Origin of the sequence: Kitasatospora sp. NPDC059795 (genome assembly GCF_042732175.1) — a bacterium.
Taxonomy (GTDB): domain Bacteria; phylum Actinomycetota; class Actinomycetes; order Streptomycetales; family Streptomycetaceae; genus Kitasatospora.
This window is the reverse complement of record NZ_JBHWID010000007.1, coordinates 1-55492: the sequence shown is the minus strand read 5'-3', so window position 1 is coordinate 55492 and position 55492 is coordinate 1. Positions and strand designations below refer to the sequence as shown.

Sequence of the window (55492 nt, the reverse complement as noted above, 5' to 3'; positions counted from 1 at the left end):
CGCCGTCAGCATGCTGTACACCGACTCCGAGCAGCTCGTCCCGGCGCTGCACTCGTACTGGCTGGGCATTCACGTCTCCACCGCGACGATCTGCGGCGGCGCGTTCTTCGCGGCGTTCGTCGCCACCGGCACGTACCTGATCAAGGACCGCTACGAGCACCGGATCGCGGCCGGCCTGACCGTCCGCGCGTCCAACCTGATGGACCGCCTGCCCGCGTCCAGCACGCTGGACAAGCTGTCCTACCGGATCAACGCCCTGGTCTTCCCGCTGTGGACGTTCACCATCATCGCGGGCGCGATCTGGGCCGAGGCCGCCTGGGGCAAGTACTGGGAGTGGGACCCGAAGGAGACCTGGTCGTTCATCACCTGGGTCGCCTACGCCGCCTACCTGCACGCCCGGGCCACCGCCGGCTGGCGCGGTCGCAAGGCCGCCTACCTGGCCCTGCTCGCCTTCGCCTGCTGGCTGTTCAACTTCTACGGCGTCAACATCTTCATCACCGGCAAGCACTCCTACGCCGGCGTCTGACGTCCCGCCACACCGAAGTCAACCCCGAGTCGACCGACTCACCCCCGAGAACCACAAGCCGCGAGGAGGGCCGCACCATGGAGTGCGACGAGGTCATCATGACCGTCCGAATCACCGCAGCGGAACGTGCGCTGCTGCGACGGCTCGCCCAGGGCCACCACAGCGATGTCTCCGAGGTCGTCGCCGACGGCCTGCTGGACGTTCTGCCCACGCTGCACTGCCCGGCGGACGCCCACCGGCTGCTCGCCGCACTCGCCACCCCGGCGCCCTGCGCGCTCACGGTGTGGCTCCCCACCGAGCTCGCCGACCTGCTCACCATCGCCGCCGCGCGGATCGCCCACTCCACGGGCGTCCGCCTCGGCTCGTCCTGCGTCATGCTCGGGGCCGCCGTGCGGCTCTGGCTGGCCCAGGACCCGCTGCGACTGGCGGCCAACCTCACCACCATGCACGCCGGCCGCCCTGCGGCGCTCGTCGCGGCGTAGCAGCAGCCAAAACACCAGGGGCTCCGGAGGCGATCGCCTCCGGAGCCCCTGGTGTCGTTACGCGGCCTGCTGCCAGCTGACCGGGGAGAAGTACGCCGGGCGGCGCTCCAGCCGGGACCAGGTGGCGATCGGCTCGACCGCCTGGTTGGCGGTGGCGACCGTCGCCGCCTGCGCGGCGCGGGCGGCGAGCACGGCGGTCAGGGCGGCGAGCTCCTCGGCGGACAGCGAGCCGCGGACGATACGGACGAGAGGTTCGTTCATGGTTCCTGTTTCTCCCCCAGGCTGGCAGCTGAACGGTGGCGGCGGGCGCGTCGCACCGGTTACATCGGCGGGTTGCCGTGCTTGCGGCTCGGCAGATCGGCGTGCTTGGTGCGCAGCATGGCCAGCGAGGAGGCCAGCACGGCGCGGGTCTCGGCCGGGTCGATGACGTCGTCCACGAGGCCGCGCTCGGCCGCGTAGTACGGGTGCATCAGCTCGCTCTTGTACTCCTTGATCTTCTGCGCGCGCATCGCCTCGGGGTCGTCGGCCCCGTTGATGTCGCGGCGGAAGATCACGTTCGCGGCGCCCTCGGCGCCCATCACGGCGATCTCGTTGGTCGGCCAGGCGAAGGACAGGTCCGCGCCGATGGAGCGGGAGTCCATCACGATGTACGCGCCGCCGTACGCCTTGCGCAGGATCAGCTGGATGCGCGGGACGGTGGCGTTGCAGTACGCGTACAGCAGCTTCGCGCCGTGGCGGATGATGCCGTCGTGCTCCTGGTCCACGCCGGGCAGGAAGCCCGGCACGTCCAGCATGGTGACCAGCGGGATGTTGAACGCGTCGCACATCTGCACGAAGCGCGCGGACTTCTCGGAGGCGTTGATGTCCAGCACGCCGGCCAGCGACTGCGGCTGGTTGGCGATGATGCCGACCACGTGGCCGTCCACCCGGGCCAGCGCGCAGATCACGTTGGTGGCCCAGCGCTCGTGGACCTCCAGGTACTCGCCGTGGTCGACGATCTCCTCGATGACCTTGCGCATGTCGTACGGGCGGTTGCCGTCGGCGGGGACGAGGTCGAGCAGCGAGTCGTTGCGGCGCTCGACCGGGTCGTCGTTGGCGACCACCGGCGGCATCTCGCGGTTGTTCTGCGGGAGGAGGGACAGCAGGTAGCGGACCTCCTCGATGCAGGACTGCTCGTCGTCGTAGACGAAGTGCGAGACGCCCGAGACGGAGGAGTGGACGTCGGCGCCGCCGAGGCCGTTCTGGGTGATCTTCTCGCCGGTGACGGCCTGCACCACGTCGGGGCCGGTGATGAACATCTGCGAGGTCTCGCGGACCATGAACACGAAGTCGGTCAGCGCGGGCGAGTACGCCGCGCCACCGGCGCACGGGCCGAGCATCACGGAGATCTGCGGGATGACGCCCGAGGCGCGGGTGTTGCGCTGGAAGATGCCGCCGTAGCCGGCCAGCGCGGTGACGCCCTCCTGGATGCGGGCGCCGGCGCCGTCGTTCAGCGACACCAGCGGGGCGCCGGCCGCGATGGCCATGTCCATGATCTTGTGGATCTTCTGCGCGTGGGCCTCGCCCAGCGCGCCGCCGAAGATCCGGAAGTCGTGGGCGTAGGTGAAGACGGTGCGGCCGTGGACGGTGCCCCAGCCGACGACCACGCCGTCGGTGTGGGGCTTCTTCGCCTCCAGGCCGAAGCCCTGGGCGCGGTGCCGGCGCAGCGGCTCGACCTCGTGGAAGGAGCCCTCGTCCAGCAGCAGGTCGATCCGCTCGCGGGCGGTCAGCTTGCCCTTGGCGTGCTGGGCCTCGGTGGCCTTCTCGCTCGGACCCCGGCGGACCTGCTCGCGCAGCTCGTGAAGTTCGGCGACCCGGCTACGGGCATCGGCCGGAGCCTCGCCGCCGACCGGCGCGTCGTGCAGGACCGTCATCTCGAACCTCTCCAAGGTCACCTGAGCCAGCGAACACCTCTTCTGCTACGACAGTACGAGCCAGTGCGCCTGCGTTTCGGCGTCCATTCCGTACAAGGTCGGGACCCGATCGCTGTAGAGGGCGCACAGAAGGGGGCGCGCGGGGCTACTGCCGGGTCGCTTCCGACGGGTACCCGGGGATACCCCCCACCGGGATCGTCGCGGCAGGTGAATTGGCAGGTCAGCGGCAAGATTCGGGGCATGCGAAGGCCGCCGGAACGCGGCCCTCCGGAAGGGGCGCGCGAAGGCCGGCGGCCGACTGGAACAGAACCGGAGAACGTCCGGATGGTAGGGATGCGCCAAAAGGCGGGATCAGCCCTTCGGATCCTCCTCCGGGCGCTCGCCCCGGCGCAGATCCTCCTCGCGGCGGCGCAGGTCCGCCTCCCACTGCTTGAGCATGTCCTCGTGCTGCTGATTGCCGCGCTTCAGCGAGGCCAGGAACTCCGGGTCGTCGTCCGGCGCGAGCGGCCGCGGCCGCTCGTACTCCGGGTACCCGGCCGTCGGACCGGACGGCCACGGCACCTGGCGGCGGCGGGCCCGGCGCTTTCCGGCCACCAGCCAGGCGATCGACCCGACCAGCGGAAACAGCAGCACGATGATCACCCACACCACCTTCGGCAGGTGGCGGATCTCGTCCTCCGGGGTGGTCAGGCAGTCGATGAACGCCCACACCCACAGAGCCAGCAGTACGACCGTGGGGGCGACTCGCAGAAGCACAGCGCAGAACTCCGAACTACGTTCGAACAGGACCCTTGGCGGGCTCAGGTTAGCCCGTATCGGATACTGACAGGTATGGCATACGACGATCTCCGTTCCTTCCTCCGGGCCCTGGAACGGGAGGGCGACCTGAAGCGGATCAAGGTGGAGGTCGACCCCTATCTGGAGGTCGGCGAGATCGTCGACCGGGTGCAGAAGGCCAAGGGCCCCGCGCTGCTCTTCGAGAACGTCAAGGGCTCGGCGATGCCGCTGGCCATGAACGTCTTCGGGACCGAGCGCCGGCTCTCCAAGGCCCTCGGCCTGAAGTCCCCCGACGACATCGCCGAGAAGATCGGCGGCCTGCTCAAGCCCGAGCTGCCGCACGGCTTCACCGGCTTCCGCGAGGCCTTCGGCAAGCTCGCCTCGATGGCGCACGTCCCGCCGAAGAACGTGAAGTCCGGCGACGCCCCGGTGCACGAGGTCGTGCTCACCGGCGAGGACGTCGACCTGGAGCAGCTGCCCGCCCTCTTCACCTGGCCGCAGGACGGCGGCTCCTTCTTCAACCTCGGCCTGACCCACACCAAGGACCCGGACTCGGGCATCCGCAACCTCGGCCTGTACCGGTTGCAGCGGCACGACAGGCGCACCATCGGCATGCACTGGCAGATCCACAAGGACAGCCGCAACCACGCCGCGGTCGCCGCCAAGCGCGGCGAGAAGCTCCCCGTCGCGATCGCCTTCGGCTGCCCGCCCGCCGTCACCTACGCCGCCACCGCACCGCTGCCCGGCGACATCGACGAGTACCTGTTCGCCGGCTTCGTCGCCGGCGAGCGGGTCCGCATGGTCGACTGCAAGACCGTCCCGCTGCAGGTCCCCGCCGACGCCGAGGTCGTCCTCGAAGGCTGGCTGGAGCCCGGCGAGATGCTCCCCGAGGGCCCGTTCGGCGACCACACCGGCTTCTACACGCCGCAGGAGCCGTTCCCGGCCCTCACCATCGACTGCGTCACCATGCGCCGCCGCCCGCTGCTGCAGTCCATCGTGGTCGGCCGGCCGCCCACCGAGGACGGGCCGCTCGGCAAGTTCACCGAGCGCTTCTTCCTGCCGCTGCTCAAGGTGATCATCCCGGACATCGTCGACTACGACCTGCCCGAGGCCGGCGGCTTTCACAACTGCGTGATCGTCTCGATCGACAAGAAGTACCCCAAGCACGCCCAGAAGGTCATGCACGCCATCTGGGGCGCCCACATGATGTCGCTGACCAAGCTGATCATCGTGGTGGACGCCGACTGCGACGTCCACGACTACCAGGAAGTCGCCTGGCGGGCCCTCGGCAACGTCGACTACAGCCGCGACCTGTCCGTCGTCGAAGGCCCCGTCGACCACCTCGACCACGCCTCCTACCAGCAGTTCTGGGGCGGCAAGGCCGGCATCGACGCCACCCGCAAACTCCCCGAGGAGGGCTACACCCGCGACGGCGGCTGGCCCGAGATGGTCGCCTCCGACCCGGCGACCGCCGCCCGGGTCACCCGTCGCTGGAAGGAATACGGGCTGTGACCACCACCGCTGCCGCCTTCGAGGCTCCGCAGAGCAGGACCCGGGCCTTCCTGCGCCTGGTCATGATCGAGCACTCGATCTTCGCCCTGCCGTTCGCCTACATCGCCGCCCTCACCGCGATGTTCCTCGCCGACAGGTCCGTGCACTGGGGCCAGCTGCTGCTGGTCACCGTCTGCATGGTCGGCCTGCGCACCTTCGCGATGGCCGCCAACCGGATCATCGACCGCGAGATCGACGCCCGGAACCCGCGCACCGCCAATCGCGAACTCGTCACCGGCGCCGTCTCGGTCCGCACCGCGTACATCGGCTCCGCCATCGCCCTCGCGGTCTTCCTCGGCTCCGCGGCCCTGCTCAACACCCTCTGCCTGGTGCTGGCCCCCGTCGCCGTGATCCCGATGGTCGTCTACCCCTACGGCAAGCGGTTCACCGACTTCCCGCAGGCCATCCTCGGCCTCGCCCAGGCCATCGGCCCCGTCGGCGCCTGGCTCGCCGTCACCGGCACCTGGTCCTGGGAGGCCGCCGTCCTCGGCCTCGCCGTCGGCATCTGGATCGGCGGCTTCGACCTCATCTACGCCTGCCAGGACGTCGCCGCCGACCGCGGCATGGGCGTCCGCTCCGTACCGGCGAAGTTCGGCATCCCCGCCGCGATCACCGGCGCCCGCGTCTGCCACGCCCTCACCACCGCCCTGCTCGTCTGGTACGCCGTCCTCACCCACGCCGGCGCCTTCTTCTGGTGCGGCCTCGCCGTCGTCGCCGGCGCGTTCGTCTACGAGCACACCATCGTCAAGCCGCACGACCTCTCGCGCCTCAACCGGGCGTTCTTCTCCACCAACGGCTTCGTCGGCATCTCGCTCTTCGCCTTCGCCCTGATCGACCTGATCGCCCGGGGTCTCACGGTGTAAGGGGTGCGCGCTCGCCGCTGCAGCCCGGCAGCGGGATGCGCCATGCTGGAACGAGGGGCCCGACGAGATTCGGACAGGGAGCGCGATGATCGGCACACTGCAGTGCGTGGTGCTGGACTGCCACTACCCGGCGGGCCTGGCGCACTTCTACGCCGCTCTGCTCGGCGGTGAGGTCGACCGGCCCGACCCGCGCTGGTCGCTCGACGAGGAGTGGTCCACCGTCCACCTGCCGAACGGCCAGGTGCTCGGTTTCCAGCGCGTCGAGGACTACCGCCCGCCGATCTGGCCCGACCCGGGCCACCCGCAGCAGCTGCACCTGGACATCGAGGTCGAGGACGTCTCCGCAGTGGAGCAGCGAGTGGTGGAACTCGGTGCCGAGGTCAAGGACCGGGAGCAGGGCTGGACGGTGTTCGTCGACCCGGCCGGGCACCCGTTCTGCCTGATCCCGCGCCACGCCGCCTGACCGCTCAGGCCAGCGTCAGCACGTCCCCGACCCGCAGCCGACCGGGCCGGGCGACGGAGGCCAGCGCGCCGAGCTCGCCGTCCCGCTCGTGCGCGACGGTCTTCAGGATCTCCGGCGCGTGCGGCAGCCCGGGCTGCGCCGCCCCGACCATCACGCACCGCACGCTGGCCCGGACGAACGCCAGCCGTGCCCCGCCCTTCACCCGGCCCTCCCGGCCGTACCAGTTGTCCTCGGTGAACGGCGGCGTCCCGGGCGGGGTCCGCAGCAGCACGTTCGGCCGGAACCGGCGCTCGTCCACCACCGCGGACGGCACCGCCTCGGCCACCCAGTCCAGGGTCGCGGTGGTCAGCACGCTCACCGGCAGCTCGTCGAAGTGCGACACCGCGTCCTCGCGGGCCAGTCCGACGTCCTCCTGCTCCAGGTAGGCGCGCAGGAACGCGTCCGGGTCCGGCACCGGCATCCCCAGCGGGTCGAACAGCTCCGGGCCGTCGATCCGGCTGCCCAGCCGCGAGCTGAGCCGCAGCAGGCCGTCCATCCGGCGGAACCGGCGGGTGTTCTTCCCCGACCCGAACTTCCCGGCGCCGTCGCGCACCGCGTACAGCCGGTCGCCGACCAGGCCGCGGTCGTCCACCTCGACGGAGTCGAGCAACTCGCCGCCCGTGGACTTCACGGGGTAGCGCCACAAGCGCTCGACCACACCGACGATCTGAGGCATGGCGCGAGCCTAGCGCCGCCCCGACCCGATGGTCTAGACCAAGTCCCGGGCGGGGAAGGCCCGTTCAGCCGATCCGCGCCACTGCCCGCACCGGCGCCCCGTCCGCCGCCGTCAACCGCATCGGGAACAGCGACACCTCCACCGGCACCCCCGCCGCCTGCGCCTCCAGCAGCAACGACAGGTCCGTCAGGTTCTCCGCGATCACCCCACCGCCCTCCGGCCCCAGCAGCACCCGGTGTGCCGCCAGCAACGGCAACTCCGGCTCCGGATCGTGCTCGTCCTTCAACTCGGCGATCAGGCTCGCCACTTCGGGATCCGACGGGCCCGGATCCGGCGTCGGGTCCACCGACAGCGCATCCACTCCGACGGTGCGCACGCCGGCCGCGACGATGGCCGCCGCCGCCTCCTCCGACAGGTACGGATGCGCGAAGTACCGGTCCGTGCCCCAGTACTTGGGCCACCCCGTCGCCAACAGCAGCACCGTCCCCGGCCCCGACGCCGCGAGCGCCTCCGCCAGGTGCCCCGCCGTCACCTCGCCCCGGGCCGGCAGCCCCCGCAGATCCACCACCACCGCGGGCCCCGTGAACAACTCCAACGGCAACCCGTCCAACGTCGGCCACCGCACGTCCAGGTGGTACGGCGCATCCACATGCGTCCCCGTCTGCGACCCCAGATGCACCGCCAGCACATTCACCCCCTCCACCTCCGCCGTCAACGCCGCCCGCAACTCCACCCCGGGATCCCCGGGGTACACCGGCATCCCGGACACCACGGGATGCGTCAGATCCACCAACTCCGCTGCCATGGCACACATTCTGAACCCAGTGGGAGCATCGACAGCAGACCGACAGGAGTACGTGGGGGCGCCCGCACCCGCGACAATGGCCCCATGAGCACCACCACCCGTCGCCCCTGGGTCGTCGGCGTCTCCGGCGCCAGTGGCACCCCCTACGCCGCGTCCGTGATCCGCGCGCTGCTCGACGCCGGCGAGCCCGTCGACCTGATCGTGAGCCGGGCCGCCCGCCTGACCATCCTCGACGAGACCGGCATCTCCTTCCGGGACGCCCACTGGAAGGCCGATCTCGCGCAGTGGCTGGGCCGCGACGAGAAGGAGCTCGACGACGTCCGCCACTGGTCCGCAGGGGACTTCGCGGCGGGCCCGTCCTCCGGCTCGTACCCGGCGAAGGGCATGCTGGTCGTCCCGGCGACCACCGGCGCCGCCGCCGGCATCGCGCTGGGCCTCTCCAAGGACCTGCTCCAGCGCACCGCCGCGGTGACGCTCAAGGAGCGCCGCCCGCTGGTGCTCTGCCTGCGCGAGACCCCGCTGACCGGCTCCACCCTGCAGCACCTGGTGTCGCTGGACGCACAGGGCGCGGTGGTGCTGCCGGCGTCGCCGGGCTTCTACGCGGGCGGCTCCACGGCCCAGGAGCTGGTGGACTTCGTCGCGGGCCGGGTGCTGGACGCGGTGGGCGTGGCGCACCGGCTGTACCGCCGTTGGTCGGGCAGCCTCGGAGAGTCGGGCAGCACTCCTGGAAGCTCCCCGGAAACGGGGCCGCGCCGGGGCGAGTGAGCGGCCTCGCTACGGGAGAGTATGTTCTCTGGGATACCCCGGTCGATCGGCGCTCGGCGCCTTGGATTCCAGAAAATGATCTTGGTTCTGGAGAGGTTCGGAAGGACACGGCAGGCAATGGACTCTGTGGACAGGCAGCTCATTCAGGCACTCCGTGAGAACGGCCGTGCCTCGTACGCCGAGCTGGGCCGCCTGGTGGGCCTCTCCGGGCCGAGCGTGACGGACCGGATCAACCGCCTTGAGCAGGCGGGCGTGATCACCGGGTACCGGGCGACGGTCAACCCGGCGACCCTCGGCTACGGCGTGACGGCGCTGATCGGTCTTCAACTGACCGACGCCGCCGACCACGACGACGTCTCGCACCGGCTGAAGGACCTCCCGGAGGTGGAGGACTGCTGGTTCATCGCGGGCGACGACTCGTACATGCTGAAGGTCCGGGTCCCGGACGTGGAGGGCCTGGAGTCGGTGGTCAAGCGGCTGTCCGGCACCAAGGGCGTGGCCCGCACCCGGACCACGGTGGTGCTCTCCACCAAGTGGGAGAACCGGGTCAGCGAATTGCCGCTGCACCTCGCGGAGTAAGCGGACTAGGGTCGTCACCTCACGAACCGTCAACCCCGAGGATGGTCCCGCATGTCCCTGGTCGACCTGGAAGACCTGCGCGCCGCCCAGCGCCGGATCGCCGGCGTGGCGGTCCGCACCCCGCTGATGCCCTGCCCGTGGGCGGAGCAGCCGGACGGGCGCCGGCTGTGGCTGAAGCCGGAGAACCTCCAGCCGACCGGGGCGTTCAAGATACGCGGGGCGTTCAACCGGCTGGCCGCGCTCACCGAGGAGGAGCGCGCCCGGGGCGTGGTGGCGCAGTCCAGCGGCAACCACGCCCAGGCGGTGGCGTACGCGGCGCAGCGGCTCGGCATCAAGGCGGTCATCGTGATGCCCGACACCTCGCCCGCCGTGAAGATCGAGAACACCCGCTCGTTCGGCGCCGAGGTGCTGGTCGTCCCGGCCGAGCAGCGTGACACGCTCCCGCCGCAGCTGGTCGCCGAGCACGGCTACGTGTGGGTGCCGCCGTACGACGACCCGTACATCGTGGCGGGCCAGGGCACGGTCGGCCTGGAGATCGCCGAGGACGCCCCGGACGACCTGGACACCGTGCTGGTGCCGGTCTCCGGCGGCGGCCTGATCGGCGGGACGGCCGCCGCGCTCAAGCTGACCTGCCCGGGCGTGCGGGTGATCGGGGTGGAGCCGGAGTTCGCGGCGGACGCGCAGGAGAGCCTGCGCAAGGGCGTCCGCACCGCCTGGCCGATCGCGGACACCTACCGCACGATCGCCGACGGCCTGCGCACCCCGTCGGTCGGCGTCCTCCCGTTCGAGCACCTCACCGCGTACGTGGACGACATCGTCACCGTCTCCGAGCAGGAGATCCGGGACACCGTCGCGCTGCTGGCCCGCCGCGGCCGGCTGGTCGCCGAGCCGTCCGGCGCGGTCGCCGCGGCCGCGTACTTCCACCGCGCCGAGGAGCTCGGCGGCCGGGTCTTCGCGGCCGTGGTCAGCGGCGGGAACGTGGAGCCCGCCCTGCTGGCCGAGCTGCTGGCGGTCTAGGCGTAGTCTCGACTGGCAACGAAACGAAGGACCGAGGAGGCGGAGCGCCGCATGGACGCAGGGCTCAAGCGCGAGCTGGAGGCGAAGGTCTACGCCGGTGAGCGGCTGACCCGCGAGGACGGGGTCGCGCTCTACGAGAGCGACGACCTGGCCTGGCTGGGCGGCTTGGCGCACCACGTGCGGACGCAGAAGAACGGCGACGTCGTCCACTTCAACGTCAACCGCCACCTCAACATGACCAATGTGTGCAGCGCCTCCTGCGCGTACTGCTCGTTCCAGCGCAAGCCGGGCGAGAAGGACGCGTACACGATGCGCATCGAGGAGGCCGTCCGGCTCGCCAAGGCGATGGAGTCGGAGTCCCTCACCGAGCTGCACATCGTCAACGGCCTGCACCCCACCCTTCCGTGGCGCTACTACCCGCGCTCGCTGAAGGAGCTGAAGGCCGCGCTGCCGAACGTCTCGCTGAAGGCGTTCACCGCGACCGAGATCCACTGGTTCGAGCGGATCAGCGGTCTGACGGCGAGCGAGATCCTGGACGAGCTGATCGAGGCCGGCCTGGAGTCGCTGACCGGCGGCGGCGCGGAGATCTTCGACTGGGAGGTCCGCCAGCACATCGTCGACCACGAGACCCACTGGGAGGACTGGTCGCGCATTCACCGCCTGGCGCACGAGAAGGGTCTCAAGACCCCGGCCACCATGCTGTACGGCCACATCGAGGAGCCCCGCCACCGGGTCGACCACGTGCTGCGGCTGCGTGAACTGCAGGACGAGACCGGCGGGTTCCAGGTCTTCATCCCGCTGCGCTACCAGCACGACTTCCACGACTCCAAGGACGGCAAGGTCCGCAACCGCCTGATGGACCGCACCGAGATGGCCACCGGCGCCGAGGCGCTGAAGACCTTCGCGGTGTCCCGTCTGCTGTTCGACAACGTCCCGCACGTCAAGGTGTTCTGGGTGATGCACGGCGTCACCACCGCGCAGCTGGCGCTCAGCCACGGCGCGGACGACATGGACGGCTCGGTGGTCGAGTACAAGATCACCCACGACGCGGACAACTTCGGCACCCCGAACAAGCTGGGCCGCGACGACCTGCTCGGCCTGATCCGGGACGCCGGCTTCCGCCCGGTCGAGCGCAACACCCGCTACGAGGTCATCCGCGAGTACGACGGCCCGGACCTGCAGCGCCGGGAGACCCCGCAGGCCATGCGCCTCTGACTCCCGCTCAACCCCTCTGCGCCCGGCGGCCGGTTCTCGGCCGCCGGGCGCACGGCTGTTTCCCGGGGGGCGTGCGGGGTAGCTGTGCACCACCCGGAGCGCCTCTCACCACCGAAGTAGCATCTCCGGGCCCGTACGCTCACAGGCTCATCACACGGCCCGGGTTCCACCGCGTCCGCCGGGTCTGGGAGGATCGACGGCATGTCCGGTTCCCATCGCGCCGCCTCGCACCGCCGCCCGGCCCCCGCGCCGGCCCCCTGGAGCGAGGACGAGCAGCCCCAGGGCCGAGCCGCGTCCCGTCGCCGTCGCAAGCCGAAGCCCCGCCGCGCCGCCAAGCTCACCGTCGGCACCGCGACCCTGCTGGCCCTGACGGCCGGCTGGTTCACCATCGGCCCGGGCCGGGACTTCCAGGGCGAGACCGCCAGCGCCGCCCCGGACCGCGGGCCCGAGGCCGCCCCCGTCAAGGCCGCCGACTCGCACACCGACGCCCCGGCCGCCGACCGCTCCGCCCGGGACCGGATCACGGCCATACCGGGGCTCGGCGCCTCCTGGACGGCGAAGATCCCCGCCGAGACCCGCCAGGTGCTGGTCGCCAGCGGCAAGGACAAGGACTCCTCGGACAACACCGTCACGCTGTGGACCCGCGGCGACGACGGCGGCTGGCAGGCCGGCCAGTCCTGGCCCGCCCACAACGCCTACAAGGGCTGGACCACCGACCACCACTCCGGCGACCTGCGCAGCCCGATCGGCATGTTCTCGCTCACCGACGCCGGTGGCCGCGACGCCGACCCCGGCTCCAAGCTGCCGTACGACCACAACGCCAAGTTCGTGATGGGCGGCCGCGGCTTCAACAACGAACCGCTGGCCGGCTCCTTCGACTACGTGGTCGCGATCAACTACAACCGGGTGGTCGGCGCCTCCCCGCTCGACGGCCGCTTCCCGGAGGGCGCGGCCAAGGGCGGCGGCATCTGGCTGCACCTCGACCACGGCGGCCCCACCCACGGCTGCATCTCGCTGACCGAGGACCACATGGTCGAGCTGATCAAGACCCTCGACCCGGCCCTGCACCCGATGATCGTCATGGGAGACGCCCAATCCCTCGCGGCGTGACCCGGTTCCGGTTGTGAGGGCCCTACAGCTTCCGGCACCCGATCCTGTACCAGGGCGTTACCGCCCGACTCGCCGGTAACCCGGTTGAGTGGCAGTATGACCGCCTCCCGCATTGTGGCGCTGGGCCACTACCAGCCGCCGAAGATCCTCACCAACGACGATCTCTCGGCGATGGTCGACACCGACGACCAGTGGATCCGCAGCCGGGTCGGCATCCGGGCCCGGCACATCGCCGAGGACGAGACCCTGGTCGACCTCGCCACGAGCGCCGCCCAGAAGGCCCTGGCCCGCGCGGGAGTGACCCCCGACCAGATCGACCTGGTCGCCGTCGCCACCTGCACCGCCCTCGAACGCAGCCCCAACACCGCCGCCGCGGTCGCCGCCCGGCTCGGCATCCCCACCCCCGCCGCCTACGACCTGAACACCGTCTGCTCGGGCTTCTCGTACGCGCTGGCCACCGCCGACCACGCGATCCGGGCCGGCGCCGCCACCCGCGCGCTGGTGATCGGCGCCGAGCGGATGTCCGACATCGTGGACTGGACCGACCGCACCACCTGCGTGATCTTCGCGGACGGCGCGGGCGCCGCCGTCCTGGAGGCCGTCCCCGACGACCGGGCCGGCATCGGCCCCGTGGTGTGGGGCTCCGACCCGGAGAAGAACGAGGCGGTGGTGATCAGCGGCTGGCAGCCGATCATCAGCCAGCAGGGCCAGACCGTCTTCCGCTGGGCCACCACCCAGGTCGCCCCGCTGGCCCGCCAGGCCTGCGAGAAGGCCGGCCTCGACCCGTCCGAGCTGCGCGGCTTCGTCGCCCACCAGGCCAACCTGCGGATCATCGACGCGATCGCCGGGAAGCTCGGCCTGGCCGAGGACGCGGTGATCGCCCGCGACGTGATCGAATCCGGCAACACCTCCGCCGCCTCCATCCCGCTCGCGCTGTCCAAGCTGGTCGAGCGCGGCGAGCTGCACAGCGGCGACCCGGTGCTGCTGTTCGGCTTCGGCGGCGGCCTGGCCTGGGCCGGCCAGGTGGTGCGCTGCCCCTGACGGGGGCCTGCGGACACGGCGCAGGGGCGGCCGGGAGAACTTCTCCCGACCGCCCCTGCGCTTCGTTGTCTGGTGCGGTTGACGCCCCGCGGTACGTCGGCGAACCTCCCCCGAGGACACGGCCGCGTCCGACGCACCCCGGACAGGAACCGGGGCCGGGCGCCACTGGACTGGGTCTGTTACTTCGGCGGCTTCTTTCCGGTGACTCCGAGGTACACCTGGAGCGCCAGGCTGGGCTTGAGGTCCTTGACCTTCACGCCCCACGAGGTGAACGCCTTCGAGTGCTCCGCGGACGCGGCCAGCAACGTCACCAGGGCGCCGGCGACGGCCGAACCGTCGACCGTCTTGTCGGTCTTGCCCTGGGTGTTGCGAACCGCCTCGGCGAGCGGAGAGGCCACCGAGTTGAGGACCTTCATACGGATCTTGAAGAACCGCTTGTCCCCTTCCGCGGCACCGAGCGTGACCACTCGGAGAATGGCGTCATTCTTGCGCCAGAAGGCGAGGAATCCGTCCACCAGTTCTTCAGAAGTGGCAAGGCCGGTCTTTCCCGCCCAGGACTTTCCATCGACGAGCTCTTTGAGCCCGCCGCTGTCCTCGGCCATTTCCTCGGCGATCTCAAGGACTGCGCCCTCGACATCCGGGAAGTACTGGTAGAAGGTCGCGGGGGAGGTACCCGCCATACGGGCGACGTCGATGACCTTGACGTCCCGGTACGGCGACGTGCTGAGCATCTCGCGGAGGCAGTCGAGCAGCTTCTGCCGCGTCTCCTGTCCGCGCCGCCCGGCGACGCGACCGTCGACGGTGCGAACTTGTCCTGTCATGCCGTCAGCTTACCGTGGCACGATCTTGGCGCGATTCGGTAGTGCGACTATTAGTCCGCCCGTGCGGAGAATCAACGACTTTTCAGCGTGTGTTGTTGCCCCCCCGTGCACTGATGACCCCACAGCGTGACGACAAGTCAGCCGCAGAGGGTTCGGCGGGCCCCGTCGGCCCGCCGGCCGCCGGGCCGGGCCGGGTGACACGGGCGGGTGAGATTGGCTCCAGGACGGCGGGCATTGGAGAATCGGGGGCGCGCCACCGCCGGGGGGCGTTGGCTGAAGGGGAGGTGGCTGCGGAGTGGACCAGCTGACGGCGCACGATCCGAGGCGGATCGGGCCCTTCGAAGTGCTTGCCCGGCTCGGCGCGGGCGGCATGGGCCTCGTGTACCTGGCCCGGTCGGCCTCGGGCCGCCGGGTGGCCGTCAAGACCGTCCGCACCGAACTGGCCGAGGACAACCTGTTCCGGGTCCGCTTCGCCCGCGAGATCGCCGCGGCCAAGACCGTCGGCGGTTTCTACACGGCCGCCGTGGTGGACGCCGACGCCGACGCCGCGGTGCCCTGGCTGGCCACCGCCTACGTGCCCGCGCCCTCGCTGGAGGACCTGGTCACCGACTGCGGGCCGCTGCCCGCCGACGCGGTGCGCTGGCTGACCGCCGGCATCGCCGAGGCCCTGCAGTCCATCCACGCCGCCGGGCTGGTGCACCGCGACCTCAAGCCGTCCAACGTGCTGGTGGTCGAGGACGGCCCGCGGGTGATCGACTTCGGCATCGCGGCCGGCGTGTCGAGCACCCGGCTCACCATGACCAACGTCGCGGTCGGCACCCCCGCCTACATGTCGCCCGAGCAGGCCCGCGACAGCCGCAGCGTCACCGGCGCCAGCGACGTCTTCTCGCTCGGCTCGCTGGTGGTCTTCTGCGCCACCGGCCACCCGCCGTACCGGGGCACCAACCCGGTCGAGACGGTGTTCCAGCTGCTCCGTGACCAGCCCGACCTGTCCGGGCTGCCCGCCGAGCTGGTCGACCTGGTGCGGGCCTGCATGCGGCCCGCGCCCGAGCACCGGCCGACGCCCGCCCAGATCCAGGCCGAGCTGGCCCCGCACCTGTTCTCCCGGGCCGACGCCTCCGGCGAGGCCGGGGACTGGCTGCCGCCCGCCGCGCTCGACCTGATCGAGGCCAAGCGCAGCAGCCGCCGCCCGGTCAGCCAGCCGCCCGCGCCCGTGGTGCCGCCGCAGCCGGTCGCCCCGCCGATCTCGCAGGCCGCGCCGCTCGGCGTGCCGTCCGAGGCCGAGGTGGCCACCGAGCGGGTGCGGCCGCACCGGCGGGAGGCGCCCGGCGCGCCCGGCGGCGACGGCGAGATCCGGCTGGCCGGCGCGCACGTGCCGATAGGCCCCGGCCCCCGGGTGGAGCCCGTCGCCCCGTCCGCCGCCCCGGTCGGCACCGACTGGGTGCGCCGCACCTCCGCGCCGGCCGCCCCGCCGAGGCCGCCCGCCGCCCGCTGGCGGCCCTGGCGGTTCCGGATGTCCAACGACGTCTGGGGCACCCCGGTGGTCGCCGACGGGACGCTGTTCGTCTCCAGCTTCGAGGTGCACGCCCTCGACATCGGCTCCGGCGAGCGCCGCTGGAAGACCCGGGACGTCGCCTGGGCGCTGGCCGTGGACGGCGGCCGGGTGCACGCCGCCGACGGGCCGCACCTGTACACCGTCGACTCCGCCGACGGCACCGAGCGCTGGCGCACCTCGCTGGACGGCTGGGTGTACTCGCTGGACGCCGCCGACGGCGTGCTCTGCTGCGGCATCCGCGGCGGCGGGGTGCAGCTGCGCTCGGCCGCCAGCGGCGCCGAACTGTGGCGCGCCGACGACGCCCAGCAGGAGTACGAGAACCCGCAGTCCGGCCCCACGCTGATCGCCGGCTCCGCCTACTACCAGGGCTCCGGCCGGCTGCACTGCGTGGACCCGCGCGGCAGCGGGGTGCGCTGGGCGTTCCCGGTGGCCGGCAAGGTCCCGGCCCGGCCGGTCGCACGCGGCGGCGTGCTCTACCTGACCTCCGGCCAGCGGGTGCACGCGCTGGACGCCGCCACCGGCGCCGAGCGCTGGCGCTTCGACGCGCCCGTCGTGCTGTTCACCCCGCCCGCGGTCGACGACCGGGCGGTGTACGTCGCCGACTACCTCGGCACCCTGTACGCGCTGGACGCCGCCACCGGGCACGGCCTGTGGCGGGCCTCCACCGCCAACCGGCAGGGCGCCGAGCCCGCCGTGGTCGCCGACGGGACGGTGCTGCTGGGCTCCGGCGACACCCTGTTCGCCTTCGACAGCGCCACCGGCCTGGAGCGCTGGCGCTACGCCGCCCGCGCCGACCTGGTCGGCTCCCCGGCGGTCGCCGACGGCCTGGTGCACCTCGGCAGCCGCGACCACTCGCTGCACACCCTGGAACTCGCCACCGGCCGTCTGCGCTGGGAGCTCGGCACCAAGGGCGAACTGACCGGCTCCCCGGTCGCCGTCGACGGCCGGGTCTTCGTGGGCTCCAAGGACCGCTGCGTGTACGCGCTGGACTCCTTCTACGGCACGGCCGTCCCGCACTGACATTCGGGTGAGAACTTCTTTGTCCAGGTCGGTGACCGGGGGCACCGGACGGGGCATACCCTCCCTCGAAATGATCATCACATTGATGGTCGTTCGAGGGAGGGAACCCACATGTCCATCGCTTTCGCCCGGCGCCGCTCGGCCGTCGCCGCGGCCGCCCTCGGCGTGGTGCTCGCCGCCACCGGGGCCGTCGCGCCCACGGCCGGCGCCACCGACCTGCCGGCCCCGCCGACCGGCCTGCGCACCGTGCCCGGCACCGACTGCGCCGGCGGCACCGTGCTCGGCCTCGGCGACCTCACGCTGTTCGCCAACGCCTCCGACTCCGGGAAGGTGGAGTTCCAGCTGCTGCGCTCCGGCACCGGGGCGCCCGTCGACGACGTCACCCTGTCCGCCACTCCCGGCACCGCCGCGGTCCACCAGCTGTCCCGTGACGTCCTGACGGCCGCAGCCGGCGGGACGATCACCGACTTCGACTGGAAGGCCCGCGCCCAGGGCGGTCAGGAACCCGGCGACTGGTCCACCACCTGCCACTTCCGCTACGACCCGACCGTGCCCACCGCCGCTCCGACGGTGTCCGTTCCCAGCGGGCTGGTGATCGGTACGCCCGTGCAGATCACGGTGACCGCCGGGCCGGGGGAGCCGCCCGCCGCCTACGAGTACCAGGTCGGCGGAGAGGCCCCGAAGACCGCCACCGCCGACGCTTCCGGCAACGCCGTCCTGACCGTCACTCCCGTCAGCGCGTACAGCAATCTGACCGTCGTCCCGCTGTCCCCGGGCGGGAACCGCGGACCGCAGGCCACCGCCGGGCTGAACGCGGCGCAGCCGCCGCGGGTCGCCGGCGACATCGACGGCGACGGGCGGCCCGACCTGTTGCTGGTCGGCGGGCAGCTCGGCCTCGGCGACGGTCTGTGGCTCGCCAAGGGTCAGGGCGGCGGCGTGCTCGCCCCCGCCGTCCAGGTCGGCGCGGCCGGCACCGGGCGGAACGCGCCGGGCGGCGCCGCCGACTGGAACGGCACGCTGGCGGTGGGCGGCCGGTTCAACGGCACCCAGGCGGACAGCGTGCTCGCCTACGTGCCGAGCGTGGGTGTCGGTACCGCGCTGCCCTACGCGGCCGGCGGGTTCGACCCGTACAGGTCGGTCAACATCGGGCAGCACGTCTTCGACGACGGCACCAAGCGGGTCGAGCGGGTCGCCGACGCCGGTGAGCTGTACTCGGCCGGGAACGGTTACCCGACCGGTTTCCGCACCACGGACGGCCTGCTGGTGCTGGCCGGCGGCAAGCTGATCCTTGTGGGCAGCGCCAGCTTCCCCGGCGCCTTCCAGTCGCTGGGGTCGGCCGTCGAGCTGAGCGACGTCAACCCGGCCGGCACCGGTGACTGGCACGGCTGGTCCATCACCACCGCGGTGCTCGGCGCGGAGCGCCTGCCCGGCCTGTTCGCCCGCAACGACGCGGACGGCTCGCTCTACTACTACGCCGCCTCGACGCTGACCGGGCCGTTCCTCGGCGACCCGATCGGCACCCCGGTGCTGGTCGCCGCCGGCGGCTGGGACGCGGCGAGCAAGCCGGTCCTGCAGGGCACCGACCTGGACGGCGACGGCCTCGCCGACCTGTGGGCCGTGGACGCGCAGGGCAACGCCACCGGCTACCGCTTCGACGGCACCACGCTGACCGCGCTGGCCACCTCGCCGATCCACCCGGCGAACTGATCCGGAGCCCGTGGGCCCCGGACCGAGTCCGGGGCCTACGGGTGGCGGTGCTGCCAGCCGGCCCAGGCGGAGGAGACCATGGCGCGGACGTCGTGGCGGGCCGTCCAACCGAGTTCGCGGTGGATCAGGTCGGCGGAGGCCACCACCCGGGCCGGGTCGCCGGGGCGGCGGGCGGACACCTCGGGGGCGAGGTCGAGGCCGGTGACCTCGGCGATCTCGGCGAGCATCTCGCGGACGGAGACGCCGTGCCCGGTGCCGATGTTGAGGGTCAGCCGGACCGGTTCGTCGGGCGCGGCCGCGCTCAGCCGGCGGACCGCGGCGACGTGCGCGGAGGCGACGTCCGAGACGTGGATGTAGTCGCGGACGCAGGTGCCGTCCGGCGTCGGGTAGTCGTCGCCGAAGATCAGCGGGGGCAGTCCGGCGGTGAGGCGCTGGAAGGCCAGCGGCACCAGGTTGGCCGCGCCCGGGTCGGACAGTTCGGGGGAGGCCGCGCCCGCCACGTTGAAGTAGCGCAGCGACACCGCGGACAGCCCGTAGGCGTCGGCGCAGGCGTTCAGCAGCCACTCGCCGGCCAGCTTGGTCTCGCCGTACGGGTTCATCGGCAGGCACGGCGTGGCCTCGGTGACCAGGTCGACGTCCGGCATGCCGTAGACGGCGGCGGACGAGGACAGCACCGCCCGGCGCACCCCCGCGTCCACCGCGGCGGCCAGCACGACCCGCAGGCCCTCCACGTTCTCGTGGTAGTAGCGCAGCGGCTGGGCGACCGACTCGCCGACCTGCTTGCGGGCGGCCAGGTGCAGGACGCCGGTGACGCCGTGCTCGGCGAGGACGCCGTCCAGCAGCGGGCGGTCCAGCGTGGAGCCCGTCACCAGGGGGACGCCGGGGGGCAGGTGGGAGGCCGCGCCGGAGCTCAGGTCGTCCAGGACGACCACGGACTCGCCGGCTGCGACCAACTCCCGGACGACATGACCGCCGATGTAGCCGGCCCCGCCCGTGATCAACCAGGTCATGGGCCGATCCTAGACGGCCGCTTTCCGGGTGGCGGCGGGTGTGTCTGCACAGGCAATCGGACATTTCGCTGAAATGCTGACAAAGTTCTGTCCTGCGACCGGAGGGGGCCGCCGTGCGCCCGAAGAAGGAACCGACCCGCCCGCTGCCGGCGGGCCCCCGACCTACCGGGCCCAAGCTGTGGCTCGGCCCCGCGGCGGTGCTCGCCGCGGCCGCGCTGCTGGTCACCGGCTGCTCCAGCAACGACATGGACTCCGGTTCCAGCACGGCGGCCGGTGCCGCCACCAGCGCGCCGGCGCCCTCCACCAGCGACCAGCTGGAGCAGAACTACCAGCAGGTGATCTCCCAGGTGCTGCCCTCGGTGGTGCAGATCACCGCCGGTGACAGCCTCGGCTCCGGGATCGTCTTCGACGACAAGGGCGACATCGTCACCAACGCGCACGTGATCGGCACCGCGCAGACCTTCACCGTGACGCTGGCCAACAGCACCAAGCCGCTGGACGCCACCCTGGTGGGCAGCGACCCGCAGTCCGACCTCGCGGTGATCAAGCTGAGCAGTCTGCCCAACGGCCTCAAGCCGGCCACCTTCGCGGACAGCTCGAAGGTGGCGGTCGGCCAGATCGCGCTGGCCATGGGCAGCCCGCTGGGCCTGTCCAGCAGCGTCACCGAGGGTATCGTCTCGGCGGTCGGGCGGACCGTCACCGAGCCGCAGACCTCGGGCTCGCCCGGTGCCACCATCGGCAACATGGTGCAGACCTCTGCGGCGATCAACCCCGGTAACAGCGGTGGCGCACTGGTCAACCTCTCCAGCCAGGTGATCGGGATCAACACCCTGACCGCCGTCGACCCCGAGCTGGGCAACTCGGCCGCGCCCGGCATCGGCTTCGCCATCCCCGCTGTCACCGTGACCAGCATCGCCAACCAGCTGATCACCAGCGGCAAGGTCACCAACTCCGGGCGGGCCGCGCTCGGGGTGACCGTCCGCCCCTACTTCGACACCAACTTCCAGCCGGCCGGCGCGGTGATCGTCTCGGTGGCCTCCGGCGGACCGGCGGCCTCCGCAGGGCTGCAGGCGGGCGACGTGATCACCAAGATCAACGACACCGCGATCACCAGCCCCTCCGCGCTGACCACCGCGCTCGCCTCGCTCTCCCCGGGCGACAAGGTGACCGTCGGCTACCAGCGCGACGCCCAGAACCAGACCGCGGACGTCACCCTCGGGACGCTTTAGCCCCGCCCACTCGGGCCCGGAGTGCCGTACCGCGCAAGGGGCGGCACCCCGGGCCCGTCCATGCCCGCCGTCAGCCCCGGCCGGCCCGGGTGCGCCAGGGGAGCTCGACCGCCACCGAGGTCGGGCCGCCGGCCGGGCTGTCCACCACGAACACGCCGTCCACCGACTCGGCGCGCTCGGCCAGCCCGGCCAGCCCGCCGCCCGGGCGTATCTCGGCGCCGCCACGGCCGTCGTCCTGCACCGTGAGCATCAGCCGGTCGTCCTGCCGCCAGACGTCCACCGAGGCGGAGCGGGCACCGGAGTGCTTGGAGGCGTTGGTCAGCAGCTCGCTGACGGTGAAGTAGGCGATGCCCTCGACCGCCGAATCCGGGCGGCCCTCGCCCATCTCGACGTGCACCTTGACACCGCCGGGCAGCGTGCAGCGGGCCGCCACCGAGGACAGCGCGGCATCCAGACCGCGATCCGTGAGCACCGCCGGGTGAATGCCCCGGGCGAGATCACGCAGCTCCTGCAGGGCGAGCTTCACCTCGCCGTGCGCCGCGTCGACCATCTTCTGGGCGGCCACGGGATCCTCCGTCAGCTTCTCCTTGGCCAGACCGAGATCCATCGCCAGCGCCACCAGCCGGGCCTGCGCGCCGTCGTGCAGATCCCGCTCGATGCGGCGCAGATCGGCGGCGGCGTGGTCGACCACCGTGCCCCGGTCGTCCTCCAGCTCGCGGACCCGCTCCTGCAGCGCGCCCGGCGACAGCAGCCCCTCCACCAGCAGCCGGGACACCGCCGCCAGCGCCCGCATCGCCCACGGCAGCACCGGCCAGCCGACGATCAGCAGCACCAGCGTCAGCGTGAAACTGACGATGCCCCAGGGCAGCATCAGCAGGCAGTACAGCGCGGAACGCCAGCTCAGCCCGTCCGACAGCGAGGCGACGACCCAGCCCGCCGGGCCCGGACGCGTCGCCGCCAGCGGCTCCGGTTCGTCGATCCGGCTGCCCAGCGAGGCCCGGGCCCGGACCCGGCCCAGCCGGCCGAACAGGCGGCAGCACGTCAACCCGAAGGCCAGCAGCGGCAGGCCGACGACCGTCACCGCCATGCCGAGGCCGGTCGACAGCAGCGTCACCATCACCGTGAAGGCGGCAATGCCGATCGGGAGGTTCAGCAGCTCGTGCTGGACCTGTTGCCACAGCTGCGGCCCGTACAACGACGGGCGCTTCGCCTTGTCCTCCATGTCGGCGCCCTCTCCTGGTGTTCGCCGGTTCTTTGACGATCACCAGCATCCCGGTTGCGGACACCGGGCCGCCATGGTGCTGCACTCCGTCTTCGTCCGGGGGTTATCCCCACCCCCTGTGCTGAACCCCGCTCCCGGCGGGCCGGCGAAGGCCATTCCGACGGGTGTCCACCGGACGTCTTGCAGAACGGGCAGATGGGGGAGTAGACGAGCGGTGCACATAGACTCCCGCGATAGCGATGGTTATGGACGGGCAAAGAAGAAGGGCGTAACCCATGGAGTGGCAGCCGCTCGCTGCCGACCCCGCCGCCGGCAGCGGCTACTTCGACGCCTACGCGGCGATCGGTCTGCTGGCGGTCATCGGTGTCCTCTTCGTCACGGTGGCTTTCACCGCCAACCGCCTGCTGCGACCGGTGGTCGACACCCCGGAGAAACTGCTCGCCTACGAGTGCGGCGTCGATCCGGTCGGCGAGGGCTGGGCGCACACCCAGATCCGCTACTACGTCTACGCCTTCCTCTACGTGATCTTCGCGGTCGACGCGATCTACCTGTTCCCGTGGGCCACGGTGTTCGCCGCCGCCGGCTTCGGGGCGGCCACGCTGGTGGAGATGTTCGTCTTCATCGGCTTCCTCGCGGTCGGACTGCTCTACGCCTGGAAGAAGGGCGTTCTGGAATGGACGTGACGCACTCCCACGGGACGCCCGGTCAGGGCCCGGTCCCGCTCGGCATCCCCGACCCGGCCAACCCCGGCGCCGCCGTCGAGCAGCGCCGCCTCGGCCCGCTGGCCCGGCTCGCCCCGGACCCGGTCAAGGTGGTGCTCAACTGGGGCCGCCGCTACAGCCTCTGGTGCTTCAACTTCGGACTCGCCTGCTGCGCGATCGAGTTCATCGCCGCGTCCATGGCCAAGCACGACTTCATCCGGATGGGTGTCATCCCGTTCGCGCCCGGCCCCCGCCAGGCCGACCTGATGATCGTCTCGGGCACCGTCACCGACAAGATGGCCCCCGCCGTCAAGCGCCTGTACGAGCAGATGCCCGAACCGAAGTACGTCATCTCCTTCGGCGCCTGCGCCAACTCCGGCGGCCCCTACTGGGACTCCTACTCCGTCACCAAGGGCGTCGACCAGATCATTCCGGTCGACGTCTACGTGCCCGGCTGCCCGCCCCGGCCCGAGGCGCTGCTCCAGGGCATCCTCAAGCTCCAGGAGAAGATCGCCGCCGAGGACGTGCCGCAGCGCTACGCCGCACCCGCCGCCGCGCTGCGCCGGCCGCTGCAGGCTGCGCCCGCCCCCGCCCCCGCCCCCGCTGCCGAGGAGGGCGAACGGTGACCGAGACCCCTGACGTTCCGCCCGCCGGTCCGTCCGCCGTTCCGTCTGCTGCCGAGCGGGCCGCCGCCGCGATCGGGCCGTGGGCGACCGCCGTCGAGGCCTACGACCTGCTCACCGTCACCGTTCCCGCCGAGCACTGGATCGAGGCGCTCACCGCCGCCCGCGACGGCCTCGGCCTCGCGTTCCTCGACTGGCTCAGCGCCGTCGACGAACTCGCCGAGGGCTTCGCGGTCTGCGCCCACCTGGCCGCCGTCGGCGAGCCCGGCCGGGTGCGCCGACTGCTGCTGCGCACCCGGGTGCCGCGCGACAAGGCCGTGCTGCCGACCGCCGTCGGGGTGTACGCCGGTGCCGCCTGGCACGAGCGGGAGACCCGCGAGATGTTCGGCATCGAGTTCCCCGGCCACCCCTTCCCGGCCACGCTGCTGCTGCCGGACGGCTTCGAGGGCCACCCGCTGCGCAAGGACTTCGTGCTCGCCGCGCGAGTCGCCAAGGACTGGCCCGGTGCCAAGGAGCCCGGCGAGTCCGACCACGGCGGCGGCCCGGCCCGACGCAAGATGCTGCCCCCCGGCGTCCCCGACCCGAACGAGTGGGGCCCCCTCAAGGGCACCCTCCCCCCGGTCGCCGAACGCCCCGCCCGCGCGGCCCGCGCCGGAGCGGCGGCCGGCGTCGACCGCCCGCGCCGCGCCCGCAGCGTCGGCGAGGGCTCTGCGAGCCAGGCTGCCCCCGCCGCCGGCACCGCCGCCGATGCGCCGCCGGTCCGGGCCGACCGCCCGCGCCGCAGTCGCAGCGTCGGCGAGGGCTCCGTCAGCCAGGCCACCCCCGAAACACCGGAACCCCCGCGCCGCACCGCCCGGACCCAGTCGTCCGACGCCCCGTGGCACGCCCCCGTCCCGGCCCACGAGAAGTCCGCGGAGAGGCAGCCCGAGGCAGCGCAGCCGGGGTCGGTGAGGCCTGCGGCTGCGAAGGCAGAACCTGCGGGGCCCGAGGCAGAGAAGTCCGGGGCTGTGGAGTCGGAGGCCACGAACGGTGAGCCGGCGAAGGTCGCGCCTGTGGCGGCTGACGCCGTGGAGTCGAAGGCCGCGCAGCCCGAGCCCGCGAGGCCTGCGGCTGTGGAGTCCGAGGTGGCGAAGGCAGAGCCTGCGGTGCCCGGGGTGGAGAAGTCCGAGGGTACGCAGGCCGGTGCCGCGCAGCCTGAACCTGCGGAGTCCGAGGCGACAGGGCCCGCGCTCGCGGGTGCGGTGCCTATGGCGGCGGAGCCTGCCGGCGCGCAGGCCGAGCCCGTTCCGTCCGGGCCTGCGGTGTCCGAGGCGGGAGAGTCTGAGGGCATGCGGGCCGGGGTGGCGAAGCCTGCCGGTGGGCCGGTCGAGGCCGAGCGGCGCGAGCCTGAGCCCGTGAAGCCCGAGCCCGTGAAGCCCGAGCCCCTGAAGCCCGAGGCTGCGGAGGCCGAGCCCGTGAAGCCCGAGCCTGTGAAGCCCGAGCCCCTGAAGCCCGAGGCTGCGGAGGCCGGGGGCGGGGGGAAAACCGGGGTTGTGGAACCTGGGGTTGTGCAGGGGGAGCCCGGTGAGGGTGGGGCTGTGCGGCGGGGAGAGTCCGACAGCGATCAGCAGTCCGAGCAGAACGGAGACAGCGCGTGAACCTTCTCGACACGCTGTTGCGTTGTGTCGGCACGCTGGTGGTGTTCCTGGTGTTGCCGTTGGTGGTCGGTCAGGCCGAGCACAAGGTGATGGCGCACATGCAGGGGCGGCTCGGCCCGATGTACGCGGGTGGGTTCCACGGGTGGGCGCAGTTGGTCGCCGACGGGGTGAAGTTCGCGCAGAAGGAGGACATCGTCCCGGCGGGGGCGGATCGGCGGATCTTCCGGTTGGCGCCGGCGGTCGCGCTGCTGCCGTACCTGTTGGTGCTGCTGGTGATCCCGGTCGGTCCGAACGGGCTGGTCGGGCAGGCGGTGGACGCGGGCATCTTCTTCGTGCTGGCGGTGATGGGCATCGGCGTGCTGGGTTCGCTGATGGCCGGTTGGGCGTCGGCGAACAAGTTCTCGCTGCTGGGCGCGCTGCGCACGGCCGCGCAGCTGATGTCGTACGAGCTGCCGATGCTGCTCGCGGCGGCGTCGGTGGCGATGGCCGCGGGCACCGTCTCGCTGCCGGGGGTGGTGGACGCGTTCCACTGGTGGTGGGTGCCGTGGCAGCTGATCGGCGGGTTCGTCTTCTTCACGGCGGGTCTGGCGGAGCTCCAGCGGCCGCCGTTCGACATGCCGGTCGCCGACTCGGAGATCATCTTCGGCGCGTACACCGAGTACACCGGTCTGCGGTTCGCGCTGTTCCTGTTGGCCGAGTACGCGGGCATCGTGGTGCTCTGCGGGCTGACCACGGTGCTGTTCCTGGGCGGCTGGCACGGCCCGTTCTCCGACAGCCTGGGCTGGCTGTGGACGCTGGTGAAGACGTTCGCGCTGGCGTTCGTGGTGCTCTGGCTGCGGGTCACCTTCCCGCGGCTGCGCGAGGACCAGCTGATGCGTTTCGCGTGGACGGTGCTGATCCCGCTCGCCCTGGCCCAGCTCGCCCTCACCGGCATCGTCAAGGTGGCGATCTCCTGATGAAGTTTCCCGGATCCGGCCTGGCCAAGGGCCTGGCCGTCACCATGCGGACGATGACGCGGAAGACCGTCACCGCGCAGTACCCGGACGTGCAGCCCGACCTGCCGCCGCGTTCGCGCGGCGTCATCGCGCTGCTGGAGGAGAACTGCACGGTCTGCATGCTGTGCGCCCGCGAGTGCCCGGACTGGTGCATCTACATCGACTCCCACAAGGAGACGCTGCCCGCCGCCGACCCGAACGCCCGCGCCCGCACCCGCAACGTGCTGGACCGCTTCGCCATCGACTTCTCGCTCTGCATGTACTGCGGGATCTGCATCGAGGTGTGCCCGTTCGACGCGCTGTTCTGGTCGCCGGAGTTCGAGTACGCGGAGACCGACATCCGCGAGCTCACCCACGAGCGCGACCGGTTGCGCGAGTGGATGTGGACCGTCCCGCCGCCGCCCGCGCACGACGCCGCGGCGGAGGAGCCCAAGGAGATCGCCATGGCCCGCAAGGCCGCCGACAAGCTGGCCGCCGCCGCGGCCGCTGCCGCCGCCGAGGAGGGTGAGCAGAGTTGAGCACCCTGCTGGCCGCGGCGGGCTCGCTGGAGCCCGCCGCGCGCTCGTACCTCTCGCCGACCGGGCAGGAGATCGTCTTCCTGCTGGTCGGTGTGCTGGTGCTCGGCGCGGCCGTCGTCTCGGTGACCACCCGGCAGCTGATGCACGCCGCGCTGTGGCTGGTGGTCGCGCTGGGCGGGCTGGCGGTCGAGTTCCTGCTGCTGACGGCCGAGTTCGTGGCCTGGGTGCAGGTGCTGGTGTACCTGGGCTCGGTGGTCGTGCTGGTGCTGTTCGGCCTGATGCTGACCCGCGCCCCGATCGGCCGCTCCCCGGACGCCGACTCCGGCAACCGCCCGGCGGCGCTGGCCGTCGGCGTGGCCTCCGCCGCGACCCTGGTGACGCTGGTGGTGGACGCGTTCCGCTCGTCCTGGATCGACCTGTCCGGCCCGGTCGGCACCACCCGGCTGACCGGCGAGTTCCTGTTCTCGCACTGGGTGCTGCCGTTCGAGGCGCTGTCGGTGCTGCTGCTGGCCGCGCTGATCGGCGCGATCGTGCTGTCCCGCGCCAAGGGCGACGGGAAGAAGCCGCGGCCCGGGAACCTGCGCACCGCCCTGACGAAGACGAAGGAGCGCTGAGCGTGCACCTCGCCTACCCCGCGGTCCTCGCCGTGCTGCTGTTCAGCGTCGGCGTGTACGGCGTGCTCGCCCGGCGCAACGTGATCCTGGTGCTGATGTCGGTCGAGCTGATGCTCAACGCCGTCAACCTCAACCTGGTCGCCTTCGACGTCTGGCTGCGCGACACCCTGCACGCCGGCCAGGCGCTCACCCTGTTCACCATCACCGTCGCCGCCGCCGAGATCGGCCTCGGCCTGGCCATCGTGCTGCTGGTGTACCGCACCCGCCGCACCGCCGCCGTCGACCGGGTCACCGCGCTCGGCGACCGGCACGAGGCGGACGACCCGGCCGATGCGGCCGAGGAGAAGGAGCAGGCCGCCGCATGAACCTCGCGCTGCCGATCCTCGTCCCCGTCCTGCCCGCGCTCGGCGCCGCCGCCGGGCTGGCCACCGGACGCCGGTACCCCGCGCTGGCCCGCCCGCTCGCGGTGCTGCCGGTCGCGGTGTCCGCCGTCCTCGCCCTGGTGACGGCCCTCCAGCTGGGCACCGGCACCACCCTGGACGCCGCCACCCGGCTCGCCCCCACCGGCGGCCCGGAGATCTCGCTCGCCCTGCACCTGGACGGCTTCACCTCGCTGATCTCGGTGCTGGTCGGCCTGGTCGCCACCTGCGTGCAGATCTACTCCACCGCGTACCTGAAGGACGACCCGCGCTACCCGTCGTACGCGGCGCTGGTCTCGCTGTTCACCGCCGCGATGTTCCTGGTCGTCTACTCCGGCGACCTGATCGTGCTGCTGGTCGGCTGGGAAGTGATGGGCATCTGCTCGTACTTCCTGATCGGCCACCACTGGGAGACCGCCGACGCCCGGGCCGCCTCGCTGAAGGCGTTCCTGGTCACCAAGCTCGGCGACGTGCCGTTCCTGTTCGGCCTGTTCCTGCTCGGCGCGGACGCCGGGACGTTCCGGATCGGCGAGGTGCTGCGGGTCGCCGCCGCGGGCGACCTCCACCACCCCACGCTGATCGCCCTGCTGCTGCTCGCCGGCGTGGCCGGCAAGAGCGCCCAGTTCCCGCTGCACACCTGGCTGCCGGACGCGATGGCCGGCCCGACGCCGGTGTCCGCGCTGATCCACGCCGCGACCATGGTCGCGGCCGGCATCTACCTGGTCGCCCGGCTGCTGCCGGTGTTCCTGCAGTCCTCCGCCGCGCTGGTGGTGCTGGCCGTGATGGCCGCCGTCACCATGATCGGCTCCGCGCTGTGCGCGCTCGCCCAGGACGACCTGAAACGCGTCCTCGCCTACTCGACAGTCGGCCAGCTCGGCTACATGGCCGGCGCGCTGGCCGCCGGCGACCGGCAGGCCGCGGTGTTCCACCTGGTCTCGCACGGTGCGTTCAAGGCCCTGCTGTTCCTCGGCGCCGGCGTCGTCATCCACGCCGCGCACACCAACTCGATCAGCGCGATGGCCCGGATGGACGGCCTGCGCCACCGCATCCCCGACGCCTGGTGGACGATGACCATCGGCCTGCTCGCGCTGGCCGGCGTCTTCCCGTTCTCCGGCTTCTTCTCCAAGGAGTCCGTGCTCGGCGCCGCCGAGCACGCCGCCCACGGCGAGGCCCTGACCGGCGCCCTCGGCCCGGCCTCCGCCGTGCCGCAGGCCGTCGGCTGGACGGTGCTGGTGGCCGGCCTGCTCACCGCGCTGCTCACCGCCGCCTACGCCGCCCGGCTGTGGCTGTCCGTCTTCTACGGCCGGTCCCGCAACGGCGAGGACCTCGCCCCGCAGCCCGGCGCCCCGTACTCCCCAGAGCTCGACGAGGCCGACCCGGCGCACGCCGAACCGGCCGCGATGCGCCTGATCCTGTGGGTGCTGGCCGTCCCCGCGCTGGCCTTCGGCGTGGCCGGACTGCGCACCGACTGGCTGCCCGCGCTGCTCGACGGCGAGTCGCTGCGGGTGTCCGTCGCCACCGGCGTGATCGGCACCGGCGTCGCCGTCGCCGGCCTGCTGATCGGGTACGCCGCCTGGCGCACCGTCAACGCCCGGGCCGCAGCCGGGCAGCCCGCCGCCGACCCCGCCCGGCTGCTGCTCGGCCCGCTGTACCGGCCCGCCCAGCACGGCTTCGGCGTCGACCGGCTGTACAGCACGCTGTTCGTCCGGCCCACCGAGGCCGCCGCCGGGCTGGTCCGGTTCCTGGACCGCGCCGTCGTGGAGACCTACGTCCGCGGCGCCGGCGCCGCACCCGGCTGGCTCGGCCGCGCCGTCCGCTTCGCGCAGACCGGCAACGCCCAGGGCTACCTGAGCGCGCTGCTCGCCGGAGCCGTCCTGCTCGTCGTCCTGGTGGCGGTGGGCTCGTGACCCACCCCCAGCTCTTCCCCGTTCCGGCATTTCCTAGGAGCCACCGATGAACGCGGTCCTCATCGCCCTCCTGGCCCTGCCGCTGCTCGGCGCCGCCCTGATGCTCGCCCCGATCGGCGACCGGCGGGCGCTGCGCCTGGGCACCACCGTCACCGGCGGCACCCTGCTGCTGGCGATCGCCCTCGCCGCCGGGTTCGACCACGGCGCGCCGAGCCGGATGCAGGCCGTCACCGACGTGTCCTGGATCCCCGCGCTGGACGTGCGCCTGCACCTCGGCGTGGACGGCATCTCGCTGCCGCTGCTGGTGCTCACCGCGCTGCTCACCTTCCTGTGCGCCGTGTACTCGTCGAAGAAGCTCCCGGCGGGCCCCGGCGGCCGGGCCTTCACCGGCCTGCTGCTCCTGCTGGAGACCGGCATGCTGGCCACCTTCGCGGTGCTCGACCTGGTGCTGTTCTTCCTGGCCTTCGAGATCGTGCTGATCCCGATGTACTTCCTGATCTCCCGCTGGGGCAGCGGGCAGAAGGTCGCCGCGGCCAACCGGTTCATCCTGTACACCCTGCTCGGCTCCGCCGTGATGCTGCTCGGCTTCCTGCTGATCGGCGTCAAGGCCGGCACCTTCGACATGGTGAAGCTCGCCGACGCGCACGGCTCCGGGCTCTCGCACACCACCCAGCTGATCGCCGCGCTGGCCATCCTGGTCGGCCTGGCCGTCAAGGCCCCCGCCTGGCCGCTGCACTCCTGGCTGCCCGACGCGCACACCGCCGCGCCGACCGTCGGATCGGTGCTGCTGGCCGGCGTGATGCTCAAGATGGGCACCTACGGCCTGGTCCGGGTGCTGCTGCCGATCGTCCCCGACGGCACCGCCACCTACGCGCCCTACCTGGGCGCGTTCGCCGCCGTCGGCATCGTCTACGGCTCGCTGGCCTGCCTCGCCCTCGCCCGGACGGGCGCCAAGGGCGACCTGAAGCGGCTGATCGCGTACTCCTCGGTCGGCCACATGGGCTTCGTGCTGCTCGGCATCGCCTCGCTCACCCCGACCGGCCTGAACGGCGCGCTGTTCGCCAACATCGCGCACGGCCTGATCACCGGCCTGCTGTTCTTCGTGGTCGGCGCCGTCAAGGACCGCTACGGCACCGCCGACCTGGACACCCTCGCCGGGGCCACCGGCGCCGCCCTGTACGGCCGCGCCCCGCGGATCGGCGCGCTGCTCGCGTTCGCCGCCGTCGCCAGCCTCGGCCTGCCCGGCCTGGCCGGATTCTGGGGCGAGCTGCTCGCCATGTACGGCGCGTTCGACCCGGCCGACGGCCTGTCCCGGCCCGCGTTCGTCACCTACATGGTGCTGGCCGGCCTCGGCACCCTGCTGACCGCCGCCTACCTGCTGGTCGTCGTCCGGCGGGTCTGCATGGGCGACCCGAAGCAGCCCGCCCCGGTCGCCGACCTGCCCGACCTCCAGAGCTACGAGGCCGCCAGCTGGACGCCGCTCGCCGCGCTCACCCTGGTGGCCGGCCTGTGGCCGGCGCTGCTGCTCGGCCTCTCCGACCCGGCCGTCAAGCACCTCCTCGGGAGCGGCTGATGACCACCACTCACGACCTGGGGCAGCCCCTCATGACTCCGCTCGCCGTCGCCGACCCGGGCGGCCTGATCCAGTCCGTCGACTGGGTGGCCGTCGCCCCGCCGCTGATCGCCGCGCTCGCCGCCCTCGCCGTGCTGGTCGCCGACCTGTTCCTGCCCGAGGCCCGCAAGCGCCTGCTCGGGTGGCTGAGTGCCGCGGGCCTGCTCGCCGCGCTCGCCATGCTGCTGCCGCTGGTGCTCGGCGACACCCGTTCCACGTTCTGCTTCAAGAGCGGCGGCTGCTCCTACACCGCCGACCACTTCGCGCTCGCCTTCCAGCTGCTGGCGCTCGGCGGCGCGCTGCTCACCGCCCTGCTCTCGCTGCACACCGTCGACGAAGAGAAGTTGCCCGGCGGCGAGTACTGGTTCCTGCTGCTCTCCTCCGCCTGCGGCGCCGCGCTGCTGCCCGCCGCCCGCGACCTCGCCACCCTGGTGATCGCCCTGGAGGTCGCCACCCTGCCCGCGTTCGCCCTGGTCGCGCTGCGCCGGGACGGTCGGGGCGCGGAGAGCGCGCTGAAGTTCTTCCTCTCCTCCGTCACCGCGACCGCCGTGATGCTACTCGGCGTCAGCTTCGTCTACGCCGCCGCCGGAACGATCCAGCTCCAGGGCATCGCCGACGGCCTCGCGCAGGCCCCCGCGCAGCTGAAGCCGCTGGCCGAGGCCGGCGCGGTGCTCACCCTGGTCGGCTTCGCGTTCAAGACCGCTGCCGTCCCCTTCCACTTCTGGGTGCCCGACACCTACGTCGGCGCGCCGCTGCCGGTGGCGGGCTACCTGTCGGTGGTCGGCAAGGCCGCGGGCCTGTCCGGCCTGGCGCTGGTCACCACCGTCGCCTTCCGCCCGTACGGCCACACCTGGGGCCTGGTGCTGGCGGTGCTGGCCGCGCTGACCATGACGGTCGGCAACGCGGCGGCGCTGCGCCAGCGCGCCGACACCCCGTACGGCGCGGTGCGACTGCTCGCCTGGTCCTCGGTCGGCCAGGCCGGCTACCTGCTGGTGCCGCTGGCCGCCGCCGGGTACGCCGACTCCGCCGACCCGCTGGGTGCGACGGTGGCGTACGCGCTGATCTACGGCCTGGTGAACCTGGGCGCGTTCGGCGTGGTCGCGCTGGTCGGCGGCACGGGCCGGCTGGAGTCGTTCCGCGGGCTGGCCTCGCGCAACCGCTGGGCGGCGTTCGCGCTGGCGTTCTTCCTGCTCTGCCTGGCCGGCCTGCCGCCGGGCGTGGTCGGGCTGTTCGGCAAGGTCGTGGTGTTCCGGGCGGCCGTCGACGCCGGCCTGGGCTGGCTGGCCGTGGTGATGGCGGTGAACGTGGTGATCGCGCTCGCCTACTACCTGAAGTGGACCGCCCTGCTGTTCGCGCCGTCCACCTCCGCGGACGTCGCCGTGCCGCGCGTTCCGGCCTCGCTGACCGCCGCGCTCGGCCTTGCGGCGAGCGGCGCGGTGGTGCTGTCGGTGGCTCCGCAACTGGTGCTGCAGGTGGTGTCGGGCAGCCTGTTCTGACCTGTGGTCGAATGCCGGAGGGAACGATCGGGCCAGCTCGGCGCGTTGATCCCGGCAGAAGGAGGCTGCTCCACCGGCCTCCCCGGCACCACAGGAGGGCCCGCAGTGCACCGCCACCACAACGGATTGCGGACGGCCGTTCTGCTCGGCGGTCTGTCCGCGCTGATCCTGGTGATCGGCAGCTTCTTCGGCCGTACCGGTCTGCTGGTGGCGCTGCTGATCGCGCTCGGCACCAACGCCTACGCGTACTGGAACAGCGACAAGTTGGCGCTGCGCGCGATGCGGGCCCGCCCGGTCAGCGAGATCGAGGCACCGCAGCTGTACCGCATCGTCCGCGAGCTCTCCACCGCCGCCCGACAGCCGATGCCCCGGTTGTACATCTCGCCCACCCCCGCGCCGAATGCTTTCGCCACCGGCCGCAACCCGCGCAACGCCGCGGTCTGCTGCACCGACGGCATCCTGCAGCTGCTGGACGAGCGGGAGCTGCGCGGGGTGCTCGGCCACGAGCTCAGCCACGTCTACAACCGGGACATCCTGATTTCCTCGGTGGCCGGCGCGCTGGCCTCGGTGGTGATGTTCCTGGTGAACTTCGCCTGGCTGATCCCGTTCGGCCGCTCCGACGACGACGAGGGCCCGGGCCTGTTCGGCATGCTGCTGATCATGATCCTGGGGCCGATCGCGGCGAGCCTGATCCAACTGGCCGTCAGCCGCTCCCGCGAGTACCAGGCGGACGCCGACGGGGCCCGGATCACCGGTGACCCGCTGGCCCTGGCCAGCGCCCTGCGCAAGCTGGACGCCGGCACCCAGCGCCTCCCACTGCCGCCCGAGCCGCAGCTGCAGACCGCCAGCCACATGATGATCGCCAACCCGTTCCGGCCCGGCGAGGTCGGCGCGAAGCTGTTCTCCACCCACCCGCCGATGCGCGAGCGGATCGACCGCCTGGAGCGGATGGCGGGCCGCTGAGCCCTCCGGCCGGCCGATGAGCCCTTCGGCCGGCCGCTGAGCCCTTCGGGGGAGGGCCCGGCGAGCGTCCGCCCGGGCCTCCGGTCCCGCTGGTAGTGCTGGACGCACTGCCAGACCCGAGGCCGGAGGTGCGGTGCGGTGACGATACTGCCGAGCGATGCCGAACTGGGCCTGACCGGTCCAACCGCCCCCCCGGCACCGCGACGCCGCTTCGGCCGCGCCAACCGCCCCCGCCGGGGCCGCGTGCTGGTGACGTGGCTGACCACCACCGACCACAAGCAGATCGGCACCCTGTACCTGGTCACCTCGTTCGCGTTCTTCCTGGTCGGCGGGGTGATGGCGCTGCTGATGCGGGCCGAACTGGCCCGCCCGGGGACGCAGTTCCTCTCCAACGAGCAGTTCAACCAGCTGTTCACCATCCACGGCACGATCATGCTGCTGATGTTCGCCACCCCGCTGTTCGCGGGCTTCGCGAACTGGTTCATGCCGCTGCAGATCGGCGCGCCCGACGTGGCCTTCCCCCGGCTGAACGCCTTCGCGTACTGGCTCTACCTGTTCGGCTCGCTGATCGTGGTCGCCGGGTTCGTCACCCCGCAGGGGGCGGCGGACTTCGGGTGGTTCGCCTACGCGCCGCTGAACGACGCCGTGCACTCGCCGGGCATCGGCGCCGACATGTGGATCATGGGTCTGGCGTTCTCCGGCTTCGGCACCATCCTCGGCTCGGTCAACTTCGTCGCCACGATCATCTGCCTGCGGGCCCCGGGAATGACCATGTTCCGGATGCCGATCCTGGTCTGGAACGTGCTGCTGACCGCCGTGCTGGTCCTGATGGCCTTCCCGGTGCTGGCCGCCGCGCTGCTCTGCCTGGAGGCCGACCGCAAGTTCGGCGCGCACGTCTTCGACCCGATGAACGGCGGGGCGATCCTCTGGCAGCACCTGTTCTGGTTCTTCGGCCACCCCGAGGTGTACATCATCGCGCTGCCGTTCTTCGGCATCGTCTCGGAGATCATCCCGGTGTTCAGCCGCAAGCCGATGTTCGGCTACTCCGGCCTGATCGCCGCCACCATCGCCATCGCCGGCCTGTCGATCACCGTCTGGGCGCACCACATGTTCGTGACCGGGCAGGTGCTGCTGCCGTTCTTCTCCTTCATGACGCTGCTGATCGCCGTCCCGACCGGGGTGAAGTTCTTCAACTGGATCGGCACCATGTGGCGCGGCTCGCTGTCCTTCGAGACGCCGATGCTCTGGTCGGTCGGCTTCCTGGTGACCTTCCTGTTCGGCGGCCTGACGGGCGTGCTGCTGGCGTCCCCGCCGATCGACTTCCACGTCTCCGACAGCTACTTCGTGGTGGCGCACTTCCACTACGTGGTGTTCGGCACGGTGGTGTTCGCGATGTTCGCGGGCTTCTACTTCTGGTGGCCGAAGATGACTGGCCGGATGCTGGACGAACGGCTCGGGAGGATCCACTTCTGGACGCTGTTCGTCGGCTTCCACACCACCTTCCTGGTCCAGCACTGGCTCGGCGCCGAGGGCATGCCGCGTCGGTACGCCGACTACCTGGCCTCGGACGGGTTCACCACGCTGAACACCGTCTCCACCGTCGGCTCGTTCGTGCTGGGCCTGTCCACCCTGCCGTTCCTCTACAACGTGTGGAAGACCGCCGGCCACGCGCCGCGGGTGACCGTCGACGACCCGTGGGGCTACGGCCGCTCGCTGGAGTGGGCGACCTCCTGCCCGCCGCCCCGCCACAACTTCGTCACCCTGCCGCGGGTGCGCTCCGAATCCCCGGCGTTCGACCTGCACCACCCCGACATCGCCGAGTTCGACCGGCTGCAGAACAACCCGGACCGGGTCCCCTGACGCCCGACATGCGATGCCCGTTTCGCGGTGATACGAATCGTTTCGTCCCTGTGTCGCACGAGGCGCGGGGGCGTTCCGGCTGACTGTGCGCGGGATCGGAGCGTCATGGACTATCCGTTGCTCAACATCTTCTGGACGATGCTGGAGCTGTTCCTCTGGATCCTCTGGTTCTTCCTGCTGTTCAAGATCATCACGGACATCTTCCGGAGCCAGGACATGGGCGGCGGCGCCAAGGCGGGCTGGACGGTCCTGGTGATCCTGCTGCCCTTCATCGGCGTCCTGGTCTATCTGATCGTCCGAGGCGGCTCCATGCACGAACGCGACGTCGACCAGGCCAGACAGGCCGACGCCGCCTTCCAGGCCTACATCCGCAAGGCCGCCGGCACCGCGCCCGGCGAGGGCGGCGACAAGCCGCCGGCCGCCACCGGGCACGTGGACGACCTCGCCAGGCTGGCCGAACTCCGCAACAGCGGCGCGCTCACCGACGAGGAGTACCAGCGCGCCAAGGACAAGCTCCTCGCCTGAACGCGTTCGAGAGGCCCGCCCCGTCCGGGGCGGGCCTTCGGCCTGCCCGGCCTGCCTGGCCTGCCCGGCAGAGGGGCGGATCGACCGAATTCGAGCGCAGTTCGACCGTTTCGGGGCGGTGATCGTCGAACGCTCAACCGGGGGGATTGCGCAGCTCGATTGACGGCAGATCGGCCGCTCGCGGCCGGTAGATTCTGCTGCAAGGCCACCCCCGGGAGCGGGGCTGCCCCGCCCGGTGCTGGCACACCGGACGAGGCGGTGCGGGCCGATCAGAGGAGGTAGCACACCTGTGAATGACCGACCCTCCCGGGAACGCTCGACGCTTCCCGAAGTTGCCCACGCTAGCAGGGCCGACGGCCCGGGCGTGGGATTGCGCAGACTTCGCGCCGTCCGTGGTGCGGCCCGGTCGCGGGCCCTGTTGGTGGTCCCGGTGCTGGTCTGGGCGGTCTCCGCCGCAGGCCCGATCGAGTGGGAGCGCGCCGCGCTGGTGCTCGGCCTGCTGCGGCTCTGCCGGGACGCCTACGTCGAGTGGTCCTGGGTCGACCTGCGCTGACCCGGTGCCGGTGGCGCGCGTTCCGGCGCGCGCCACCCGCTCGATCCACTGCTCGACTCCCTGCTCGATCCGCCGCTTGAGCCACGGCTTGAGCCACGGCTTGATCCACCCCACCCCGCCGCGCCCGCGCCCGCACTGGGCCGACGTCGAAGGAGCCCCGGGTGTCCCGTTCGCGTACACCGGCGACAGCCGACTCCGGCTACGCCGCGTTCGTCCAACTCCACCGCCACAGCTACCAGGCGTACGCCCGGGCCCGGCTCGGCGACGGCGTGCTGGCCTGTCGGGTGGTCGAACAGGTGCTGCGCCGCGCCGAGTTGAGCTGGACGCAGGCGCTGCACGACGACCCGGCCGCGTTCACCTGGCGGGTGCTGTGCGACAGCGTCACGCTCGCCGGCCGGCAGACCGGCGACCTCCGGCTGGACCGGCTGCACCGGGCGCTGCCAGACCGGGTCGCCGACGCCGCGCTGCTGCACCAGCGGCTCGGCATGGCGCCGCGCGAGGCGGCCGGGCTGATGGGGCTCCACGAGCCGCAGCTGCACGTCCAGTTGATGGCGGCGAGGAGACTGCTGGCCGATGGCGGGACGGAGGGTGCCGAGGCCTGAACCGGGCGCATGGCGCGCGGCCCCGTAGCGCATGACGGGGCTGCATTCGCCATGCTTCGCCATACTCGCAAGGGTTGTTTCACCCTTGCGAGTACTTTCGCATGCCGCGCGCCGCCAAAGATGTGACGTTCCATCAGAATTGCTGCGGCGGTGCGGAGTTCGAGCATGGGGGTCAGTGGCGTGACCGAGAGCGCAGGAGCGTTTCCGCAGTTCGACCCGGACCGGCCCAGCACGGCGCGGATGCACGACTGGCTGCTCGGCGGCCGGAACAACTACGACTCCGACCGGCTGGCCGGCGAGGAGCTGCTGCGGATCGTGCCGAGCGCCCGCGAACTGGCCCGGAGCAACCGGGCGTTCCTGGTCCGGGCGGTCGGGCACATCGCCACCCGGTACGGCATCCGGCAGTTCCTCGACCACGGCTCGGGCCTGCCGACCCGGCGGAACGTGCACCAGGTCGCCCAGGCCGTGCACGGGGACTGCAAGGTCGTCTACATCGACAACGACCCGATGGTGCTGTCCTACGGGCGCGCCCTGCTGGACGAGAACCCGAACGTGACGATCCTGCCCGCCGACCTGGTGGAGACCGAGGACATCCGGGCGGGCGTGCAGGGCCGGATCGACTTCTCGCTGCCGGTCGCCGCGCTGTTCGTCTCCGTCCTGCACTGCCTTCCGGACAGCAAGGACCCGCGCGCGGTCATCGAGCGCACGGTGCGTCAACTGGCTGCGGGCAGCGTGGTGGTGGCCTGCCAGCTGGTCAGCGGGAACGCCCGGATCCGCCGGCAGGTGACCGGCCTGATGGCCGAGCGGACCGGGGGGCGGTGGGGGCGGGTGCGGACGGAGGAGGAGGTCCGGCGCTTCTTCGACGTCGACCGGCTGACCGTCCAGGAGCCGGGGCTGCTGGACGTCGCGCGGTGGATGGCCGAGGACGTGCCGCAGATCCGCCGGGCCGACGACGACTGGGTCGAGTTCGGCGGGCTGGCCACCGTGGAGTGAGCGGGCGGGCTACAGGTGTGAGCGGTGGGCCTTCAGGGCCTCGACGATGAGGCGACGGCTGTCCTCGCGGCCCGGTGCCAGGCGGGCGGCCGTGTCGGTCACGGAGTGGAGGTCCTTGAACTCGCTGGAGGAGGCTTCGCCGTCCAGCGGGCCCCGGTAGTAGTCGCCGCGTCCGGCCCACTCGTTGTAGATCACCGACGGCACCGCGAAGAGTTGGTCCTCGAAGTCCATCCGCGTCACCGAGGACACCTGCAGGGCGAGCGGCAGATCCATCGGGATGATGCGCACGCCGATCCGGGGCGTCTCGACGTAGGTGAGCAGCAGCTCCAGTTGCTCCACCATCAGCTCGCGCGAGCCGATCACCTGACGCAGCACGCTCTCACGGAGGAAGAACACCGAGCGCGGCGGCTCGGCGGCGAAGAACCGGCGGGTCCGCGCGGTACGGAGTTCGACCACCCGCGACGCCAGATTCCGCTGGCTGGGCAGCAGGGTCCACTCGGTGACCGCCGTGCGGTAGGCGTCGCTCTGCAGCAGGCCCGGGACGAAAGCGGTCTCCACCGAGTACAGGCTGGTGGCCCGGCTCTCCAGCTCGCTCAGCCGCACCATCGACTCGGGCACCGCGTCCCGGTAGGCGGTGCGGAACGAGGACGCCCAGCCGGGGACGGAGGCGTCCCGCGCCAGGCTCATCAGCTGGTCGAACTCCGGCCCGGCCGGCACCCCCAGCTCCTTGAGGATCAGCGCGATCGCCTCGGGCTTGTCGATCCGGACCGCGCCCGCCTCGATCCGGGAGTAGAGCGTGGGGGAGTAGCCGGTCTTCTTGGCCAGCGAGTTCTGCGGCCGACGGCCGCGGAGCGTCTTCAGCCGCGCGCCGAGCAGCAGGGCCGGCAGCGGCCAGGAATCGCCCTCGGTCACTTCGGGCTGCGGTCGCCGGAACGGAACGATGTTCCCGCTGTCCCCATCACGTCCGGTTGCGGACATGAAATCCCCCCTGAGCCAATTATTCCAACCTTTTTGGGAAGGAGAGAATAGCTGATCCAAGGGGGACGTGGCGACAAGCCCATGAAATGGAAAGTCGTCAGCTAGTGCGATTAGATGGCCATGTGATCGAATTCGCCGTTACGTGCTCCGTCGAGGTATGCGGCGATCTCCTGGATGCTGAAGATCAGCGCCGGCCCCGACGGGTCCAGGCTGTGCCGGACGGCGACCCGGCCGTCGTCCATCTTGCGCATCTCCACGCACTGGCCGACGTTCGAGCTGCGCCGGGCCTTCACCCAGGGCGTCTTCGCCTCGATCAGGTCCGCCGCCATGCCGTTGGTGTACTCGCTCATACCAGGCACCTCCTGTTGATGGGGCCGCGCCGACGGAGCCCCTCCGAGTGTCCGGAGGGGCTCCGGTGGGTGGCCCTGCGCAATCCCGCGCGAAATTGCGCGGCTCGGGCGAGACGAAATCATTCACTGTCGGAATCGGGGCGCGCCATTCCCTGATGGAGTGAATCGCGACGATATTTGAACACTTGTTATCAGAGCCTGATCGAATCAACTGCGTGATGCGGCGTCGCGAGGGGTCGACCGGTGCGGGCCCACCGTGGGACGCTGGAGGCATGAAGCTGATCAACTTCCTGCTCAACGTCATCTGGCTGCTGTTCTGCGGCCTGTGGATGGCGATCGGGTACGCCCTCGCCGGGATCATCTGCTTCGTGCTGATCGTGACGATCCCGTTCGGCATCGCGTCGTTCCGGCTGGCCGGGTTCATGCTGTGGCCGTTCGGCCGGACCACCGTGGTGCGGGCGGACGCCGGGGCACCGTCCTGCGTGGGGAACGTGATCTGGCTGGTGTTCGCCGGGTGGTGGCTGGCGATCGCTCACATCGTCACGTCCATCCCGCTGTTCCTGTCGATCATCGGCATCCCGTTCGGCTGGGCGAACCTGAAGATGGTGCCGATCTCGCTCACCCCGCTCGGCCGCGAGGTGGTCAGCTCCGACGAGGGCTTCGGCGCCCGCTGATCGGAAAAGCGGTTGGCAGCCGCCCGGGGCCGGGGTAGAACCGTCCGGTCCCGGAAGGCTGTGGCGGCGGAGGAGCGGGTGCATGGCGGAGCGCGAGATCCTGGTCGGCGGAGTCAACCGGGTGGAGCGGGTCGGTGACCGCGTGCTGCGGCCGACCGGGCCCTGGTCCCCGGCCGTCCACGGGCTGCTCGGGCACCTGCGGGCGAACGGGTTCACCGCCGCGCCGGCGTTCCACGGCCTGACGGCGGACGGGCGGGAGATCCTCGACTTCCTGCCCGGCGAGGTCTCCGACTACCCGGCCACCCCCGCCGCCGCCTCCCGCACCGCGCTGCTGAGCGCGGCCCGGGTGCTGCGGGCGCTGCACGACGCCACCGCCGGATACACGGCCGAGGGCTGGATGCTGCCCGTCCGCGAACCCGTCGAGGTGGTCTGCCACGGCGACTACGCCCCGCACAACTGCGTGCTGGACGGCGAACAGGTGGTCGGCGTCATCGACTTCGACACCGCCCACCCCGGCCCCCGGCTGTGGGACGTCGCGTACGCGGTCTACCGCTGGACGCCCACCACCGCCCCCGGGAACGCCGACGGCTTCGGCGCCCCGGACGAACAGGCGGCCCGCGCACGGGAGTTCTGCGACGCGTACGGGCTCGACGCGGCCGGGCGGGCCGGGCTGGTGGACGCGATCGCGGCCCGGCTGCACGCGCTGGTCGACCACATGCGGGCCGAAGCCGCCGCCGGCAACGCCGCGTTCGCCTCGCACCTGGCCGACGGGCACCACCTGATGTACCTGTCGGACGCCGCGTACGTGCTGCGCGAGCGCGACCGCTTCGAGCGGGCGCTACTCGACGGCTGACGCCGCCAGGTGCTCGCGCAGGGTGCGGAACTCGGCGGCGATCCCGTCCAGCGTGTAGTGCGCGTTCAGCCCGCTCGGGTTCGGCAGCAGCCAGACCTCGGTGTCGCCGATGCCCTCCGGCTGCCGGCCGACCGCCGCCTTCGGGCGGCCGAACGCGGCCCGGTACGCGCCGATGCCGAGCACCGCGAGGGCGCGCGGCCGCAGCCGCCGCACCCGGGCGGCCAGTGCCTCGCCGCCGGCCCGGTACTCCTCGGCGGTCAGTTCGGCGGCCTTCGCGGTGGTCCGGGCGACCACGTTGGTGATGCCCAGCCCCAGCGCGAGCAGCTCGTCCTGCTCCTCGGGCCCCAACTGCCGTGGCGTGAAGCCGGATCGGTGCAGGGCCGGCCAGAAGCGGTTGCCCGGGCGGGCGAAGTGGTGGCCGGTGGCACCCGACCACAGGCCGGGGTTGATGCCGCAGAACAGCACCGTGAGGCCCGGCCCGGACACGTCCGGGATGGTGGTGTCCTGGGCGGCGGCGAGCTGTTCGGGGGTCGGGCGGGGCCGGGGAGTGCGGGTCACCCGGACCACTCTGCCGCACCGCGCCGGCGGGCGCGCGCACTTGATACGTTCATGCCCGGTATATCGGATGGATAGCCAGTTCGATTGTTTTCCAGACCTGATGACATTTGGGACGGAGAATGGGGTGGTGCCATACGAACTGAACGCCCTGATCGCCACCGATGAGCTGATCACCGTCGTGGCGGCCGAACTTCCGATCGCGCGGATCACCCGCCTGCCCCACGGGCTGGCAATGGTCCCAATGACGGACGCACTCCACGACGCGCTGCAACAGCCGTCCAACGCGCCCGACTACGACTTCAAACGATTTCCCTCCGGATTCGCCCGGCGGATCGCCGGCTGGTCCAAGGCCGCACCGATCGCCTTCGCCGAGATCGACGCCGAACACCCCACCGGCCGGCGCGCCGCCCTCTGGTACGACGGCCACATCACCCTCGGCCCGCTCACCCCCGCCGACGGCGCGCCGCTCGCCCGGATCCTGCACGCCCTCGACATCCCCGCCACGGCCCTGCCCGACGTCACCGCCGCGCTGGACGCCCACCGCACCGCCCCGCCGGAGGCCTGACCGGGACCGGCCGCGGATGCCCCCGCCGGACGCGCGAGAATGATCACCGTCGGGCGGGCGAACGGGGGCGGACACGGTGCGGATCAACGTTCTGGGGGCGCTGCAACTGGTGCACGACCACGGCCCGGCCGACGGGCCCGGCGGCGCCCGGCTGCGGCTGCTGCTGATCCGGCTCGCCCTCGACCCGGGACGGGTGGTCACCCGCGAACGGCTGGTCGACGACCTCTGGGGCGACTCCCCGCCCGACGAGCCCGTCGGCGCCGTGCAGTCGCTGGTGTCCCGGCTGCGCCGCACACTCGGCGAGGACCGCACCGCGATCGGCTCGCACCCCGCCGGCTACCTGCTCGACCTGCCCCGCCGGCACGTCGACGCCTGGGAGTTCGAACAGCGCGCCGCCACCGGACGGGCCGCCCTCGCGGCCGGCGAACACGCCCGCGCCGCAGCCGAGTTGGACGCGGCCCTGAACCTCTGGCGCGGAGCACCGTTCGCCGACGCCGCAACCGCCGAGTTCGCCGCCGCCCCCGCCGCCCGACTCACCGAACTGCGCCTCGCCGCCGTCGAGGACCGCGCCGACGCGCTGCTCGCCCTCGGCCATCCGGACGCGCCGCCCCGCCTGGTCGCCGAGCTCACCGGACTCCGCGTCGACCACCCCCTGCGCGAACGGACCGCCGCCCGCCTGATCCGCGCCCTGCACGCCAACGGCCAGAGCGCCGCCGCGCTGGAGGTGTTCGACCGCACCCGGCAGGCGCTGGCCGAGCAGCTCGGCGCCGACCCCTCCGTCGAACTGCGCGACGCCCACCTGCACGTCCTGGGCGGCACGTCCGCCCCGGCCGCTGCGCCGCTCGCCGTGCCGGCCGCCGTGCCGCTCGCCGCGCCGGTCGCCGTGCCGGTCTCCGCCCCGGTCGAGCGCGCCGCGCTGCCCGCCCCGCTCTCCGGGCTGATCGGCCGCGACGCCGACCTGACGGCCGTCCGGGACCGCCTGCGCCGCTCCCGGCTGGTGACGCTCACCGGGCCCGGCGGCGTCGGCAAGACCCGCCTCGCCCTGGCCGCCGCCGACCCCGCCCCCGCCGGCACGGACGTCCGACTCGTCGAACTCGCGGGCGCCGACGGCCCCGACGGCCCGGCCCGGGCGGTGCTGAGCGCACTGTGCCGCTCGGCCGACACCGGGGCGCTCACCGGCGGCCTGCCCACCGGCGAACCGCCCGGCGACACCACCGGGCGCATCGTCCGTGCGCTGGAGGGCCGCGACGTCCTGCTCGTCCTCGACAACTGCGAACACCTGATCGCGGACGCCGCCCGGCTCGCCCACCGCCTGCTCGCCGCCGCCCCCCGACTCACCGTGCTCGCCACCAGCCGCGAACCGCTCGGCGTCCCCGGCGAGACGCTCTGGCCGGTCCGGCCGCTCGCCGTCCCCGAACCCGGCAGCACCCCGCAGCAGGCCCTCGCGCACTCCGCCGTCGCCCTCTTCGTCGAACGGGCCGCCGCCGCCCGCCCCGACTTCACGCTGAACGACGACACCGCCGAACCCGTCGTCCGGATCTGCCGCGCACTCGACGGCCTCCCGCTCGCCCTCGAACTCGCCGCCGCCCGGCTGCGCACCCTCACCCCCGACCGGATCGCCGCCCGCCTGCACGACCGCCTCCGCCTGCTCGACCGGGGCCCGCGCACCGCACCCGACCGGCACCGCACGCTGCGCGCCGTCATCGACTGGAGCTGGGACCTGCTCGACCGGGACGAACGCGTCCTGCTGCGCCGGCTCTCCGTCTTCGCCGGCGGCGCCACCCTCGGCGACACGCACACCGTCTGCGCCGCCCACTGGCCCACCGGACCGGCCCCCGACCCCGCCGCCGTCGAGGACCTGCTGTCCGGGCTCGCCGACAAGTCCCTGCTGGTGGTGGGCGGTTGGGGGACGGGCCCGGTCCGCTACCGGCTGCTGGAGACCGTCCGCGCGCACGCCGCCGAACGGCTCGCCGAGGCCGGTGAGCACGACCGCACCGCCGCCGCCCACCTGCGCTGCTTCCTCGACCTCGCCGAACACGCCGAACCCCTGCTGCGGACCGACCGGCAGACCGCCGAACTCGCCCGCCTCGACGCCGAACAGGACAACCTCGACGCCGCACTCCACCGCGCCGTCACCGCCGGGCCGCCCGACCATGCCCTGCGGCTGGCCGCCGCCCGCACCTGGCCCTGGCTGATGCGCGGCCGCGCCCACGAGGCCGGCGAACAGGCCGCCGCCGCCCTCGCCGCGCACGGCACCACCCCGCCGCCGCCCGGCCTCGAACAGGAACACGCCCGGTGCGTGATCCTCGACCTGCTCACTGCCCCGCTCCGCGACGCGGGCCCCGCCCTGCCGCCCGAGGCGCTCGGCCCGGCCCTCGCCACCGCCCGGGACGCCGACCACCCGGTCGCCCTCGCCGCCGCCCTGCTGCTGGTCGCCGGCGGACCGCCGGACGTGACCGCGCGACAGTACTGCGAGCACACCGACCCGTGGGTCCGGTCGGCCGCTCAACTCGTGCTCGGGCGGGTCGAGTTGAGCGCGGGGCGGGTCGCCCCCGCCGAAGCGTCCGTGCGCACCGCGGTGGACGGCTTCCGCGCCCTGGGCGACCGCTGGGGGCTGGCCCTCGCCCTGGTCACGCTCGCCGCGCTGCTGTCCGTCACCGGCGCGGCCGAGGAGGCGCTCGCCGCGCTCGACGAGGCTGCCCTCCTCGACACCGGGACGGGCGGGACCGGCGAGGCACCCGTGGCGCTGCTGCTGTCCGGGCGCCTCCACGCCCGGAACGGCGACTTCGCCGCCGCCCGGGCCGACCTCGAACGCGCCCGCACCGCCGCAGAACGTGCCCACGACCCGCACCTGCAGGCCGCCGCCCACTACGCACTCGCCGAACTCGCCCGCCGCACCGGCGACCCGACCGCCGCGCTGGCCGCCCATCGGCACACCCTGCACCGCCTCGAACAACTCCCCGCGGCCGGCCCCACCGCCGCCACCCGCCTCCACCTGCTCGCCCTGACGCACACCGGCCTCGCCCGCACCCACCGGCAGCTCGACGACCGGGCCGCCGCCGCCGAACTGCACCGCAGCGCCCTCCAGTTGGCCGCCACCAGCCAGGACCGCCCGGTCCGCGCCGACGTCCTGGAGGCCTGGGCCGAACACCGCCTCGCCCTCGACGACCCCGCCCGCGCCACCACCGCGCTGGCCGCCGCCTACGCCCTGCGCGGCGGCCACGACGTCGGCGACCCGGAGCTCCGCACCACCCTGCACACCTGCGCCGCCGCCCTCGGGGACGCCGCGTTCCGGGCCGCGTGGGATTCCGGGCTGGCACTGACCGACCCGGAGGGCTTCGCCCTGGAGGTGGACTGACGGGACGCCGGGGACTCCGGGGCCGACCTCCGTCCGGAGTGCGCAGCCGCCGCGCGGGCCTCGCTTTGGGTGGCGACTTGAACGATCGCGGGATGTCGTCCGCTGTTCCTCGGCCCTACCCGTTCCGCCGACCGTCAGCTCCGTTCGAACGGCCGCTGGTTCGGCATGCAGACCGTGCCCGGGCGGGGCAGGGCGCCGTTCAGCAGGTAGCGGGCCTCGTAACGGGCCGCGCAGTCGCTCGGGTTGGCCAGGACGGTGTGGCCGAAGCCGTCGACCGTCAGCAGCCCGGCCCGGCCCAGGGAGCGGGCCATCGCCTGCGAACCCTCGTACGGCATCGCGGGGTCGCCGGTGTTGGCGACCACCAGGATCGGCCGGGCGGTCCGCCGGTTCCACGGCCCGTCGTACCGGTCGCCGTCGCGGGCCGGCCAGTCGGCGCAGCGCTCGTCGGCCCAGGCGAACCAGGGGCCGACCGCGCCCGAGCGGGCCCGGGCGAGTGCCGACGCGGCCCGCGCGTCGGCCGGTGGCGGGGCGCTGTCCGAGCACACCACCGCCAGCGCCTGGTCCGGCGACGGGTGGGCGACCGGCGGCAGGGGTGCGTCGGGTGCGCCGCCCGCCGTCCACAGGGACTGCAACAGCGCGCCGAGTTGCGCCCAACCGGTGCCGGGGACGCCGGGGACGGGTGCCGGGGCGTAGAGCGAGACGATCGTCGCCTCCACCGTCGCGCCCTCCGTGAACGCGGTGCCGCCGAGCACCACCGGCCGGTCCCGCAGTCGGGACAGCAGTTCGTCGTACCGGGCCCGGGTGGCTGCGGGCATCCCGGCGGAGAACGCGCACCCGGCGGGGCCGGCCTGGCCGCAGGCGTCGAGGAAGGCGTCCAGCACCCGCCCGGCGGCGACGTCGCTGCGGTTGCGCAGCAGCGGCCCGAGGCCGGCGTCCGCGTCCCGCCCGGTCGACCAGGCCGCCGGGTCCGGGGCGCTGTCCAGCACCATGGCCCGTACCCGGCCCGGGAACAGGTTGGCGTAGGTCGCGCCGAGGTAGCTGCCGTACGAGGTGCCCAGGTAGGTGAGGTCCCGGTCGCCGACGGCCTGCCGGAGCAGGTCCAGGTCCCGGGCCACGTTCGCGGTGGACAGGTGCGCCATCAGCGGCCGGGTCGCGCACTGCCGGCCCAGCCGGCGGTACGCGTCCGTCCAGGACTGCTGCTGCGCCGCGCCCGCCGGGAAGCCGGCCGGGGTGCCCGCCAGCAGGGCCTGCTCGTCCGCCGGGTCGTCGAAGCACTGGACGGCAGCGCTGCCACCGGTGCCGCGCGGATCGAAGCTCACGATGTCGAAGCGGTCCCGGACCTCCTGCGGGAACCGGTCGAGCATCAGCGGCAGCGCCGCCGTCCCCGGCACGGCCGGACCGCCCGGGTTGTAGAACAGCGACCCGATCCGGTGCGCCGGATCACCCGCCGGATGCCGGACGACCGCCAGATCGAGCCCGGCCCCGCGCGGCTCGCTGTAGTCCACCGGCACCCGGACGCTCGCGCACTGGAAGCCCTCCGCGCACGCCGTCCACGCCAACCGGGCCACGGTCTGCGCCACCGCCCCGGCCGGAGCCGTCGCCCCCAGCAGCGCGGCCACGGCGACTCCCGCCCCCAACCGCCACGCGACACGTCCACGACGAGCCATCCGAAACGCCCTCCCTCCAACGGCCGGCCGGCCGCCCGCGCCCCTCGGTCGCAGCGTCCCGCCCGGCACCCCGGACGTTTCCGCACCCCGCTGCCGGACCGCTGGCATTCCGCTGGCGTTCCGCCGGCACGGTGCCCGGCCCGGTCGGACTGCGGATCTCCGCGCCGGATCAGACCGCGGAGATCCGCCCGGCGAGCTCCCGGTACCCGACCGGGTCGCCGCACAGCCGCCGCACGGTGGCGAGGCCGGCGCTGTCCCGCCCGTCCGCGACGTCCGCGCGGGAGGTCACGTAGAAGCTCCACTGTGCGACGTCCAGCGGGTCGTAGTCGGCGTGGCTGAGGGCCGTGTGCAGGGCGAACACGTAGACGTCGGCGTTGTACGAGGGCTCCGCGGCGGTGCCGCCCTCGGGGGTCCAGACGCGTCCGCGCAGCCGGGAGAACTGAATCCGCGACAGCGCCCGCTGGCCCCAGACCTGCAGGTAGGCGCTGGTCTTGACCTCGATCCGGAGCCCGTCCGGGGCCAGCACGTCGAAGCTCTCCCACTCCTGGTTCCGGGTGGTCGCGCCGACCGCCCGGTGCACCAGGAACTCCGCGAGCAGCCCGCGGGTGGTGTTGGTCCGCAGGTCGGGCATCGCGTACCGCCAGAAGTCCAGCACCGAACCGGCGTCGCCGCCCCGGAACACCTCGCTCCCGTCGAACGGCGCCAGAGCGGCCGGCGCGAGCCACCCGTCGGGAAGGGGCAGGCCGTGTGTCATCTCCCCACCCTGGCACGGCAGATGGGCCCGCGAACGCCGGGAGGGCGCACCGGCTCTCCGGTGCGCCCTCCCGTGCCGGCCCGGCCGGTGGTGCTACTGCCGTTGCGTCAGCGGTAGTTGACGAACTGCAGGGCGAACTCCAGGTCCTTGCCCTTCAGCAGGTTCTGGACCGCCTGCAGGTCGTCGCGGGACTTCGAGGTGACCCGCAGCTCGTCGCCCTGGACCTGGGCCTTGACGCCCTTGGGGCCCTCGTCGCGGATGATCTTCGCCACCTTCTTGGCATCCTCGGTGGTGATGCCCTCCTTGATGTCGGCGAAGATCTTGTACTCCTTGCCGGACAGGTGCGGCTCCGCCGCGTCCAGCGCCTTCAGCGACAGCCCGCGCTTCACGAACTTGGTCTGCAGCACGTCCAGGATCGCCCGGACGCGCTCCTCGCCGTTGGCCTTCATCTCGATCTTCTCGCCGGTCCGCTTGATCTCGGCGCCCACGTTCTTGAAGTCGAAGCGGGTGGCGATCTCGCGGGAGGTCTGGTTGATCGCGTTGTCGACCTCCTGCCACTCGACCTTCGAGACGATGTCGAAACTGGAGTCGGCCATGGGTGTTGGTCTCCTTGAACTACTGGCTGCACGGTCTGCGCCACCCGCCTCCGGCGGGCGACGCCCCAGCCTATCCAGCCCCCCGCACGCCCGCCCGCAACAGCTCGCGCCCCGACCTTGATCATCACGTGATGAAACGAGTGGCAGACCACCCCCCAACATCGGGTATCGTTTACGACGTCGAACGGGGCACCACCCCACGAGACACCATCCCTGGCTGGTTGCCCGAGCGGCCAAAGGGAGCAGACTGTAAATCTGTCGCGCAAGCTACGCAGGTTCGAACCCTGCACCAGCCACTGGATAGTGAAACAGCCCCTGATCTGCGGAAACGTAGATCGGGGGCTGTTTCGTTGTATTCGAACACCGGCCGCGCCCGGATGGTCGTTTTGGGTGGTTTGTCTCACCTTGTGTCGCCCGAATCCCAGTCCTGACCAGTAGTTACGGACCAGGCGCGGACCAGATTCTCGGCCCTACGGGGAGGGCCGCCGCTGGAGCCTTTCGGTGATGAGTCGGTTGGCGTGATCCTCGTCACCGTGGATGCACTTCGCGTACACCCGCAGCAGGACGGCGATGCTGTGCCCCGCCCGCCGCGCGCACTCGGCCACCGGCACGCCGGAGGCCAGCCAGAGTGAGATGCCGGCGTGCCGGGCGTCGTACGGGCGCTTGGCGAGCGGTGTGGCCTGCTCCTCCTCGCTGAACACCTGGGCCCGGGCGGCGGCCCAGACGACGCCGTACCCGCTCTCCTGCACCATGCCGTTCCGGAAGGTCCGGAACAGGCGCCCGTCGGGCGCGATGCCGTACTCCTCGATGTGCTGCCGCAGCAGCGCCACCAGCTCGGGCGGGATCGGCACCGGCCGCGTGGCCTTCTCCGGCCGGTGCTTCAGGCCGCGGGGGTCGTGGGAGGCACCGGTGTCGGTCCAGGACGATCCGACGCGTGGGCTGTTGCCGTTGAGGTTCAGCTTCCCCCAGCCCTCGGCCGGCAAGACGCACCGATCCTTGCGCAGGTGGACCACCTCGCCGGGGCGCATGCCCGCGTAGTACATGCACGCGAAGAACGCCACCAGCCGCGGCCCGCGCCGCCCCTGCCGGCCGACCGCTTCCAGCATCGCGGCGGCCTGCTCGGGGCTCATGACGTACTCCGGGTCGACCTCCTCGTCGGTCCGGGGCGGCTGCCACTGCACCGACTGCAGCGGGTTGGCGGTCAGCAGGCCGTCCTCGACGGCGCGGCCCAGGACGTGGTTCAGGATTCGGCGCTTCCGGAGCGTGGTCGAGGCGGCGGCCTTGGTGCCGTCGAGCTTCACCGAGAGGGCGGCGAGCAGACGGCGGACCATCTTCGGGTCCGCCAACTCGGACACGTCCACCGAGTTGCGCGCCACCCAGGTCAGGGCCTTGGCGACGTCCGTCGGCGGTTCGTCGGTCCAGCGGTTCACGTTGAAGGCCCAGGCGTACAGCGCGCGGCGCACGAGCAGCTTGTCCGGCATGCCGGTCTTGCTCTTGACCAGCTCGAACGTGACGCTCGCCAGGGCGTCCGCCCAGGTCGTCCGGGTCTTGGCCGGGGCGCCGTCCCATCGGGCCTCGACGTAAATCCGGCCGTGCTGGTACCAAGTGACGGAGTTCTGCTCCTCCTGGCGCTGGTGGAGCTCCGCGAGCGGGAGGCCGGTCTCCGTGTCGAACGGCTGGTGAGAAGCCGCCGCGACGAGCAGTTCGGCCTTCCGGCCGTCCGCCTGGGTCTTTGTGAGGTAGGACTCCGAGAACTCCCGGCCGTTCACCGTCCACCGGACCATCCAGGGCTTGCGGCGGTCGGGCCGGTGGCGGTGGTCCCAGAACGCGACCTTGAAGGAAGTCGGCATCAGGCGGCGACCTCGCACGCGGCGAGCCACGCGTTCAGGTCGGCCCGGTCGACCCGGACCTGACCGTTCGGCAGCTTCATCACCCGAGGGCCCCGGCCTTGGGCCTGCATCCGGTAGAAGGCCGCTCGGGACATGCCGATCTCATCGAGCACGGCGGGGAGCCGCAACAGCTCACGCCTGGAAGTGGCCGCGGAAGCCGAGCATGTGGGCCCAGACGCGGAGGCGGAGTTCGGCGAGTTCGGGTCGGGCGCCGAGGATCCAGGCGGTGCGGATGAGGTGGCGGGCGTGCTCAGGAACGTCGAGGGTGGCGATCTCGGCGAGGAGCTTGAGCGGCCGGTCGAGGGTGCCGGTGGCAGTCTCGGCGCCCTTTGTGGCGTACTTGGCGATGTAGACGGCCACGGCCCGGTCGGTGAGCTGGGCGGCGTTGGTGAAGTCGGCGCTGCGGAGGGCACGGATGTCGAGCTGGCGGCCGAAGGCGAAGCGGTGGTCGCGGCCGTCGAGGTGCGGGCCGGGGATGTCGGTGCGGCGGGTGGCGTCGCGGATCGCGTCGCCGAGAAGTTCGGCGGTGGCCCAGGCCGGCGGGAGCTGGGACCCGCCTTCGGGGCCGTCGAGGCGGATGGCGGCGTGGAAGTGGATCGCGCTGCGCTTCTGGTACTCGGCGACCTTCCCGAACGAGATCCGGGCGTGCTCGCGGAACTCACGCTGCGTCAGACCGGCCCGCCTGGCGACAGCACGGCGCAGCAGGATCGTGAAGCGGGCCCCGAACTTGCCGGCGTGGCCGTTCCAGAGCACCGCAGCTTCGTAGTCGTAGCGCTCGGGGTCGAGCGGGGAACCCAACGCAGGGGCGTTGGTGGGGTGGGCGACGCCGCAGCGGCAGCGGCCGGAGGAGGGCCGGTTGTGGACCGGGCCGAAGCTGGGGGCGGTGAAGGTGGCGAACACCCTCGAGTGGGTGTCGACGGTCTCCGGGGTGCCCTTGCCGCCGGTGATCAGGTGGTAGGTGTCGCACGGGTTCGTGCAGGGCGGTGTGCAGGTCGGCGAGGCGGTGCTCGGCGTCCAGGACGATCGCGGTGAACTCGTCGCCGCCGAGCCGTGCGGCCAGGTCGGCCGATCCGCACCAGGAGGTGAGGCGTTCGGCGATGGCGACCAGGACGGCGTCACCGGCGGCGTGGCCGTGGGTGTCGTTGACGTGCTTGAAGTCGTCCAGGTCGATCAGCAGGACGGTGGTGCGGCCGGGGTTGGCGCGGATCATCCGCTCGGCGCGGGCGGTGAAGCCGTCGCGGGTGAGCAGGCCGGTCAGCGGGGCGCGGCGGGCGGTGGCCAGGCGGCGGGCGAGCCAGGTGCCGTGGGCGCTCCAGCCCAGGAGCGGGACACCGGCGGCGGCCACGTACGGGGCGGGGTCCATGGCGGACTGTTCTTCCGGGGTGCGGGGCCGGGGGTGGTGGGATGCTTGGCGGCTTTGGCCGCCCCGGGGCCGGACGGGAAGAGGTCAGATGCCGAGTGCGAGTGCGAGGGCGCGGGCGGCGGTCTGGTCGAGCCGGTGGTGCACGTCGCCCTGACGGGTCGTCGGGGCGTCGTTGAAGACGCCCGGGGAGCTGACGGGCCGTCCGGTGGCGTGCAGGAGCTGCATCACCTGATTGCGGGCGCGGCCGACGGTCGTGGGGGGGGGCAGCCGTGGGCGAGGACGGTGGCCTGGGCACCGAGGAGGCAGACGCGGCCGGCGTCGTCCCACAGGGCGCCTTGCAGCCACCCGGCGTGCTGGATGTAGCGGGAGGTCAGCCGCAGGTGGTCGGCGATGGTGACCGGGACCGGGCGGGCCGGGCGGTGGGCGATCCGGTCCAGCTGGGTGAGCCGGGGCACCGGGAAGCCCGCGTTCCAGGCCTGCACCGTGCTGCCGTACTTGCAGATCAACGGCACCACCGCGCGGGTGGTCTGCGGCAGGGGGCGAGGTACGCCTCGATCTCGGCGACCAGGAGCGCGCCGTCCGGGTCGAGGCCGAGCGTCTCCGGGAGGAGCAGAGTGGCGGGCATCGCGGTACCTCCGGTTCTACTCGGGCGAGACGGCGCTGACGCCGGTACGAGTGGTCTGGTCGATGAGCGGGGCGACGAAGGTGCCGGCGACGTAGAAGCCGAAGAGGGGGATCAGGACGACGACCCCAGGCGCAGGCCGAGCATCTTCACCGCGGCCCAGGTGGCGGCGCCGAGGACGAAGACCAGGGGTAGGGTGACGTTCATGGCGGGTCTCCTGTCAGCGGATGGAGCAGCGGTGGGTGCGGGTGGCGATCTCGGCGGCGGCGCGGGAGTCGTAGTCGGCGGAGAAGCCGCAGCGCGGGGCGGTGCAGACGGCGGTGTGCTTCTCGCGACCCCGGCCGTCGTAGTGGGTGGCGACCCGCACGGGGCCGATGCGGATCACGTTGCGCGGGCGGATGGGCCGGGCCATGGGGGTACCTCCGTCAGGTGAGTTGGGCAGCGATGGCATCAGCGAGCTGGTCTGGGACGCCGAGGCGGACCCGCAGGGTGTCGGTGTCCATCGCCGTGCCGGTGCGGGCCCGGTGGTCGTCAACGACCTTGCGGGCGTGGTCCATCAGCGCGGCCAGGACGGCGATCGGTGCCGGAGCGGCGGCCGGCAGGGCGGGCACCGGCGCAGGGGCGGAACGGCTTCCGGGTCCTGGTGGCGCTCCACGATCTGGTCCGACTCGGCTTCATAGAGCGGGAGTTGAGCTTCACCGGCATCGACCTCCCAGGCTGGATCGGGCTCGGCGAGAGCCTCTTGAGGTGCCGGCCGGAAGTGGGCGAGCAGGGTGCCGCCGAAGAAAGCCAGGGCTGGCCAACCGGCGACGAGGATGCGGAGCCAGGCCGGGACGTTGCCCGGATCGAGCAGTCCGGCGGTGGCGACGTTGACGCCGAGCGAGGCCACCAGTGCGATCAGGAACCAGGTCCAGGTCGCGCGGGGCAGTGGTCCCGGATGCGCAGGGTCCGCATGCGGTGCCAGGCGGCGGCCAGCAGCAGGTCGACCGAGATCGGGTAGGCCCATGCCTTCCAGCCCAACTGCCCTGCGGCTTCGGCCAGATCGTGCAGGTGGGCGAAGGAGGGGCCCCGGCGATGGCGGCTTGGACGAGGACGGCGTCCGGTCGGGGCGGGCGCATCGGTGGACCTCCTTCCGTGAGCGGCGCCCTGGTCGAGGGCGCGACGGGGTAGGGATGTGGCGCGATGCGGTCGCGCCGGCGGATGCGGGGTCGGTCAGTTGGCCAGCAGCCGCGGCTTCGTCAGCGAGGGGCCGAGGCCCGGGGCGGGCACCACCAGCCGGGCGGGGCGGAACGCGGCGAGGGTGGGCAGGTCCGGGGTGAGCTGAGCGTTCTCCCGGCAGATGCGGGCCGCATCCGCGAGGGGCAGGTACGGGGATCGAATCCGGGACCAGCCGCCGGACGAGTCGCCCGCGACCGCGACACCGGGAGCCTCCGGGGCGATCTGGGTCGCGGCGAACGAGGCTTCCGGCGAGATGTCGCCGAGGCCCATCTCGGCGGTCGGCTTGTCATTCACACGGTGGACCACCCGGCCGGTGAGCTGGGCGCGGAGCAGGGTGGCACCCTTGCCCAGGCGAGTTGGGCGATCAGGTTGCGCAGGTACACCGACTTGCCGGAGAGCGTCGCACCGAGGGTGAGGCAGTGGGGCACCGCTCGGTAGTCCCGGACGAAAGCCGTCCCGTCTCCCCGTAGCGCCACCGGCACCGGCAGCTCACTGGCCGGCAGTCGGCGCGGCATCCGCACCTTGCGGAGCACGTCGTAGCCGGTCATCCGCAACTCGACCAAGCCCGGCGTGAGCACGACCACGTTGACGGCGTGGACTTCCCAGGCGTGCCGCAGGCGTTCGGCCGAGGCTACCGCGTCGGCGGGCTCCTGCCCCGGGGCCAGCCGGAGGCGGACCCGCAGGCCGGTTATGGTCGGCCGGACCCTGCGGATCTTCGGCGGCACCGGCCGGATCTCCCGGCGCGTGGTGGCCCGCAGGAGGAGGACCCGGAGCCGGGAGGGCTCCACCGTCAGGCCGCAGACATCCATGGTGCTGCCGTAGGTCTCGGCGAACCGAGCCGCAGCAGCCGGAAGTCCGACCGTCGTCCAGTACGCCGCCGGGACCTTGATCCGGGCGTACGCCGCACCACCGACCAGAGCGGCGGCCGGAGCTCCGACCTCGGCCAGCATCAGCAGATCCGACACCGCCGTCAGCCGTTCACGGGGGCCGGAACGAGGGACATGATGGCCGCCGCACGGAAGGAAATCCCGTGCCGCTTCTGGCCGTTGAACTCGTTCTCGCAGGACCGGCCCGGAGTCCGGTCAGCGCGACCAGCATCCCGATACCCAGCCCCTCCGAGACGCCCGTCTCCGGCACCGTGACGGTGTAGAGGTTCGCCTGGCCCTCATCCGCGATAGTCAGGTCGACGGTCAGCATCCAGACCCCGGTCGTGCGGTCGATGGCGACCTCACCGGTCTGCTTGCTCACCAGCTTGGGCGCGGGCGGGACGACCACGAAGACGAAGGCGGTCGAAGTGTCGATCTTGAAGGTGCCATGGCCGATCTTCCCCTCTAGATGAATGATGCGAAGGGTTAGTGGTCGTAGGCGGTCAGCGAGCGCATGACTGGCTGACCGGTCCGGTCGTTGTGCCAGATCGCCGAGGTCAGCGCGAGGATGCGTTGCAGGACGCGGACCATCACCCCGGCCGGTGTGCGGCCCTGGTGGCGTTCGAGGTCGAGCTGGGCCTTGAACGTGTGGTTGACGGACTCGATGACCTGTCGTAGTGGCTTGAACAGCCTGGCTCCGGCCCGCTCGGGTTCGCCCTTGCGGGCCGGGCGGAGCAGGTGGACGCCCCACTCGGCGAGTTCGTGTTCGAAGGCGCG

The 55492-nt window shown here is 72.4% G+C and carries 55 protein-coding genes, 1 tRNA gene and 5 pseudogenes (1 of these 61 cut by a window edge); 35 read left to right on the top strand and 26 right to left on the bottom strand.

The window, feature by feature from the left end:
* Both ccsB and ACFV4P_RS16225 read left to right on the top strand, forming a co-directional pair.
* Nucleotides 1-526, top strand: the 3' portion of a protein-coding gene (gene ccsB, locus ACFV4P_RS16230) for a c-type cytochrome biogenesis protein CcsB (RefSeq protein WP_380471519.1). The gene continues 599 nt to the left of window position 1, outside the view; the window shows 526 of its 1125 coding nt (coding positions 600-1125); the start codon falls outside the window, past its left edge; the stop codon is at nt 524-526.
* A 77-nt stretch (nt 527-603) separates the two neighbouring features.
* Nucleotides 604-1008, top strand: a complete 405-nt coding sequence (locus ACFV4P_RS16225; RefSeq protein WP_073807808.1) for a hypothetical protein — start codon at nt 604-606, stop codon at nt 1006-1008.
* A 57-nt stretch (nt 1009-1065) separates the two neighbouring features.
* On the opposite strand, the gene ACFV4P_RS16220 is transcribed toward ACFV4P_RS16225, so the two are convergent.
* The 3 genes from ACFV4P_RS16220 to ACFV4P_RS16210 form a co-directional block, all read right to left on the bottom strand.
* Nucleotides 1066-1269: an acyl-CoA carboxylase epsilon subunit gene (locus ACFV4P_RS16220; protein ID WP_380471517.1), complete on the bottom strand. Its 204-nt coding sequence runs from the start codon at nt 1267-1269 to the stop codon at nt 1066-1068.
* A gap of 59 nt (nt 1270-1328) precedes the next feature.
* The gene (locus ACFV4P_RS16215) at nt 1329-2921 is read right to left on the bottom strand and encodes an acyl-CoA carboxylase subunit beta (RefSeq protein WP_380472034.1); all 1593 of its coding nucleotides are present in this window, start codon (nt 2919-2921) and stop codon (nt 1329-1331) included.
* A 351-nt stretch (nt 2922-3272) separates the two neighbouring features.
* Nucleotides 3273-3677, bottom strand: a complete 405-nt coding sequence (locus ACFV4P_RS16210; protein WP_380471515.1) for a PLD nuclease N-terminal domain-containing protein — start codon at nt 3675-3677, stop codon at nt 3273-3275.
* Nucleotides 3678-3752: 75 nt separating this feature from the next.
* On the opposite strand from ACFV4P_RS16210, the gene ACFV4P_RS16205 reads away from it, so the two are divergent.
* From ACFV4P_RS16205 to ACFV4P_RS16195, 3 genes are all read left to right on the top strand, one after another.
* Nucleotides 3753-5210 carry a menaquinone biosynthesis decarboxylase gene (locus ACFV4P_RS16205; protein ID WP_380471513.1) on the top strand — a complete coding sequence of 486 codons (1458 nt, stop codon included), beginning with the start codon at nt 3753-3755 and terminating at the stop codon, nt 5208-5210.
* A complete protein-coding gene (mqnP, locus tag ACFV4P_RS16200) occupies nt 5207-6112 on the top strand; it encodes a menaquinone biosynthesis prenyltransferase MqnP (protein ID WP_380471511.1) in 906 nt (301 codons plus the stop codon). The genes ACFV4P_RS16205 and mqnP overlap by 4 nt, the downstream gene beginning before the upstream one ends.
* A gap of 85 nt (nt 6113-6197) precedes the next feature.
* Nucleotides 6198-6575 (top strand): VOC family protein, encoded by a 378-nt coding sequence (locus tag ACFV4P_RS16195; RefSeq protein ID WP_380471509.1) that lies wholly within the window; start codon nt 6198-6200, stop codon nt 6573-6575.
* A gap of 4 nt (nt 6576-6579) precedes the next feature.
* On the opposite strand, the gene ACFV4P_RS16190 is transcribed toward ACFV4P_RS16195, so the two are convergent.
* Together ACFV4P_RS16190 and ACFV4P_RS16185 are read right to left on the bottom strand one after the other, a co-directional pair.
* On the bottom strand, nt 6580-7290 hold the full coding sequence (locus ACFV4P_RS16190; RefSeq protein WP_380471507.1) for an MOSC domain-containing protein: 711 nt from the start codon (nt 7288-7290) through the stop codon (nt 6580-6582).
* 64 nt (nt 7291-7354) lie between these two features.
* Nucleotides 7355-8095, bottom strand: coding sequence for a cyclase family protein (locus tag ACFV4P_RS16185; protein WP_380471505.1), 741 nt, complete (start codon nt 8093-8095; stop codon nt 7355-7357).
* 84 nt (nt 8096-8179) lie between these two features.
* On the opposite strand from ACFV4P_RS16185, the gene ACFV4P_RS16180 reads away from it, so the two are divergent.
* From ACFV4P_RS16180 to ACFV4P_RS16155, 6 genes are all read left to right on the top strand, one after another.
* Entirely contained in the window at nt 8180-8860 is a 681-nt protein-coding gene (locus ACFV4P_RS16180) for a UbiX family flavin prenyltransferase (RefSeq protein WP_380471503.1), read from the top strand.
* 117 nt (nt 8861-8977) lie between these two features.
* Nucleotides 8978-9439, top strand: coding sequence for an Lrp/AsnC family transcriptional regulator (locus ACFV4P_RS16175; RefSeq protein ID WP_030462120.1), 462 nt, complete (start codon nt 8978-8980; stop codon nt 9437-9439).
* Between the two features lie 51 nt (nt 9440-9490).
* Nucleotides 9491-10456, top strand: a complete 966-nt coding sequence (locus ACFV4P_RS16170; RefSeq protein WP_380471501.1) for a threonine/serine dehydratase — start codon at nt 9491-9493, stop codon at nt 10454-10456.
* Between the two features lie 51 nt (nt 10457-10507).
* Nucleotides 10508-11671 (top strand): aminofutalosine synthase MqnE, encoded by a 1164-nt coding sequence (gene mqnE, locus ACFV4P_RS16165; RefSeq protein ID WP_380471499.1) that lies wholly within the window; start codon nt 10508-10510, stop codon nt 11669-11671.
* 201 nt (nt 11672-11872) lie between these two features.
* Nucleotides 11873-12781 (top strand): L,D-transpeptidase family protein, encoded by a 909-nt coding sequence (locus ACFV4P_RS16160; RefSeq protein ID WP_380471497.1) that lies wholly within the window; start codon nt 11873-11875, stop codon nt 12779-12781.
* 96 nt (nt 12782-12877) lie between these two features.
* Complete coding sequence (locus ACFV4P_RS16155) at nt 12878-13822, top strand: beta-ketoacyl-ACP synthase III (protein ID WP_073807828.1); 945 nt, start codon at nt 12878-12880, stop codon at nt 13820-13822.
* 179 nt (nt 13823-14001) lie between these two features.
* Here the strand turns inward: ACFV4P_RS16155 and ACFV4P_RS16150 are convergent, their stop codons facing one another.
* On the bottom strand, nt 14002-14643 hold the full coding sequence (locus tag ACFV4P_RS16150; RefSeq protein ID WP_073807830.1) for a TetR family transcriptional regulator: 642 nt from the start codon (nt 14641-14643) through the stop codon (nt 14002-14004).
* 295 nt (nt 14644-14938) lie between these two features.
* Between ACFV4P_RS16150 and ACFV4P_RS16145 the strand changes: the two genes are divergently transcribed.
* The gene (locus ACFV4P_RS16145) at nt 14939-17218 is read left to right on the top strand and encodes a serine/threonine-protein kinase (protein WP_380471495.1); all 2280 of its coding nucleotides are present in this window, start codon (nt 14939-14941) and stop codon (nt 17216-17218) included.
* A gap of 111 nt (nt 17219-17329) precedes the next feature.
* Nucleotides 17330-18925: a hypothetical protein gene (locus tag ACFV4P_RS16140; protein WP_380471493.1), complete on the top strand. Its 1596-nt coding sequence runs from the start codon at nt 17330-17332 to the stop codon at nt 18923-18925.
* 35 nt (nt 18926-18960) lie between these two features.
* On the opposite strand, the gene galE is transcribed toward ACFV4P_RS16140, so the two are convergent.
* Nucleotides 18961-19935: a UDP-glucose 4-epimerase GalE gene (galE, locus tag ACFV4P_RS16135; protein ID WP_380471491.1), complete on the bottom strand. Its 975-nt coding sequence runs from the start codon at nt 19933-19935 to the stop codon at nt 18961-18963.
* A gap of 245 nt (nt 19936-20180) precedes the next feature.
* Between galE and ACFV4P_RS16130 the strand changes: the two genes are divergently transcribed.
* A complete protein-coding gene (locus ACFV4P_RS16130; RefSeq protein WP_380472032.1) occupies nt 20181-21164 on the top strand; it encodes a S1C family serine protease in 984 nt (327 codons plus the stop codon).
* Nucleotides 21165-21234: 70 nt separating this feature from the next.
* Here the strand turns inward: ACFV4P_RS16130 and ACFV4P_RS16125 are convergent, their stop codons facing one another.
* On the bottom strand, nt 21235-22386 hold the full coding sequence (locus ACFV4P_RS16125) for a sensor histidine kinase (protein WP_380471489.1): 1152 nt from the start codon (nt 22384-22386) through the stop codon (nt 21235-21237).
* A 275-nt stretch (nt 22387-22661) separates the two neighbouring features.
* Here ACFV4P_RS16125 and ACFV4P_RS16120 point away from each other — a divergent pair, with 275 nt between their 5' ends.
* The 16 genes from ACFV4P_RS16120 to ACFV4P_RS16045 all read left to right on the top strand — a co-directional run bounded on the left by ACFV4P_RS16120 (nt 22662) and on the right by ACFV4P_RS16045 (nt 38404).
* The gene (locus ACFV4P_RS16120; protein ID WP_380334388.1) at nt 22662-23069 is read left to right on the top strand and encodes an NADH-quinone oxidoreductase subunit A; all 408 of its coding nucleotides are present in this window, start codon (nt 22662-22664) and stop codon (nt 23067-23069) included.
* Complete coding sequence (locus tag ACFV4P_RS16115) at nt 23060-23713, top strand: NADH-quinone oxidoreductase subunit B (protein ID WP_380471487.1); 654 nt, start codon at nt 23060-23062, stop codon at nt 23711-23713. Before ACFV4P_RS16120 ends, ACFV4P_RS16115 begins: the two co-directional genes overlap by 10 nt.
* Nucleotides 23710-25347 (top strand): NADH-quinone oxidoreductase subunit C, encoded by a 1638-nt coding sequence (locus ACFV4P_RS16110; RefSeq protein WP_380471485.1) that lies wholly within the window; start codon nt 23710-23712, stop codon nt 25345-25347. Before ACFV4P_RS16115 ends, ACFV4P_RS16110 begins: the two co-directional genes overlap by 4 nt.
* Complete coding sequence (locus tag ACFV4P_RS16105; protein ID WP_380471483.1) at nt 25344-26303, top strand: NADH-quinone oxidoreductase subunit H; 960 nt, start codon at nt 25344-25346, stop codon at nt 26301-26303. The genes ACFV4P_RS16110 and ACFV4P_RS16105 overlap by 4 nt, the downstream gene beginning before the upstream one ends.
* Nucleotides 26303-26860 (top strand): NuoI/complex I 23 kDa subunit family protein, encoded by a 558-nt coding sequence (locus ACFV4P_RS16100; RefSeq protein ID WP_380471481.1) that lies wholly within the window; start codon nt 26303-26305, stop codon nt 26858-26860. The genes ACFV4P_RS16105 and ACFV4P_RS16100 overlap by 1 nt, the downstream gene beginning before the upstream one ends.
* Entirely contained in the window at nt 26857-27474 is a 618-nt protein-coding gene (locus ACFV4P_RS16095; RefSeq protein ID WP_380471479.1) for an NADH-quinone oxidoreductase subunit J, read from the top strand. Before ACFV4P_RS16100 ends, ACFV4P_RS16095 begins: the two co-directional genes overlap by 4 nt.
* A 2-nt stretch (nt 27475-27476) precedes the next feature.
* On the top strand, nt 27477-27839 hold the full coding sequence (gene nuoK, locus ACFV4P_RS16090) for an NADH-quinone oxidoreductase subunit NuoK (RefSeq protein WP_073807845.1): 363 nt from the start codon (nt 27477-27479) through the stop codon (nt 27837-27839).
* Nucleotides 27836-29800 (top strand): NADH-quinone oxidoreductase subunit L, encoded by a 1965-nt coding sequence (locus tag ACFV4P_RS16085; protein WP_380471477.1) that lies wholly within the window; start codon nt 27836-27838, stop codon nt 29798-29800. Before nuoK ends, ACFV4P_RS16085 begins: the two co-directional genes overlap by 4 nt.
* A 46-nt stretch (nt 29801-29846) precedes the next feature.
* Nucleotides 29847-31373: a NuoM family protein gene (locus ACFV4P_RS16080; RefSeq protein WP_380471475.1), complete on the top strand. Its 1527-nt coding sequence runs from the start codon at nt 29847-29849 to the stop codon at nt 31371-31373.
* 32 nt (nt 31374-31405) lie between these two features.
* Nucleotides 31406-32908, top strand: a complete 1503-nt coding sequence (locus ACFV4P_RS16075; protein WP_380472030.1) for an NADH-quinone oxidoreductase subunit N — start codon at nt 31406-31408, stop codon at nt 32906-32908.
* Between the two features lie 105 nt (nt 32909-33013).
* Nucleotides 33014-33871: a zinc metalloprotease HtpX gene (gene htpX, locus ACFV4P_RS16070; RefSeq protein ID WP_073807850.1), complete on the top strand. Its 858-nt coding sequence runs from the start codon at nt 33014-33016 to the stop codon at nt 33869-33871.
* A 243-nt stretch (nt 33872-34114) separates the two neighbouring features.
* A complete protein-coding gene (ctaD, locus tag ACFV4P_RS16065; RefSeq protein WP_380472028.1) occupies nt 34115-35731 on the top strand; it encodes a cytochrome c oxidase subunit I in 1617 nt (538 codons plus the stop codon).
* 105 nt (nt 35732-35836) lie between these two features.
* On the top strand, nt 35837-36256 hold the full coding sequence (locus ACFV4P_RS16060; protein ID WP_380471473.1) for an SHOCT domain-containing protein: 420 nt from the start codon (nt 35837-35839) through the stop codon (nt 36254-36256).
* A gap of 364 nt (nt 36257-36620) precedes the next feature.
* On the top strand, nt 36621-36809 hold the full coding sequence (locus ACFV4P_RS16055; protein WP_380471471.1) for a hypothetical protein: 189 nt from the start codon (nt 36621-36623) through the stop codon (nt 36807-36809).
* A gap of 161 nt (nt 36810-36970) precedes the next feature.
* The gene (locus ACFV4P_RS16050) at nt 36971-37411 is read left to right on the top strand and encodes a hypothetical protein (RefSeq protein WP_073807854.1); all 441 of its coding nucleotides are present in this window, start codon (nt 36971-36973) and stop codon (nt 37409-37411) included.
* Between the two features lie 180 nt (nt 37412-37591).
* Nucleotides 37592-38404 carry an SAM-dependent methyltransferase gene (locus ACFV4P_RS16045; protein WP_380471469.1) on the top strand — a complete coding sequence of 271 codons (813 nt, stop codon included), beginning with the start codon at nt 37592-37594 and terminating at the stop codon, nt 38402-38404.
* Nucleotides 38405-38413: 9 nt separating this feature from the next.
* Here the strand turns inward: ACFV4P_RS16045 and ACFV4P_RS16040 are convergent, their stop codons facing one another.
* Nucleotides 38414-39316 (bottom strand): helix-turn-helix domain-containing protein, encoded by a 903-nt coding sequence (locus ACFV4P_RS16040; protein WP_380471467.1) that lies wholly within the window; start codon nt 39314-39316, stop codon nt 38414-38416.
* Between the two features lie 176 nt (nt 39317-39492).
* Complete coding sequence (locus ACFV4P_RS16035) at nt 39493-39732, bottom strand: DUF397 domain-containing protein (RefSeq protein ID WP_073807859.1); 240 nt, start codon at nt 39730-39732, stop codon at nt 39493-39495.
* A gap of 272 nt (nt 39733-40004) precedes the next feature.
* Between ACFV4P_RS16035 and ACFV4P_RS16030 the strand changes: the two genes are divergently transcribed.
* A complete protein-coding gene (locus ACFV4P_RS16030; protein WP_380471465.1) occupies nt 40005-40406 on the top strand; it encodes a YccF domain-containing protein in 402 nt (133 codons plus the stop codon).
* 82 nt (nt 40407-40488) lie between these two features.
* Entirely contained in the window at nt 40489-41259 is a 771-nt protein-coding gene (locus tag ACFV4P_RS16025; RefSeq protein WP_380471463.1) for a phosphotransferase enzyme family protein, read from the top strand.
* On the opposite strand, the gene mug is transcribed toward ACFV4P_RS16025, so the two are convergent.
* A complete protein-coding gene (gene mug / locus ACFV4P_RS16020) occupies nt 41245-41817 on the bottom strand; it encodes a G/U mismatch-specific DNA glycosylase (protein ID WP_073808353.1) in 573 nt (190 codons plus the stop codon). The two genes, ACFV4P_RS16025 and mug, sit on opposite strands and share 15 nt — an antisense overlap.
* A gap of 127 nt (nt 41818-41944) precedes the next feature.
* Here mug and ACFV4P_RS16015 point away from each other — a divergent pair, with 127 nt between their 5' ends.
* Nucleotides 41945-42382 (top strand): hypothetical protein, encoded by a 438-nt coding sequence (locus ACFV4P_RS16015; RefSeq protein WP_380471461.1) that lies wholly within the window; start codon nt 41945-41947, stop codon nt 42380-42382.
* Nucleotides 42383-42458: 76 nt separating this feature from the next.
* The gene (locus tag ACFV4P_RS16010) at nt 42459-45740 is read left to right on the top strand and encodes a BTAD domain-containing putative transcriptional regulator (RefSeq protein ID WP_380471459.1); all 3282 of its coding nucleotides are present in this window, start codon (nt 42459-42461) and stop codon (nt 45738-45740) included.
* A gap of 134 nt (nt 45741-45874) precedes the next feature.
* On the opposite strand, the gene ACFV4P_RS16005 is transcribed toward ACFV4P_RS16010, so the two are convergent.
* The 3 genes from ACFV4P_RS16005 to ACFV4P_RS15995 form a co-directional block, all read right to left on the bottom strand.
* Nucleotides 45875-47359 (bottom strand): alpha/beta hydrolase, encoded by a 1485-nt coding sequence (locus tag ACFV4P_RS16005; protein WP_380471457.1) that lies wholly within the window; start codon nt 47357-47359, stop codon nt 45875-45877.
* Between the two features lie 217 nt (nt 47360-47576).
* A complete protein-coding gene (locus ACFV4P_RS16000) occupies nt 47577-48161 on the bottom strand; it encodes a hypothetical protein (protein ID WP_380471455.1) in 585 nt (194 codons plus the stop codon).
* A gap of 107 nt (nt 48162-48268) precedes the next feature.
* Nucleotides 48269-48757 (bottom strand): YajQ family cyclic di-GMP-binding protein, encoded by a 489-nt coding sequence (locus ACFV4P_RS15995; RefSeq protein ID WP_380471453.1) that lies wholly within the window; start codon nt 48755-48757, stop codon nt 48269-48271.
* A gap of 215 nt (nt 48758-48972) precedes the next feature.
* Between ACFV4P_RS15995 and ACFV4P_RS15990 the strand changes: the two genes are divergently transcribed.
* Nucleotides 48973-49053: transfer RNA gene (locus tag ACFV4P_RS15990), tRNA-Tyr, on the top strand.
* Nucleotides 49054-49227: 174 nt separating this feature from the next.
* On the opposite strand, the gene ACFV4P_RS15985 is transcribed toward ACFV4P_RS15990, so the two are convergent.
* From ACFV4P_RS15985 to ACFV4P_RS15930, 12 genes and pseudogenes are all read right to left on the bottom strand, one after another.
* Nucleotides 49228-50607 (bottom strand): tyrosine-type recombinase/integrase, encoded by a 1380-nt coding sequence (locus ACFV4P_RS15985; protein WP_380471451.1) that lies wholly within the window; start codon nt 50605-50607, stop codon nt 49228-49230.
* The gene (locus ACFV4P_RS15980) at nt 50607-50741 is read right to left on the bottom strand and encodes a helix-turn-helix transcriptional regulator (RefSeq protein WP_380471449.1); all 135 of its coding nucleotides are present in this window, start codon (nt 50739-50741) and stop codon (nt 50607-50609) included. Before ACFV4P_RS15980 ends, ACFV4P_RS15985 begins: the two co-directional genes overlap by 1 nt.
* A 37-nt stretch (nt 50742-50778) precedes the next feature.
* On the bottom strand, nt 50779-51594 hold the full coding sequence (locus tag ACFV4P_RS15975) for a replication initiator (protein ID WP_380472026.1): 816 nt from the start codon (nt 51592-51594) through the stop codon (nt 50779-50781).
* A gap of 37 nt (nt 51595-51631) precedes the next feature.
* Nucleotides 51632-52009, bottom strand: a pseudogene (locus ACFV4P_RS15970) (GGDEF domain-containing protein); the annotation flags it as partial.
* A gap of 84 nt (nt 52010-52093) precedes the next feature.
* Nucleotides 52094-52234: a hypothetical protein gene (locus ACFV4P_RS15965; protein ID WP_380471447.1), complete on the bottom strand. Its 141-nt coding sequence runs from the start codon at nt 52232-52234 to the stop codon at nt 52094-52096.
* A complete protein-coding gene (locus ACFV4P_RS15960) occupies nt 52234-52524 on the bottom strand; it encodes a hypothetical protein (protein ID WP_380471445.1) in 291 nt (96 codons plus the stop codon). Before ACFV4P_RS15960 ends, ACFV4P_RS15965 begins: the two co-directional genes overlap by 1 nt.
* Entirely contained in the window at nt 52512-52634 is a 123-nt protein-coding gene (locus ACFV4P_RS15955) for a hypothetical protein (protein WP_380471443.1), read from the bottom strand. Before ACFV4P_RS15955 ends, ACFV4P_RS15960 begins: the two co-directional genes overlap by 13 nt.
* A 217-nt stretch (nt 52635-52851) precedes the next feature.
* Nucleotides 52852-53043: a mobile element transfer protein gene (locus ACFV4P_RS15950; protein WP_380471442.1), complete on the bottom strand. Its 192-nt coding sequence runs from the start codon at nt 53041-53043 to the stop codon at nt 52852-52854.
* Nucleotides 53044-53056: 13 nt separating this feature from the next.
* A pseudogene (locus tag ACFV4P_RS15945) lies at nt 53057-53749 on the bottom strand (DUF2637 domain-containing protein).
* A gap of 94 nt (nt 53750-53843) precedes the next feature.
* Nucleotides 53844-54814 (bottom strand): annotated as a pseudogene (locus ACFV4P_RS15940) (FtsK/SpoIIIE domain-containing protein).
* Nucleotides 54815-54819: 5 nt separating this feature from the next.
* Nucleotides 54820-55172 (bottom strand): annotated as a pseudogene (locus ACFV4P_RS15935) (hypothetical protein).
* Between the two features lie 29 nt (nt 55173-55201).
* Nucleotides 55202-55492, bottom strand: a pseudogene (locus tag ACFV4P_RS15930) (IS982 family transposase); the annotation flags it as partial.

Coding starts and splice junctions, on each gene's coding strand:
- ACFV4P_RS16075 (WP_380472030.1), top strand. CDS start 31,406: ATGACTCCGCTCGCCGTCGCCGACCCGGGCGGCCTGATCCAGTCCGTC.
- ACFV4P_RS16175 (WP_030462120.1), top strand. CDS start 8,978: ATGGACTCTGTGGACAGGCAGCTCATTCAGGCACTCCGTGAGAACGGC.
- galE (WP_380471491.1), bottom strand. CDS start 19,935: ATGACCTGGTTGATCACGGGCGGGGCCGGCTACATCGGCGGTCATGTC.
- ACFV4P_RS16185 (WP_380471505.1), bottom strand. CDS start 8,095: ATGGCAGCGGAGTTGGTGGATCTGACGCATCCCGTGGTGTCCGGGATG.
- ACFV4P_RS16085 (WP_380471477.1), top strand. CDS start 27,836: ATGAACCTCGCGCTGCCGATCCTCGTCCCCGTCCTGCCCGCGCTCGGC.
- ACFV4P_RS16025 (WP_380471463.1), top strand. CDS start 40,489: ATGGCGGAGCGCGAGATCCTGGTCGGCGGAGTCAACCGGGTGGAGCGG.
- ACFV4P_RS16195 (WP_380471509.1), top strand. CDS start 6,198: ATGATCGGCACACTGCAGTGCGTGGTGCTGGACTGCCACTACCCGGCG.
- ACFV4P_RS15965 (WP_380471447.1), bottom strand. CDS start 52,234: ATGCAGCTCCTGCACGCCACCGGACGGCCCGTCAGCTCCCCGGGCGTC.
- ACFV4P_RS16160 (WP_380471497.1), top strand. CDS start 11,873: ATGTCCGGTTCCCATCGCGCCGCCTCGCACCGCCGCCCGGCCCCCGCG.
- ACFV4P_RS16000 (WP_380471455.1), bottom strand. CDS start 48,161: ATGACACACGGCCTGCCCCTTCCCGACGGGTGGCTCGCGCCGGCCGCT.
- ACFV4P_RS15995 (WP_380471453.1), bottom strand. CDS start 48,757: ATGGCCGACTCCAGTTTCGACATCGTCTCGAAGGTCGAGTGGCAGGAG.
- ACFV4P_RS16130 (WP_380472032.1), top strand. CDS start 20,181: ATGGACTCCGGTTCCAGCACGGCGGCCGGTGCCGCCACCAGCGCGCCG.
- ACFV4P_RS16225 (WP_073807808.1), top strand. CDS start 604: ATGGAGTGCGACGAGGTCATCATGACCGTCCGAATCACCGCAGCGGAA.
- ACFV4P_RS16120 (WP_380334388.1), top strand. CDS start 22,662: ATGGAGTGGCAGCCGCTCGCTGCCGACCCCGCCGCCGGCAGCGGCTAC.
- ACFV4P_RS15955 (WP_380471443.1), bottom strand. CDS start 52,634: ATGCCCGCCACTCTGCTCCTCCCGGAGACGCTCGGCCTCGACCCGGAC.
- ACFV4P_RS15980 (WP_380471449.1), bottom strand. CDS start 50,741: ATGTCCCGAGCGGCCTTCTACCGGATGCAGGCCCAAGGCCGGGGCCCT.
- ACFV4P_RS16155 (WP_073807828.1), top strand. CDS start 12,878: ATGACCGCCTCCCGCATTGTGGCGCTGGGCCACTACCAGCCGCCGAAG.
- ACFV4P_RS16035 (WP_073807859.1), bottom strand. CDS start 39,732: ATGAGCGAGTACACCAACGGCATGGCGGCGGACCTGATCGAGGCGAAG.
- ACFV4P_RS16115 (WP_380471487.1), top strand. CDS start 23,060: ATGGACGTGACGCACTCCCACGGGACGCCCGGTCAGGGCCCGGTCCCG.
- ACFV4P_RS16205 (WP_380471513.1), top strand. CDS start 3,753: ATGGCATACGACGATCTCCGTTCCTTCCTCCGGGCCCTGGAACGGGAG.
- ACFV4P_RS16080 (WP_380471475.1), top strand. CDS start 29,847: ATGAACGCGGTCCTCATCGCCCTCCTGGCCCTGCCGCTGCTCGGCGCC.
- ACFV4P_RS16190 (WP_380471507.1), bottom strand. CDS start 7,290: ATGCCTCAGATCGTCGGTGTGGTCGAGCGCTTGTGGCGCTACCCCGTG.
- ACFV4P_RS16215 (WP_380472034.1), bottom strand. CDS start 2,921: ATGACGGTCCTGCACGACGCGCCGGTCGGCGGCGAGGCTCCGGCCGAT.
- ACFV4P_RS16060 (WP_380471473.1), top strand. CDS start 35,837: ATGGACTATCCGTTGCTCAACATCTTCTGGACGATGCTGGAGCTGTTC.
- ACFV4P_RS16220 (WP_380471517.1), bottom strand. CDS start 1,269: ATGAACGAACCTCTCGTCCGTATCGTCCGCGGCTCGCTGTCCGCCGAG.
- ACFV4P_RS15950 (WP_380471442.1), bottom strand. CDS start 53,043: ATGGCCCGGCCCATCCGCCCGCGCAACGTGATCCGCATCGGCCCCGTG.
- ACFV4P_RS15985 (WP_380471451.1), bottom strand. CDS start 50,607: ATGCCGACTTCCTTCAAGGTCGCGTTCTGGGACCACCGCCACCGGCCC.
- mqnE (WP_380471499.1), top strand. CDS start 10,508: ATGGACGCAGGGCTCAAGCGCGAGCTGGAGGCGAAGGTCTACGCCGGT.
- ACFV4P_RS16180 (WP_380471503.1), top strand. CDS start 8,180: ATGAGCACCACCACCCGTCGCCCCTGGGTCGTCGGCGTCTCCGGCGCC.
- ACFV4P_RS16150 (WP_073807830.1), bottom strand. CDS start 14,643: ATGACAGGACAAGTTCGCACCGTCGACGGTCGCGTCGCCGGGCGGCGC.
- ACFV4P_RS16100 (WP_380471481.1), top strand. CDS start 26,303: ATGAAGTTTCCCGGATCCGGCCTGGCCAAGGGCCTGGCCGTCACCATG.
- ACFV4P_RS16030 (WP_380471465.1), top strand. CDS start 40,005: ATGAAGCTGATCAACTTCCTGCTCAACGTCATCTGGCTGCTGTTCTGC.
- ACFV4P_RS16125 (WP_380471489.1), bottom strand. CDS start 22,386: ATGGAGGACAAGGCGAAGCGCCCGTCGTTGTACGGGCCGCAGCTGTGG.
- ACFV4P_RS16170 (WP_380471501.1), top strand. CDS start 9,491: ATGTCCCTGGTCGACCTGGAAGACCTGCGCGCCGCCCAGCGCCGGATC.
- ACFV4P_RS16140 (WP_380471493.1), top strand. CDS start 17,330: ATGTCCATCGCTTTCGCCCGGCGCCGCTCGGCCGTCGCCGCGGCCGCC.